The 57,671-nt window shown below is 45.8% G+C and carries 46 protein-coding genes; 21 read left to right on the forward strand and 25 right to left on the reverse strand.

What is annotated here, in order from left to right; all coding sequences use genetic code 11:
* The first annotated feature begins 216 nt into the window (after positions 1-216).
* Positions 217-1,908 carry a diacylglycerol kinase family protein gene (locus SHEWPOL2_RS02455; protein ID WP_037425739.1) on the forward strand — a complete coding sequence of 564 codons (1,692 nt, stop codon included), beginning with the start codon at positions 217-219 and terminating at the stop codon, positions 1,906-1,908.
* On the opposite strand, the gene SHEWPOL2_RS02460 is transcribed toward SHEWPOL2_RS02455, so the two are convergent.
* From SHEWPOL2_RS02460 to SHEWPOL2_RS02470, 3 genes are all read right to left on the reverse strand, one after another.
* Entirely contained in the window at positions 1,901-2,557 is a 657-nt protein-coding gene (locus tag SHEWPOL2_RS02460) for a hypothetical protein (protein WP_037425742.1), read from the reverse strand. The genes SHEWPOL2_RS02455 and SHEWPOL2_RS02460 overlap by 8 nt on opposite strands.
* Before the next feature lie 212 nt (positions 2,558-2,769).
* Positions 2,770-3,846, reverse strand: a complete 1,077-nt coding sequence (locus tag SHEWPOL2_RS02465) for an L-dopachrome tautomerase-related protein (RefSeq protein ID WP_037425745.1) — start codon at positions 3,844-3,846, stop codon at positions 2,770-2,772.
* A 107-nt stretch (positions 3,847-3,953) separates the two neighbouring features.
* Positions 3,954-5,327: a sigma-54 dependent transcriptional regulator gene (locus SHEWPOL2_RS02470; protein ID WP_037425746.1), complete on the reverse strand. Its 1,374-nt coding sequence runs from the start codon at positions 5,325-5,327 to the stop codon at positions 3,954-3,956.
* A gap of 253 nt (positions 5,328-5,580) precedes the next feature.
* Here SHEWPOL2_RS02470 and SHEWPOL2_RS02475 point away from each other — a divergent pair, with 253 nt between their 5' ends.
* Positions 5,581-6,045 (forward strand): hypothetical protein, encoded by a 465-nt coding sequence (locus tag SHEWPOL2_RS02475; RefSeq protein WP_037425748.1) that lies wholly within the window; start codon positions 5,581-5,583, stop codon positions 6,043-6,045.
* A 271-nt stretch (positions 6,046-6,316) separates the two neighbouring features.
* Positions 6,317-6,865, forward strand: coding sequence for a BON domain-containing protein (locus tag SHEWPOL2_RS02480; RefSeq protein ID WP_037425750.1), 549 nt, complete (start codon positions 6,317-6,319; stop codon positions 6,863-6,865).
* Positions 6,866-6,998: 133 nt separating this feature from the next.
* On the opposite strand, the gene SHEWPOL2_RS02485 is transcribed toward SHEWPOL2_RS02480, so the two are convergent.
* Together SHEWPOL2_RS02485 and SHEWPOL2_RS02490 are read right to left on the reverse strand one after the other, a co-directional pair.
* The gene (locus SHEWPOL2_RS02485) at positions 6,999-7,409 is read right to left on the reverse strand and encodes a DUF3224 domain-containing protein (RefSeq protein WP_037425752.1); all 411 of its coding nucleotides are present in this window, start codon (positions 7,407-7,409) and stop codon (positions 6,999-7,001) included.
* Between the two features lie 123 nt (positions 7,410-7,532).
* A complete protein-coding gene (locus tag SHEWPOL2_RS02490; protein ID WP_037425753.1) occupies positions 7,533-8,342 on the reverse strand; it encodes a hypothetical protein in 810 nt (269 codons plus the stop codon).
* A gap of 262 nt (positions 8,343-8,604) precedes the next feature.
* On the opposite strand from SHEWPOL2_RS02490, the gene SHEWPOL2_RS02495 reads away from it, so the two are divergent.
* Positions 8,605-8,847: a hypothetical protein gene (locus SHEWPOL2_RS02495; RefSeq protein WP_037416640.1), complete on the forward strand. Its 243-nt coding sequence runs from the start codon at positions 8,605-8,607 to the stop codon at positions 8,845-8,847.
* A 15-nt stretch (positions 8,848-8,862) separates the two neighbouring features.
* Here the strand turns inward: SHEWPOL2_RS02495 and SHEWPOL2_RS02500 are convergent, their stop codons facing one another.
* From SHEWPOL2_RS02500 to SHEWPOL2_RS02510, 3 genes are all read right to left on the reverse strand, one after another.
* Positions 8,863-9,369 (reverse strand): YgjV family protein, encoded by a 507-nt coding sequence (locus tag SHEWPOL2_RS02500; RefSeq protein ID WP_037425755.1) that lies wholly within the window; start codon positions 9,367-9,369, stop codon positions 8,863-8,865.
* A gap of 136 nt (positions 9,370-9,505) precedes the next feature.
* Positions 9,506-10,108, reverse strand: a complete 603-nt coding sequence (locus SHEWPOL2_RS02505) for a Crp/Fnr family transcriptional regulator (protein WP_037425758.1) — start codon at positions 10,106-10,108, stop codon at positions 9,506-9,508.
* A 6-nt stretch (positions 10,109-10,114) separates the two neighbouring features.
* Positions 10,115-10,741 carry a fumarylacetoacetate hydrolase family protein gene (locus tag SHEWPOL2_RS02510; protein ID WP_037425761.1) on the reverse strand — a complete coding sequence of 209 codons (627 nt, stop codon included), beginning with the start codon at positions 10,739-10,741 and terminating at the stop codon, positions 10,115-10,117.
* 208 nt (positions 10,742-10,949) lie between these two features.
* Between SHEWPOL2_RS02510 and SHEWPOL2_RS02515 the strand changes: the two genes are divergently transcribed.
* The gene (locus tag SHEWPOL2_RS02515; protein ID WP_037425880.1) at positions 10,950-12,977 is read left to right on the forward strand and encodes a methyl-accepting chemotaxis protein; all 2,028 of its coding nucleotides are present in this window, start codon (positions 10,950-10,952) and stop codon (positions 12,975-12,977) included.
* A gap of 119 nt (positions 12,978-13,096) precedes the next feature.
* Here the strand turns inward: SHEWPOL2_RS02515 and SHEWPOL2_RS02520 are convergent, their stop codons facing one another.
* From SHEWPOL2_RS02520 to SHEWPOL2_RS02535, 4 genes are all read right to left on the reverse strand, one after another.
* Positions 13,097-14,110: a succinylglutamate desuccinylase/aspartoacylase family protein gene (locus SHEWPOL2_RS02520; protein WP_037425764.1), complete on the reverse strand. Its 1,014-nt coding sequence runs from the start codon at positions 14,108-14,110 to the stop codon at positions 13,097-13,099.
* A gap of 69 nt (positions 14,111-14,179) precedes the next feature.
* Positions 14,180-14,719: a MarR family transcriptional regulator gene (locus tag SHEWPOL2_RS02525; RefSeq protein ID WP_037416635.1), complete on the reverse strand. Its 540-nt coding sequence runs from the start codon at positions 14,717-14,719 to the stop codon at positions 14,180-14,182.
* A 174-nt stretch (positions 14,720-14,893) separates the two neighbouring features.
* A complete protein-coding gene (locus SHEWPOL2_RS02530) occupies positions 14,894-15,457 on the reverse strand; it encodes an alkylphosphonate utilization protein (RefSeq protein ID WP_037425769.1) in 564 nt (187 codons plus the stop codon).
* A gap of 134 nt (positions 15,458-15,591) precedes the next feature.
* On the reverse strand, positions 15,592-17,805 hold the full coding sequence (locus tag SHEWPOL2_RS02535) for a TonB-dependent receptor (RefSeq protein ID WP_037425772.1): 2,214 nt from the start codon (positions 17,803-17,805) through the stop codon (positions 15,592-15,594).
* Positions 17,806-18,035: 230 nt separating this feature from the next.
* On the opposite strand from SHEWPOL2_RS02535, the gene SHEWPOL2_RS02540 reads away from it, so the two are divergent.
* Complete coding sequence (locus tag SHEWPOL2_RS02540) at positions 18,036-18,743, forward strand: DUF2461 domain-containing protein (RefSeq protein ID WP_083848291.1); 708 nt, start codon at positions 18,036-18,038, stop codon at positions 18,741-18,743.
* Between the two features lie 86 nt (positions 18,744-18,829).
* On the opposite strand, the gene SHEWPOL2_RS02545 is transcribed toward SHEWPOL2_RS02540, so the two are convergent.
* Positions 18,830-19,441: a TetR/AcrR family transcriptional regulator gene (locus SHEWPOL2_RS02545; RefSeq protein WP_037416627.1), complete on the reverse strand. Its 612-nt coding sequence runs from the start codon at positions 19,439-19,441 to the stop codon at positions 18,830-18,832.
* A 154-nt stretch (positions 19,442-19,595) separates the two neighbouring features.
* Between SHEWPOL2_RS02545 and SHEWPOL2_RS02550 the strand changes: the two genes are divergently transcribed.
* The 5 genes from SHEWPOL2_RS02550 (at position 19,596) to SHEWPOL2_RS02570 (ending at position 26,571) form a co-directional block, all read left to right on the forward strand.
* Complete coding sequence (locus SHEWPOL2_RS02550) at positions 19,596-20,222, forward strand: glutathione S-transferase (protein WP_037425779.1); 627 nt, start codon at positions 19,596-19,598, stop codon at positions 20,220-20,222.
* A 61-nt stretch (positions 20,223-20,283) separates the two neighbouring features.
* A complete protein-coding gene (locus tag SHEWPOL2_RS02555) occupies positions 20,284-20,952 on the forward strand; it encodes a glutathione binding-like protein (RefSeq protein WP_037416621.1) in 669 nt (222 codons plus the stop codon).
* A 178-nt stretch (positions 20,953-21,130) separates the two neighbouring features.
* Positions 21,131-22,507, forward strand: a complete 1,377-nt coding sequence (locus SHEWPOL2_RS02560) for an RsmB/NOP family class I SAM-dependent RNA methyltransferase (RefSeq protein WP_037425782.1) — start codon at positions 21,131-21,133, stop codon at positions 22,505-22,507.
* Between the two features lie 540 nt (positions 22,508-23,047).
* Positions 23,048-23,206: a small highly charged protein gene (locus tag SHEWPOL2_RS02565; protein WP_037416614.1), complete on the forward strand. Its 159-nt coding sequence runs from the start codon at positions 23,048-23,050 to the stop codon at positions 23,204-23,206.
* 239 nt (positions 23,207-23,445) lie between these two features.
* Positions 23,446-26,571 carry an NAD(P)-binding protein gene (locus tag SHEWPOL2_RS02570; RefSeq protein WP_037425785.1) on the forward strand — a complete coding sequence of 1,042 codons (3,126 nt, stop codon included), beginning with the start codon at positions 23,446-23,448 and terminating at the stop codon, positions 26,569-26,571.
* Positions 26,572-26,629: 58 nt separating this feature from the next.
* Here the strand turns inward: SHEWPOL2_RS02570 and SHEWPOL2_RS02575 are convergent, their stop codons facing one another.
* Entirely contained in the window at positions 26,630-28,297 is a 1,668-nt protein-coding gene (locus SHEWPOL2_RS02575) for a GGDEF domain-containing protein (RefSeq protein WP_037425788.1), read from the reverse strand.
* A gap of 197 nt (positions 28,298-28,494) precedes the next feature.
* Between SHEWPOL2_RS02575 and SHEWPOL2_RS02580 the strand changes: the two genes are divergently transcribed.
* On the forward strand, positions 28,495-29,346 hold the full coding sequence (locus SHEWPOL2_RS02580) for a DMT family transporter (protein ID WP_037425791.1): 852 nt from the start codon (positions 28,495-28,497) through the stop codon (positions 29,344-29,346).
* 57 nt (positions 29,347-29,403) lie between these two features.
* Here the strand turns inward: SHEWPOL2_RS02580 and SHEWPOL2_RS02585 are convergent, their stop codons facing one another.
* From SHEWPOL2_RS02585 to SHEWPOL2_RS02595, 3 genes are all read right to left on the reverse strand, one after another.
* Positions 29,404-29,943 (reverse strand): YfaZ family protein, encoded by a 540-nt coding sequence (locus SHEWPOL2_RS02585; protein WP_037416607.1) that lies wholly within the window; start codon positions 29,941-29,943, stop codon positions 29,404-29,406.
* Between the two features lie 162 nt (positions 29,944-30,105).
* A complete protein-coding gene (locus tag SHEWPOL2_RS02590; RefSeq protein WP_037425794.1) occupies positions 30,106-30,615 on the reverse strand; it encodes a GNAT family N-acetyltransferase in 510 nt (169 codons plus the stop codon).
* 28 nt (positions 30,616-30,643) lie between these two features.
* The gene (locus SHEWPOL2_RS02595) at positions 30,644-32,014 is read right to left on the reverse strand and encodes a magnesium transporter (RefSeq protein ID WP_037416602.1); all 1,371 of its coding nucleotides are present in this window, start codon (positions 32,012-32,014) and stop codon (positions 30,644-30,646) included.
* Positions 32,015-32,161: 147 nt separating this feature from the next.
* On the opposite strand from SHEWPOL2_RS02595, the gene SHEWPOL2_RS02600 reads away from it, so the two are divergent.
* Entirely contained in the window at positions 32,162-32,647 is a 486-nt protein-coding gene (locus SHEWPOL2_RS02600) for a glutathione peroxidase (protein WP_037425797.1), read from the forward strand.
* A gap of 598 nt (positions 32,648-33,245) precedes the next feature.
* Here the strand turns inward: SHEWPOL2_RS02600 and SHEWPOL2_RS02605 are convergent.
* The 5 genes from SHEWPOL2_RS02605 to SHEWPOL2_RS02625 form a co-directional block, all read right to left on the reverse strand.
* A complete protein-coding gene (locus SHEWPOL2_RS02605) occupies positions 33,246-35,063 on the reverse strand; it encodes a M1 family metallopeptidase (RefSeq protein ID WP_050991294.1) in 1,818 nt (605 codons plus the stop codon).
* Positions 35,064-35,572: 509 nt separating this feature from the next.
* Positions 35,573-36,544, reverse strand: a complete 972-nt coding sequence (locus SHEWPOL2_RS02610) for a phosphate ABC transporter substrate-binding protein PstS family protein (RefSeq protein ID WP_011623458.1) — start codon at positions 36,542-36,544, stop codon at positions 35,573-35,575.
* A gap of 217 nt (positions 36,545-36,761) precedes the next feature.
* Positions 36,762-38,060, reverse strand: coding sequence for a phosphate regulon sensor histidine kinase PhoR (gene phoR / locus SHEWPOL2_RS02615; RefSeq protein WP_037425800.1), 1,299 nt, complete (start codon positions 38,058-38,060; stop codon positions 36,762-36,764).
* A gap of 80 nt (positions 38,061-38,140) precedes the next feature.
* Positions 38,141-38,830 carry a phosphate regulon transcriptional regulator PhoB gene (gene phoB / locus SHEWPOL2_RS02620; RefSeq protein ID WP_011071727.1) on the reverse strand — a complete coding sequence of 230 codons (690 nt, stop codon included), beginning with the start codon at positions 38,828-38,830 and terminating at the stop codon, positions 38,141-38,143.
* Between the two features lie 185 nt (positions 38,831-39,015).
* Positions 39,016-39,984: a porin gene (locus SHEWPOL2_RS02625; protein ID WP_037416585.1), complete on the reverse strand. Its 969-nt coding sequence runs from the start codon at positions 39,982-39,984 to the stop codon at positions 39,016-39,018.
* A 292-nt stretch (positions 39,985-40,276) separates the two neighbouring features.
* Between SHEWPOL2_RS02625 and rdgC the strand changes: the two genes are divergently transcribed.
* Positions 40,277-41,191: a recombination-associated protein RdgC gene (rdgC, locus tag SHEWPOL2_RS02630; RefSeq protein WP_037425802.1), complete on the forward strand. Its 915-nt coding sequence runs from the start codon at positions 40,277-40,279 to the stop codon at positions 41,189-41,191.
* Positions 41,192-41,372: 181 nt separating this feature from the next.
* Here rdgC and SHEWPOL2_RS02635 read toward each other — a convergent pair whose 3' ends face one another.
* The gene (locus SHEWPOL2_RS02635) at positions 41,373-43,184 is read right to left on the reverse strand and encodes a PDZ domain-containing protein (protein WP_037425804.1); all 1,812 of its coding nucleotides are present in this window, start codon (positions 43,182-43,184) and stop codon (positions 41,373-41,375) included.
* A 140-nt stretch (positions 43,185-43,324) separates the two neighbouring features.
* Here SHEWPOL2_RS02635 and SHEWPOL2_RS02640 point away from each other — a divergent pair, with 140 nt between their 5' ends.
* The 6 genes from SHEWPOL2_RS02640 to SHEWPOL2_RS02670 all read left to right on the forward strand — a co-directional run bounded on the left by SHEWPOL2_RS02640 (position 43,325) and on the right by SHEWPOL2_RS02670 (position 51,914).
* Positions 43,325-45,487, forward strand: coding sequence for a tetratricopeptide repeat protein (locus SHEWPOL2_RS02640; protein ID WP_037425805.1), 2,163 nt, complete (start codon positions 43,325-43,327; stop codon positions 45,485-45,487).
* 149 nt (positions 45,488-45,636) lie between these two features.
* Positions 45,637-47,193, forward strand: a complete 1,557-nt coding sequence (locus tag SHEWPOL2_RS02645) for a GGDEF domain-containing protein (protein ID WP_037416573.1) — start codon at positions 45,637-45,639, stop codon at positions 47,191-47,193.
* A gap of 56 nt (positions 47,194-47,249) precedes the next feature.
* Positions 47,250-48,605, forward strand: coding sequence for a nucleotide 5'-monophosphate nucleosidase PpnN (gene ppnN, locus SHEWPOL2_RS02650; RefSeq protein WP_037425808.1), 1,356 nt, complete (start codon positions 47,250-47,252; stop codon positions 48,603-48,605).
* A gap of 14 nt (positions 48,606-48,619) precedes the next feature.
* A complete protein-coding gene (gene xni, locus SHEWPOL2_RS02655; RefSeq protein WP_037425810.1) occupies positions 48,620-49,402 on the forward strand; it encodes a flap endonuclease Xni in 783 nt (260 codons plus the stop codon).
* A 110-nt stretch (positions 49,403-49,512) separates the two neighbouring features.
* Positions 49,513-49,941: a DUF3192 domain-containing protein gene (locus tag SHEWPOL2_RS02660; protein WP_037416564.1), complete on the forward strand. Its 429-nt coding sequence runs from the start codon at positions 49,513-49,515 to the stop codon at positions 49,939-49,941.
* A gap of 809 nt (positions 49,942-50,750) precedes the next feature.
* Entirely contained in the window at positions 50,751-51,914 is a 1,164-nt protein-coding gene (locus SHEWPOL2_RS02670; protein ID WP_037425816.1) for a hypothetical protein, read from the forward strand.
* Positions 51,915-52,225: 311 nt separating this feature from the next.
* On the opposite strand, the gene SHEWPOL2_RS02675 is transcribed toward SHEWPOL2_RS02670, so the two are convergent.
* Complete coding sequence (locus SHEWPOL2_RS02675) at positions 52,226-55,042, reverse strand: prolyl oligopeptidase family serine peptidase (RefSeq protein ID WP_037425818.1); 2,817 nt, start codon at positions 55,040-55,042, stop codon at positions 52,226-52,228.
* A 254-nt stretch (positions 55,043-55,296) separates the two neighbouring features.
* Here SHEWPOL2_RS02675 and SHEWPOL2_RS02680 point away from each other — a divergent pair, with 254 nt between their 5' ends.
* Positions 55,297-56,307, forward strand: a complete 1,011-nt coding sequence (locus SHEWPOL2_RS02680) for an isocitrate dehydrogenase (protein ID WP_037425822.1) — start codon at positions 55,297-55,299, stop codon at positions 56,305-56,307.
* Between the two features lie 131 nt (positions 56,308-56,438).
* On the opposite strand, the gene rlmM is transcribed toward SHEWPOL2_RS02680, so the two are convergent.
* The gene (gene rlmM, locus SHEWPOL2_RS02685; protein ID WP_037425826.1) at positions 56,439-57,512 is read right to left on the reverse strand and encodes a 23S rRNA (cytidine(2498)-2'-O)-methyltransferase RlmM; all 1,074 of its coding nucleotides are present in this window, start codon (positions 57,510-57,512) and stop codon (positions 56,439-56,441) included.
* Positions 57,513-57,671: the final 159 nt, after the last annotated feature.

Consider the following 57,671-nt stretch of genomic DNA (forward strand, 5'->3'; position numbering starts at 1 on the left):
CAATTGAAGATGCCTGTGAAGAACTGAAAGAAGGCGTTAAAGCGAAAGATACCCGCTGCTAAAACGGATGACAGCGAGTAGTGAGTCCCACAAACGAGCCTATCAGGATAACCACAGTTCAATTGAGTACCACCGAGCCACTTTATCGCGACAGTCATTGGTTACGATAAAGTGGGTTTCCCTGAGGCTCGCCGTTTATCGATGGAGGAGATGCCAATGCTGAGTAGGATCCACATTAAGTATTTCTACCTGTTCGGAGCGCTGTTATTTGGCTATTTCGCCGTAACGGGGCACTCCCCTATCCTCACCTTTATTTGGGCATGGAGCAGCCTATCCCTCGCCCTTGTCGGCTCGGCCTATTGGTTTAATCTCGCCAGTATTTTTAGAAAACGTCAGGATGGTTCCATCCCTTGGTATATTCGTTGGGGCTTTATTCCATTTTTACTAGGATGCCGACTCTATAATCTCTGGGCGCGGCGCCGTGATAGCGTGCCTTCAATGCAAGCCATTGATAAATATCTGTACTTGGGTAGCCGCTTAAGCGCTGCCGATTTACCTAAACTAAATCGTTATGGCATTACCGCCATTTTAGATGTCACCGCCGAATTCGACGGCCTCGATGTGTCCCTGTATGAGGATCATATCGACTATCTGAATATCCCTATTCTTGACCACAGTGTGCCGACTAGCGCCCAATTAAATCAGGCGATTAACTGGTTACACCGTCAAGTACGCGCCCCAAAGCGGGTATTAATCCACTGTGCGCTCGGCCGCGGGCGATCCGTAATGGTGCTGGCCGCTTATCTTGTGTGCCGCCGCACCGAGCTCAGCTTTGCCGAGGTGCTGCAACAGATTAAAAGCATTCGTAAAACCGCAGGGTTAAATCGCTGGCAACTTAAAGCGCTGGAGCAGATGTACACTCAAGGGGAAATCAAACTGCATAAGCGAGCCTGGATTATCGCCAATCCCGTCTCTGGCGCGGGTAAATGGCAGACCCATGGCGAACAAATTTGCACTGAACTGAAACGCTATTTTGAGGTGCAGTTAGCGCTCACCACGCCAGAGATTAGCGCCCAAACCCAAGCGAAAAAAGCCCGGCTTAAGGGCGATATCATCATCGCTTGCGGGGGCGATGGCACAGTCACTGAGGTCGCTGCGGAGATTATCGACACCGATATCACCTTAGGCATTATCCCGTTAGGCACCACCAATGCCCTGTCACACGCCCTCTTTGGTTTAAGCAGTAAGCTGAATGCTGTCTCCCAAGCCCTTGATAATATTATCCAAGGCCAGACACAGACCATAGACACGGCGCGTTGCAATGAGCGACTGGTGTTGCTGCTGGTCGGCATTGGGTTTGAGCAGCAAATGATTGAGTCGGCGAGCCGCGAGCGTAAAAATGCTCTCGGCCAACTCGCCTACCTCGATGGTTTGTGGCGCGCGGTGAACACCAACACCAACCTCGAGTTGCAGCTGACTTTAGATGACCAAGCCCCAATGACAGTGCAAACCCACAGCCTAGTGGTTGCCAATGCCGCGCCTTTTACCAGCTTACTCGCCCAAGGTAAGGGCGAACCCAATATGACCGACGGCTTGTTGGATATCACTTGGTTGGATTCAAATAATGAGCCGAATGAACAGCTTATCAGTCTGGCTGAACTGGCTTTTACCGGCTGGATTAAAGAGGCCGCCAATAGCGACTCTACGGCCACGGGCAACACGGGTAAAGTGAAACATGCCCACGCGAAAAAGGTGAAGATCAGCAGTCAGCCCCAATGCAAGTATGTGATTGATGGCGAGATTTGTGAGCCGGAGGAACTCAATATTGATATCCTGCCCGCCTCTTTGAAGGTGTTTGTTCCTTATCAAGAATCGACTGAAAATGCTATCGACCCAAAAATCACGTAAATGACACTATCGCGATGTTTATTAAGATAAAAACAGCAAGCGCAATAAGCACTCGCATAAAATTAAATTCACTCACTTTGGGGTGGGATTTTTGAGGACTATTGCTAAAATCCTGAAACTTACAGCCTATCGCTTGCGCGCATTGCTGCAAAACTTGCTGTAATTCCTGCTTGTCAGTGCTGTTAGCCAATTTCAATTGACTCCCTTTAGGCTGCTGCACTTGTAAATAGGCGAGATAGTGATCGACCGTATCTTCCGCTTGGCGGTTACGGTCGAGCTGGTGCCAATGGGTTGTTTGTAGCAGATAGAGTTGCACAGCATTAATATCTGAAAAGGCATAGGCGCGCCAATGCCACAATCCTGGCGACTTCCCATTGAATACACCTTTACCGAGCCACAATTGCTGTCGCTCGGTATCTAACCAAGATTGTTGCCGAACTAACGCTAGCGGCAGTACAGGGAACAACAGAAAAAATGCCACCCAACCAAGCACAAGCCGTAACACGGGCTCGGGTTGTAACCAGGCCGCCCTCGCACAAAGCAATCCAAGCACTAACAAGGCAACGGCAAAAAACCACAGTAGAGGTCGGTACTGGGTACTCAACGCCTTGAGATAAAGCGCACTCTTAGGAGGTTGATTAAGTGTCACTGAACTTGTTCCTTGTTCCAAAAATTATCTCACCATCTCAAATTGACCTGTGCTAGTAACAATATGAGGCATTGATAGTTTACACAATCAACACCTAACTTATTTTCAGATCCTTTCGAGTTAAACCAACGACTCACATCAATAGAAATAACCGTTGCGATATCGCTCATACTGCAACGAAAAGCTGCAACTTTGCAGTTGCAGCTAAGGTGTTATTGACCCGCAGCGGTATCCTCACCAGTCCAGAGTCGCATGATGCGATAAGGTGGTTTGGCTGTTTCAGCTTCGCCATTAAAGGCTTTTGCTTTATGCAATTGATTCACTGAAATATATAACCAGCCCGTTTCACCAAATTGCACACTATCGGGAAAATCCAGTAGTGGAGAACTGACCGCTGTTGATAGCGTACCTTTGTTATCTAGCATAGATATGGCATTGTGGTTCAAATTGGTGAAGTAATGATTACCTTGTTTGGACGTTGCAGCGCCATCTGACACTGGCTTAGCTCCGACTAATTTTACAGTCGCGATAATTTTATCATTACTGCCTGTTTGTAAAGCCGCAGTAGATAACTGATACCAGTGAGTGCCATTCATTGCACCATAATAGAGTGTACTTCCATCGGCAGATAAACTGATGGGATTGACCGCGACACTGGCGACCTTGCCATTAAACAATGTTGTTTTGTTATCTATGTTCATTACTGCATCCGCTTCGGCCTGCAGCGAGCTATGACCTGAAAAACGTACGGTATGACCATCGTCGATACGCACTGCTAAGAGGCCTGGGTTGGCGATATCGGCTAAATAAATCCAGCCTTTTTGTGAATCGACAACCAAATCCTGCATAAAGCTGCCTTTGGGCGCGAGTGCTTGTGGTAGGACAATTTGTTTATATAGACTGCCATCCTTAATGTTGAATCCCCAAATCCTCGTCTGACCTAATTCTAACCCCATATCTGCGGTCCAGAGGTGTCCAGCTTTGTCCTGAGCAATCCCTAATAAGGTATCAAATTGAGTCATATTGGCAGTCGAAGCTTTTTGCAAATCCATTGAAGGCCAAGCTTTGTAAGCATTGGTTTCACGATTAACTTCAATCAGTTGTAAACCTGACGGCGTATCAAGTGGATGTACCGTGGCAAAAATCCGACCTTGTGCAGTGACGCTGACATTGCCAGGTCGTATTGGCAATTCAGCGACTGTTTCAAGACTTCCTACCGCTGGGGTAGCGTTTACAAAACTACTGGCAGTCAAAGAAAGCCATAATGCTGTAGTAAATAAGTGTTTCATATTCTATCTCCGCTTTTCTGTTTAAGGGCTGTAGAATAGGAGTTATTATTTACAAAAAAAATAGTGTAAAAATCGGTTTTGTTTCAATATTAATTTGATAATCAGCACTATTCCGCCGTCGGCTCACCCGCTTCGACTTGTTGCTCGTACTTGCTGAGCTTGTTGTAGAGGGTTTTTACACTGATCCCCAGTTGCTCGGCAGTGTCGGTTTTGTTGCCCTGACTCGTTTCAAGCGCTTGGTAAATGGCGATTTTTTCTAGCTCCTCAAGGCGCATACCTTGGGGGATCACCACATTTTCCTCCGCAGCCGTCTCTTTTTCCGCACTGGGCGTCAGCTGTAAATGCTCAGGGGTAATCTCATGGTCCGCCAGAATATAAGCGCGCTCAATAGCATGCTTTAACTCGCGCACATTCCCCGGCCAAGCGTGGGCCGCAATCGCCTCTAAACTTGAGTGCGAGAACACTTTGCTCTGTTTTTCCGCCGCATTGCGATAGGCCAGAAAATGCTTCGCAAGTCCGACTATATCTTCCGCGCGCTCCCGCAATGGCGGCACTTGAATAGGGAAATGCGCTAAGCGAAAGTACAAATCTTCCCGCAGTTGTCCTTGCTCAATCGCCACTAAAGGATCGCGGTTTGTCGCCGCCACAATGCGCACATTGGCCTTGAGCACCTTAGGGCTACCGACGGGACGATATTCGCTATTTTCAAGCACTCTGAGTAACTTCACTTGATGCTCAATCGGCATTTCGGTGACTTCATCGAGGAATAAGGTGCCGCCTTCGGCCTGCTCAAATACCCCTTGGTGATCGCGAGTCGCGCCGGTGAAGGCGCCTTTAATATGGCCGAAGAGTTCACTATCGACCAATTCTGGGCTCAAGGCGCCACAGTTAATCGCAATATAGGGCTTATTCACCCGCGGGCTGGCTAAGTGAATGGTATTGGCGACCAGTTCTTTACCCGCGCCACTCTCACCGATAATCAACACATTGCTCTCGGCGGCCGACACGCGGCGGATAGTGCGATACAAACGGTGCATAGGTAACGAGGAGCCCACCAGCAAACCATATTGGTCTAACTCGCTAGCATAGGGACGAATGCGCGTCGAGGTATTAGCAACCAGATGCTGGGCAAAATCGGCTAAGGTTTCGCACAGCAAGGACATATCGATGGGCTTACGGAAATGGTAGCCCGCGTATTTGGACAATAGTGTATCGAGGTGAGGATTCGGCAGGCCATCGGAGAGAAAAATAAACTCCACATCCGCAATGGCGCTGGACTCGAGTAAGGCTAAGTAATCTTCACGGCTAAGACGGGGCAGCTCAATGATCGCCACATCGATACGATTGGCCTCCAGCTGACTAATCCAAGATAAATCATCGCTACTGCGTAGCTTGTTGTAGGTCTGTGCGCCTTCGAGCTTCACTAATGCCTGCTCGGTTTCGACGTCCTGTAGATGATAGAAAAGCGTTGGTCGGATCATCTTGTGCCACTCCCTGTGAATAAGGAATCACTGTATGCCAGCTGTGAAACTTTAACAATCTTAACGGTAAGAGTTGCCGACAATAGTCGGCCTACTGGCGACAATGGATAAATATCATCAGTTAAATCAAACCATTAACTTATCATTAAAAAGTGAACGAAATATGCATAGAAGCTGAATGAAACTGATATTTCCATGAAAATGTGGGCAATCCGTGTCGGCGGAGCTGCCCAAACTACCACAGGAGGTCGTTATGACGTCTAATGTTGCGCAACATCAGACCGAGCTGAGCGCCGATATTAAGCTGGTTAATGAGTTAATCGAGCTGACGCAAACCGGTGTGGATTTTTATACTCGGGCCAATACCACTGTCGATGACTACAGCCTAAAACGCATTTTTATTGCCCAAATCAACACATACCAAGGGATGCTGGCGCGATTTAGGCAACTGCTCGCCCAATCATTACAGTACATAGGCCCGCACTCGGTGCCGCCGTCGCAGACTCGGCCCTATGCCGATGTCGATGCTTTACTTATTAAACAACAACTCGCCGATGCCCTCGTCGTACTCTGTGAGCTTGAGCGTCAGCGCCTTAACCACCTCAAACAGTTAATTAAAAAGGCCAATCACCCGAGGTTAATCAGCCAATTGGCCGAGGATATTGCCTGGCTACAAATCCATTTAGATACCTTACACCTGCGCTGCCAAGCCCAGTAAGGCAGCAATGCCAGCCAATAACGCGGCCAACTGAGCCGCGTTTTTGTTGCCTGCGATCTGGCGATTCTTAACGCCTATCTTGCTTAAGCCCAATCGCTTTATCACCCTCGGTAATATTTACATTTTGTCGGTAAAAAGCGCCGAGCTTGCTTTTTGATTTAACAGTCGAAACGAGCCGGAAACAAATATAACCAATTTAAAATCAATAAGATAAAAATATTGGCACGATTCACGCTTTAGTCCCTTCGAGATAACAACGGAGGATATCATTATGAAAAACACGACAACTTTAGCCTTAACCACCTTACTTGTCGGTTCTATCAGCTTAAATGTGACCGCCGCACAGGATTGGAAAGACGATGCCAAAGATGCTTGGCTCGATGGCAAGGCCGAAACGACTTTGTTGCTTAATACTAACCTCAACTCCTTTGACATTATGACCGACGTGAAAAACGGCCATGTGACCTTAACCGGTAAAGTGGAAAGCAGTGTCGATAAGGCGCTCGCAGCGGAGCTGATCAAAAGCTTGGATGGGGTAAAAGGGGTTGAAAACAAATTAACCGTGATGAATGAAAACGAGAGCACCAGTGAGGTAGTGAAGACCTTAACCGACTCTAAGGTCGCAACTGTGGTGAAAACCCGCCTATTGTTCTCGACCGACGTTTCGGGCACCCAAATTAATGTAGATGTTGCCGATGGCGTAGTGACCTTACAGGGTGAAGTGGCCAGCGATGCCGAGCGTCAATTAGCACTGACCATTGCCAAAAATACCGATGATGTGAAAAAAGTCGTCGATAAGATCAAAGTCAAAACCTCATAATGGTCCTGACATTCCGCCCTTGCTAATTCAACCCTTTATAACTCAGCTGTTGGTATTAGTCACTCGGGCAAAAACCACAAAACCAGCTTCGGCTGGTTTTGTTTTATCGGCGCGATGTTATGTTAATCATGCCTTAGGCTTCCAGTTCAAGGCAGAAGCTAAATTCATAAAAATGTTGACCGTTTTCAATGCTTATCGCCATAGTGCCATATAGCCCTGTGAGTTCACCCGCGCCAGAATGGGGAACGACCTCAAGGTGTAAGCGGTTTTGCCCATCGGTCATAATGCCAAAATGTTGCAGCACAAAACTGCCCTGTCTGCCGCACAGTTTACCCACGACTTGTTCAATCGCCACATAACCAGCAGAGCCTTTTACCGCGGTCATGGCACTGAGCATTTCGCCTTGGCTGCGGGCCTCTAGCTCACCATAAAAGGTTTTATCTAAAGTCATTCTGCCCAAATTCACACCGCCCACACCTGTGGCATAGGCATTCTCGGGATTGAGCTTAACATCAAATTTGCCTGTGACTTTGGTCATTTCCATAACACGCTCCTTGTTTTAATTTTATGTTTTATGCCAAAACCTTCGTTTTCCGGCCGCTAGATGAAATAAATACCTCAGCCGCAGCTGAGGTAAAATTAACTTAGCATAAGCCCCGCTCTAAACCTAATGCAGCGCTTTGATTTCTGATTCACTGACACCGATTTTAAGGGTTTTCATTACAGTTGGCGGTGTTGTCATGGGTTGTTCAGCCGCCCTCTCACGGTAAGTAACAGCTACTTTAAATGGGGATTCAAAGGGATAAACAGGTTCAATATTATCGACCTCAATACGATCGCCAATAAATACACTGCCTAAGTGCTGCACACGATTTTGGCCATAATCTAGGCTAAACAAGCCGAGATACCAGAACACACCTGAACCTTGGTTAGTCACAATAAAAGGCGCCACAAAGGGCATGGTTTGCTGCTGTGGATCATCCTGTAATGGCGCATCACTTTGGGTATCAGGCTCTAAAGCGGGGTCAAAATTAAGCGGAGTAACTCGTAAATAATCTAATAACACTCGGCCTTTAGCCTCGCCATCCTGATAGTCCCCAATAGCAAACTCCGTTTGTTTAACGTTAATAAAGTGGGTTAACACTACGGCTTTGTGGCTGTCCGGTAAGCTCACTTCAAATTTATTAGCGGTATTTAAACTAAACAGCTTAAGCATCACTTCCGAGGCATTAGCAACGGGCTTGACTTCACTGGGTACCACAGATTCAAGCGCATCTTCACTGCTTAATAATTTGGCTTCTTGGGCTTTTGCCTTAGCATCAGCCTGCGCCATGGCCTCATCGTATTGCAATACTTGGCCATCTTCCATGACCATGTAAATATCATCATTGGTCATGTTAAAGCGATAAACTCCCACGGCAAGAATACTCAGCACTAGGACTGTCGCCGCGATGGTGACTTTAACAAACATACTCATTTTCTCCCCCAATAGCCTAAGTGCTGTATCATTTGCGCTGATGGCAAAACCAGCCTTGCTGATAGCATCAAAAAATCGCTCTTTCTACAAGGCCAAAATCGCATATTTTTGCTTTAGTCAGCACAAGTTCAGCAAGTGAACCCATGCTGGCATATATATGATTCAGCCTTTTCATTAATGTTCGCAATCGGGCTATAATTCCTTGGCTTAAACGACACCAGCAGTCTTGAACAACGATCGAGTATTAAGGATTTAATTGCCAATGACCAATGCCTCTACTAGCCCATTTGCCGTGTTAAACCAAACCACGGCACACTCGTTTAATGAACAAAAAAACTTAATTAAGCGCGTCTTTAAGGGCAAACCAGTGCAATGTCCAAGCTGCAATCAAACCCTCAAAGTCATCTTGCCCGAGACCGCCAAAGCCGAGCAAGCCGCAGGCATTTTCTGCCCTAAGGGGTGTACTGATATCGAACTCGATATGGAAGCCGTGACGGGGATTTAATCGACAGCTTTCGCATTACCATGGGGTTAATTTCTCGCGAAAATAATGGCGATAATATCCCACTAAATTGCTGCCAATAAACAACATTTCCATTAAGACCGCCACTGGCGAGCCTACTAAGATATTGTGGACTAACCAAAAACTGGTGCCGACTATCATCAGTAGCCGCAAGTCTTTATCACGTTGACAAAATGCCGCACGGGTTTGAAATAGTGTACCGATACAACTGATCACACTCACAAGCCCGCTGAAGGTCAAGCTACTCATCAGTACCGCTGCCCCGCTAAAACCCCACATGGCCTTTTTAGACGTAGTAAAAATACTGGTGAGATAACGCACTGTGGCAATCCCCATCAATCCCGCCGCAGTCCATTGTGCTAAAAAGCAAAAGTGGATTGAAATCAAGATCCCCGACATAAATAAGCAAGCGACAATGCGTTCGCGCGCTTTAAATTGAAACGATATCACGTCAAATACGATGGCAATGGCCACCAACAATTGCGACAGAGTAAAAGCATCCACAATAGGCTCCTTAAAAGTTCGGTATAGGCTTAGACGTCGCCCAACAACAAACGGATTTGCTTGGATTAGCAATCGCTAAGGAGCATGAAGGGAATCACTTTTAGGCGCATTAACTTAAGTTAATTGGCAGGAAATTTTACGGCGAATCTTGTAAACGTTTACGGATACGCGACAAACTAATGGCGGTAATACCAATATAATTAGCCAGTTGGGCATGGGTTAGGCGCTCAACCCAGAGGGGAAAATATTCGAGTAAATGTAAGTAACGCTGCTCTGGTGTATTGAGGAGTAAAAAGGCTTCTTTTTGTTCTTTATACAATAACTGCTGTTTAAGTAGCGCAAGTTGTACCTGTTGCATAAATGGCTCATTTAGCACGGCAAGTGGTATTTGCACTAACCTGCAAGCACCGACGGTTTCTAACTGATAGGGCGCAACATCCTGCTTTAGCCAGCTGCTATATAAGAAACAAAGCTCTCCTTCGAAGTAAAACTCCTTGCAGCGCTCACTCCCCTCTTGGGTATAGTGGCAAGCACGCACTATGCCATCCACCACAAAGTAGGCAAAGGTTTGGTGCTCGCCTTGGGGTAATAAGCACTCCCCGGGCTGACATGAAAGCGCTCTTGCTTGGGTGAGCAGCGCTAAGTGATCAGGCTCGGCCCCTAAAGCGAGCAAATATTGCCAAAGGGGTTTGATTGCCTGCTCAGTTGCCTTAAGCGTATCTGGTGATAGCGTCGTCATTGCTGATTACTGGCTTTGCCATTCATATTCGACCAAGGACGCTTGGTGTGACGCATCCTTTAATCCTAAGGTCACCTTAAAGACGCGATTCGGTGGAATGATGCCGACGCCTTTTGGGGTGCCCGTCATCACAATGTCGCCATCTTCTAAACGAGTAAAGCGTTGCAACTCCGACAAAATAGTTTGCGGCGGATAGATCATTAAATCAATATCGCCTTCTTGGGTTAACACCCCATCAATACTTAAGCTAAATTGAAATTGCGCCCTCGGATCATCAATCGCAACAAAAGGGCTAAAAAGCGCTGCACCATCAAAGGCTTTGGCTTTTTCCCACGGTAATCCCTTGGCCTTAAGTTTGCTTTGTAGTTCCCGCTTAGTCAGATCCAGCCCCACGCCCACATGGCTAAAGCGCCCCTGCTGATACAAAAAACACAGCTCGGTTTCATAGTGCAGCGTCTCACCAAGGTGCTGGGTATTTAATTGAGTACTGATGGCCGAATTAGGCTTAAAAAACACCACCATATCATCGGGGATTTCATTGCCAAGCTCATGGATATGGTCAACATAATTACGCCCAATACAAAGGATTTTGCTGGGAGCAATAGCCTTATTTTCTAACATCACCGTTTTCATTAACGCTCCTTTAAAAATCAGCGGGACAACATAATTATCCAAGCCTTCTTCGTTAAGACTTTACTCTGACAACTCTCTGCTACACTTATTTTTATACCCCAATAAAAACAAGCAACTAAGTACTTGTACTACGGCGTATTCTTCCCTTGTCCACGCGATGTTATCGCCTTATTTGGCTGACATCATAGACGAAAAGGTCGATGACTCAATGTTAACACTCAGTATCAAGCAAAAAATGCTCTTAAGCTTCAGCGCAATTGGTATCCTGCTCTTAGCTGGCAATAGCTTCTTCTACTATTCGCTCTATCAAGTTCAAATCAGTTATAGCAATATCGAGACACTCGCCATACCGGTTCAGAAGCAAAGCAATAACTTACAACTTGTGCTCGTTAAAATGTCGCGCCTTGCAACTTTAGCCCATAGCCAAAATGACACCGCAGAGCTAATGCAAAGCCAAAAAGGATTCAATGCGCTAGAGCATAAATATCAAAGTATTGAAAACGAGCTGAAACAGATGGTTAGCGACCAACCCCAGATGCAAGCATCACTGAATGAAGCTCAAAAACGCTACCAAGCCTACCAGCAACAAAGCCAAGATATGTTTAGCGCTAAGCTCGCGAACGAACAAGCAAAACAACATTATCAAACACTTTTTAATCAGTTTATTGAGGCAAAAACGCAAGCAAGTAATGCAATGATCGATTTAGAAACGATCTCATTGCCCGATAATCCGGCACTTTTGGAGGAGATAATCGGAACAGGAACCCGCATTGACGATATGCTTTACACATTAACCAACACAATGTCAGAGCTAACGCATGCTCAGGATACTCATTCAATAAACTCGCATAAACAGGATATAGCCCTATTGCTTGGGAATCTAAGTACTAACTTTACCTTTTTAAAACAACAAGCTTCGGGGATAAACACCCTAGGATTGCTGGAGATTTTTGAGCAACAAGCCACCATATTCAATCGGTTACTTTCAACCCCAGGCGAGCTATATCTGGCACAACAGCAAGTGGTTGATAATCACACTCAAGCAGAACAGCATTTTAAAAATACGGAACAAGAATTTAATGCCAATACCCTTGCCTTAGATAAATTATTAGCCCTAGCTGACAGACGTTTTAGTCTGTTGCAAAACATTGCAAATGACGATATTCAACGCGGTCAAACATTGGCCATTGTACTAGCAGCCATGTTTGTGTTTATGGTCAGTTCAATATCCTTCTTTACCCTAAGGGCCATGTTAGTACCACTCACCTTGGCAAATAGTGCGCTGGCAAACATTGCAAGGGGAGACTTATCCAAGAGAATACCTAAACGTCACAACGATGAATTTGGGGTACTTATTGATAATATGAATACTCTTTGTGATGATCTGGCTAAATTATTAACCCATATCAGCAATGACGCCCACTCTTTAGATAATTCAGCCACACAAACACATCAGCAAGGTCAAGGCATCGCTAATGCAGCTACCGCACAAATTGAGCGTATCAATGGCACGAAAGCCTTAACAGAACAAATGTTTACCAGCTCTAACCTTGTTGCAGAACAAGCCAGTAGTTCGGCAACACAAATCACCCAAGCATCGAAACATAGCCAACAAGCCCAGCTTATTGCCGCCGATAATCAAGCCAAAATAGCGGAGTTAAGCACAAAGCTAAGTGATTCTGTCGCTATCATGTCGCGCCTTAGTGCACACAGTCACGATATTGGTGGGATTCTCACCACCATTAGTAGCATTGCAGAACAAACTAACCTACTCGCCCTCAATGCCGCCATCGAAGCCGCAAGGGCTGGCGAACATGGTCGAGGTTTTGCGGTCGTTGCCGATGAAGTACGCTCATTAGCCTCAAGGACACAAGCCTCAACCGCCGAAATCCAACAGATGATCTTAGCGTTACAGCAGGAAACTACCACGGCCTCAACGGCCATAAGCTCAGGGCAAACACAAGCCAACGACTGTGTGGAGCAAAGTAAAACACTACACCATGCCATAGCTCAGATTGAAGTCACACTCAGTGCCATTAATGAGATGAGTTTACAAATTACCCAAGCAGCCCACCAACAACTCGATTACAGCCGACATATTGAGTCCAGTATGGGAGAAGTCGTCTTCGCGGCAGATCAAAATGCCCATGAGGCAATGGATATGGCAAAACGCAGTGACCAAGTGACTCAGTTAGCCCACTCGCTCACCCGCTCTGTCGAACGCTTTACACTGTAGCAATAAGTGCATTGATACTTATATGGCTAAATGTATCAGAGCCGAGATAACCACATAAAAACAACAGCCATCAGTAAACTGATGGCTGCTTTTTTAGCAAACACTGGCAGAATAACAGCCTAAGCATATTCCATTAAAAACTCATCGAGTTGCTCGTTAGCAATTTCGATCTCATCGCCTTCGAACTGCGCAATATGGAACATGCCCTCGCCTTCATTCGTCACAGGAATATTACTGATCCCGATGATAATGCCATCGGTTGGCGCGCGGATCGCCACACTATCACCGCCATGCGGACTGACAATATGGGCAATAATATAGCCCTTATTAACCCGTTGACCGAGTTTGAGCTTCATATTGACTAAGCCATCGGACTCACTGCGGATCCAATAGCTGCGTATCGCACTGACACTCGCGATCTTGTTACTGACTCGCCCCTTAAGCATACCAAGGCTACGCATCACATTGAGCACGCCCTTAAGACCCGACTTAATTGCAAGCTCACTAAAGCGCAGCGCCTCGCCCGCCTCATACAAAATACAGGGAATGCCCTGCTGATTCGCATAGCCGCGCATCGACACGCTACGCGCCTTAGAGTGCATAATAAGCGGTGCGCCAAAGGCATTCGCCATGGCTAACATAGTTTCATCACCGGTATCGCAACGGATTTGCGGTAAGTTATCTCTATGGATAGCCCCCGTATGTAAATCAATCACATGGGTTGCATGGACTAATAACTGAGTAGCAAACAGGTTAGCTAACCGGCTTGCCAACGCCCCTTTACTGGAGCCTGGGAAGCAACGGTTGAGATCGCGCCTATCGGGTAAATAACGGGATTGTTGAATAAAACCAAACACATTGACTATGGGCACCACAATCAGGGTGCCGGCTAAATTTTTAGGGTTAACCCGTCCAAGTAACCGCCGACAGATCTCAATACCATTGAGCTCATCGCCATGGATAGCAGCACAGACCAAGAGTGTCGGCCCAGGTTTGAGGCCGTGAAAGACTTCGACATGAATATCGAGTTGGGTATCGGTATAAAGCTTGGCGGCGGGTAATTTAATCCCTATTTGCGTGCCCGCAATGACTCGCTTGCCTTCAATCTCAAACGCTTCGCGTTTTTTAACCATGGTCACTCCCTGATCTGCATTGCGCTGTATGTGATAACTCTAGTATTAAGCCTTAACACGCCCAAGCTATTATTCGCCTTCAAACTGGGTTAACCAGTGTTTTAAAATTTGCTGCAATGCCACACGCTCAGCAGTCGGGACCCCCGATAATAGCGCGCTCTGACATTGGATATGTTTGGGGAGCGCAGCCTCAATCAGTGCTTTACCTGCCGAAGTGAGCGAAACATGCACGGCGCGGCGATCTTCCTTACAGTGCTCACGGGCAATCAAGCCTTTATTTTCCAGTCGGTCTAAGCGACTGGTCATGGCGCCTGAACTTAACATCATGCTTTGATACAGCTGCGAAGGCGATAAAGTATAAGGCTTACCTGAGCGTCTGAGTGTCGCGAGCACATCAAACTCCCCCTGACCTAAGCCAAATTCTCCGTGGCATAAGGCGATAGCGTTTTCCATATATTTGGTCAGCCTTGCGATGCGCCCTAACACCGCCATGGGGACTAAATCCTCTGTCACCCCTTCAGCCCGCCACTGGCCGAGGATTTTATCTAATCCATCTTCAACTGAAGCCGACATTTGCTTTGCGTCGAGTAGTTGCGAGTCGTTTGCCATAGGTTTATCTCTATATAAAGATTCTTCACATGCTAACCATTTTATCGCCTAATTTAATGATTTGTATATGTGGCTACTTTTAGTGGGTAGATAAGAGTAAATTCTGCATAAAAAAACCGCCCAATTTATGCAAATTGGGCGGTTTTACGTTCAAGCAAGTTTAAGCGAAATGACTTAAGACTTTTTCACAAAACAGGTCAGGATCACAATGCGAGTACCATTCACACGACCTTCGATATGCTCTGGATTGTTGGTCAACGAAATATTGCGTACTGCGGTGCCACGTTTTGCCACAAAGCTGGTACCTTTGACGTTAAGATCTTTAATGATGACCACGGTATCTCCGGCGTTAAGCACGGCACCGTTGCTGTCTAAAGTCGGTGGCGTATCATCACTGGCGGCAGCGGCTTCGGCATCACCCCAAGCGCGTAAATCATCTTCAAGATACAACATATCGAGCAGATCCTGCGCCCAGCTTTCACCGCTTAAGCGTTTCAGCATGCGATATGACATCACTTGAACCGCCGGGACTTGGCTCCACATGCTGTCGTTCAGACAACGCCAGTGGTTCATGTCCATAGTATCCGGCGCTGCGATTTGGCTGCTGCAATTTTCACAAATCATAATCTCGTTTTCATGACCATCGGAAGCCGGTAAGTCATAAATAGAGAGTTCGACGTCACTTCCGCAGAGTTCACATTTGCCGCCACAGCGAGTTAGCAATTCATTTTCAGTCATTTTTTCTGTCTACATGCGTAATAAAACGCGGATTATGCCATAAATTGGCTTTTCACGGCAGGGGGGAAGGCAAGATAACCCTATTTTTTATATGAGTTATCTATTTCTTCACCCTTTGAATTGCCATTTAATCCTTAAAATTCATAAGCTAAACTGAGTCTGACATCTCGCCCCGGCGCGGGGATACCATCCGACAGAAACGGCGTCACCTGCTGATTTGTGAGATTTTTTGCCATTAAGCGCACGCTGAGCCCTTTCAGTGTATCTTGAGGCTCGTAGGCTAAATATATATTTTGTAAGAAGTAATTCTCACTTGGGGATTCTGCATTAAAAATATCACCTTCAGGCACATTATCCTGTGCATCATACCAAGTCCCCTGCCAAGCAACTGAAATGTCATCGGTAATATACATACCCACACGCAGGCGAATATCCAGCGGCGCAATGTTGGCAAGGTATTCATCCTCGCCTTGGCTGTCTCTAAGCGATCCCCTGTGCTCCCCCTGTAACCAAGAAACGGCTAAGTCACTGAAGAAATCCTGATAACGGTATTGGGACTCGAGATCGGCGCCGTAGATCTCATAGCCGTCAAGATTGGTATAACCACTTTGAATCGCTTGATTTGGGTCGGACTTTGCACCGCGGCGCTGGGCAATATCGTCCCGTCCCAAGTTGGCAAATAGGGTCACTTGGGTTGAAAGCGTATCTTGGGCGGCAAAAAGACTCGTTTGCTGCGTCATTAAGCCCAGTTTAAAGGCGTGCAGACGCTCCACATCAATATCTCGACTCGTGCCAGTAGTGCTCGCCTTGGCGTATTGCACTGCATAGATTTCATCGACCACTGGCGCCTGTAAGCTGTAGGCGTAATCGAAATTTACTCGAGTATTAGCTGTTAACTGGTAGTCGATACCCAATCGCGGTGAAAAGCCCGAATGGTGAGTCGAACTGTAGTCGTGCCCTGCCTCGATATCGTTGTAATCGGGGGCAATGTTGGGGCGACCAATGCTGTAGATAAAGTCATACCGTAGCGAAGGAGTGATGGTCAGCTCATCCGTCACACTAATCGCATCGCGCAAATAGACTGCATAGGTATCCTGACGCCCTTCGGGCTGATAGTAAGGAGTGTACCAACCGTAGTTTTTCTCGGGATTTTTCTCATAACTTTTGTTAAAGACCATTGAATCCCTATCGAGACTGCGGAACTGCAATCCAGTGGTGATTTCATGATTACCAACAATACTTAAGTTGTTGATGTCAATGTAGTCACGCTTGTAATCCAACCAAGATTCATGGCCGAAGTTGCCGACGGAGACTGTCATCTTTTCCCACGCGATTGGCGGCCTGACCCAATGGCGTGCATTGGCAGAATGGGAAACCACTATTTGGGTATCAATTAAAGGATTACTTGGGGAATAGCGATAATTCGCCGACCAGGTATTGTCTTTATAGGTGTTGTAGGCCGTGGTGGCATAGAGCGCCAGTTCATAGGAGCCATATTTACGGATGTTATAATCAGAAATCGCGGGCATAGGACCACGGCGATTGGCCCAAGGCTTTCGGCCTTCGTCGAGATAATGGGTCAGGCTCAACATGAGTTGATGGTCACCTTGCTCATAATCCAGTTTGCCAAGGTAATTATTTTGCTCATAACCTGAGTATTCAAATGCTTCACCATTGGCGAGCGTCACATCCCCCGCATCACGGCGGGTGACATGCAATAAACCTGAAAGTTGTTGATTCGCTCGTCCATAAACCGTTCCCGTGTAGCTTTTGGCGTCGTTATTACTGGCGTAACTGGCTTTGACTCGGGCGCCAAGGTTTTGATTGTAATTTAAAAAATCATCAGCAGATTTAGTCACAACATACATGGAGCCGCCAAAGCCCCCGTTACCTGAGCGGACATCGTGGGCCCCTTTAATCACTTCGACTCGCTTGATTAAATCGGGATCTAAGAAGAACGACCCATAGCGATACTGCTCAAATCCCACGGGGGCGTTATCGACATAAATGTTGAAATCTTCGGTTTCGCCAAATCCCCATACGTTAATGCGCTCGCCGCCACTGCGAGTACCACCATCAACATGGGCACCGGCCATATCATCGATAACTTCAGCAAATGTGGTCGCTTGCATCTCTTCAATTTGCTCCATCGAGATGATCGCCTCGCCCGGCTTAGTCATAGTGGTCGCTCGGCGGTATTGCTGGCCATGTACTTGTAATATCTCAATTGGCTCAACCTTAGGCGCTCCTAATACTTCCTTGGCATTGAGTGGCAACGCAGGCAATACCGTCAAACCCGCACAACCCATCATTATTTTCGCTATCCTGCTCTTAGGTTGATATCCCATCTCCCCATCCCCTGTTACCTAGTGTAAAAAATAGGGCGGCATTATAGGCATCAATGTCAAAGATGAGAATAATTCTCACCTGGCTTTACATGTAAATCACAACCTGATGGTAACTGCAGGGAAATACTCGAAGAATTTGCAATATCCACACACATTTGTTCAACTCGCACTAACCTGTTTTGACTAACAGTCGGAATCTCAGTCTCAAGCACCTCAAAGGTTTTATGGATATGACTAAGCTCACCGCACAACCTCAAACCGAGTTGGCATTTACCGCTGCCAGCTTAGATTTTCTCAAACGGCTTTCGCTCAATAATTCCCGCGACTGGTTTAAAGCTCATCAGGATGAATATGAAGATAACGTCAGAACGCCCGCACTGCGTTTTATCGAACGAATTCAGCCTCATATAATTGCGATTTCGCCAAGACTGACCGCGGTTGCCAAAAAAGTCGGTGGCAGCTTAATGCGCCCACAGCGCGATAGTCGCTTTAGCAACGATAAGACACCCTACAAAACCAATGTGGGGATCCAGTTTCGGCATTTTCAGGGTAAAGATGTGCATGCGCCGGGGCTGTATTTACACATTGCCGAAGACGGTTGTTTTATTGCCGCGGGTATTTGGCACCCCGAGTCGAAGGCGCTCAATGCGATTCGGACTTGTATTGATGAAAATCCCAATGGCTACAAAAAGGCGCTGCAAACCTTAATAGACCATGGATTTATGATGGATGGTGATAGCCTGACTCGCCCGCCAAAGGGATTCGATAAACACCACCCCATGCTAACCGAGCTCAAGCGCAAGGACTTTATCGCGCTAATGCCCATTCCCTTTGAACGGCTCTGCCAAGGGGATGCCGCGCAGTACTGCGCTGAACAGTTCGCCCATTGCCGCCAATTAATGGCCTACTTGTGTTTTGCCCTCGAATTGGACTTTTAAGTTTCTGTATAAGTGGTTGCATCAGTTTTGCAGTTCACGAGGCCAAGCATTGACTTGGTCTCATACTTATCGGTTTAATCTACGCCCTATTTCACATCGACGGGCTTAAGTGGCGTCAACGCGAGACTCTTAAGATATTCGCTTAATACCGTAAATGCGTTATCCAACAGGGCGTATTCCTTCGCCTTACCTAACACTCTAATCCCTTGTAATTGAAGTACTAAAAATGCAGCGAGTGACTCAGGCTGAACCGATTGAGACAACTCCCCCTGTCGCTGACTGTAGCGTAAAACATCGGTAAAGTTAGTCTGTAACTGGGCAAATAAACGCTGGCACTCCTGCTGTACGCAGTCATCGTCGAGGCATTTTTCCATCACCGCATTCTGCATAAAGCAGCCGTACTCTTGCTCGCGCTGCAAGGCCACAAATCGCGCTAAATAGGTCAAGATCTCATTCAATCCCGCCTGTGCATGCAGGATTTTCTCCTTCGCCCCAAAGGAATAATGGTCGAGATAAAAACGTAAACATTCACGATATAAACTCTGTTTATCACCAAAACTGTTATACAAGCTGAAGCGATTAATCCCTAAGTGTTCGACCAGATCGGCAATCGATGTCTCGGCAAATCCCTTCTGCCAAAATAACTCCATCGCCTGAATGAGCTTTTCTTGTCTATCAAAATTACAACTACGTGCCATGGTTCAAACCTAGATTGATGCCTGTATTAAACGGAGTGCTATATGGCAAAACATTCTTGACTGACCGTTTAGATATGGCGTAAATTTTATCCTAACCGATCGTTCCGTTAAAGCTCTATTTAGCCAAACTTAAAGATTAACAGAAGGAAAGAGCATGAAGCTTTATGAATTAGCCCCTACGCCAAGCGCAAGACGCGTGAGTATTTTCCTCGCCGAAAAAGGCATCGATATCCCACGTGTGAATGTTGATATTCGCGGCGGTGAAAATCTCAGCCCTGAATTTAAAGCCAAAAGCTTAAACGGACGCATTCCACTGCTCGAACTCGACGATGGTAGCTACCTATGTGAATCCGTGGCTATTTGCCGCTATTTAGAAGAAATCTATCCCAGTGAAACGTCCTTATTTGGCAACAGCCCGCTAGAGCGTGCCCAAGTCGAAATGTGGCAGCGCATCATCGAGCTACAAGGGTTGATGGTCGGCTTTCAAGCCTTTAGAAACCTGACGGGTATTTACAAAGACAGGGAAAATTGCGTCGAAGCCTGGGGCGCAGAATCACGCCAACGGGTCATTGACTTCCTGCCGACCTTAGACCAACAATTAGCCAAATCAAGCTATGTGGCGAGCGATAACTTTACGATTGCCGATATTTCTGCATACGTTTTTATTAGCTTTATTAAAAACTTAGATATTCTAGTGGATGACACCTTGCCCCACATTCAGGCATGGTTTGCGACAGTGGCCCAGCGCCCTGCGATAGTGTCGCTTACCCCAAAAAACTAGCAGCGATGCCCTATTGGGCACCCAAGTTAAGCATTAACCAGTTAAGACTTAAGGGATAACTATGATTGATTTATATACCGCCGCGACCCCGAACGGTTTTAAAATTTCCATCGCGCTCGAAGAAATGGGTCTCGACTATCGAGTGCATAAGTTAGATTTCAATACTAACGAACAGAAGCAGCCTGAGTTTCTCGCCATTAACCCTAATGGCCGTATTCCAGCCATTATCGACCGAGATAACGAGGACTTTGTAGTGTTCGAGTCCGGCGCAATTCTTCTGTATCTGGCGGAAAAAACCGGTAAGTTCTTACCAGCCGATCCTAAAAAGCGCTCACAGGTCATTCAATGGCTCATGTTCCAAATGAGCGGTGTCGGCCCAATGATGGGTCAAGCTAACGTGTTTTACCGTTACTTCCCCGAGAAAATCCCTGCGGCTATTGAACGTTACCAAAAAGAAGGCAGACGTTTGTTTGAGGTGATGAATACCCAATTAGCCAAGCATCAGTATCTGGCCGGTGATGAGTACACCATTGCGGATATCGCGACTTGGCCTTGGGTGCGCATCCATGAATGGAGCGGTATCAATATGGAAGGACTCACTCACTTACAACGTTGGCTAGACGAGTTAGCCCTAAGACCCGCTTGCCAAAAAGGCATAGTGACACCTCCGCCCTCAGTATTGAGTGATGAAGAGCGTGCTAAACAAATCCAGAAGATGGTGACTAAGTAGGTCATCCTATCCTCTCGCGCATTCGTTTTCCCCATCAAGCCCCAACTCTGCATTGGGGCTTTTTTACTGCTAGCGATGCGCAAAACTGCTACACTCTGCGCCACTTATTGATTTGCTTGGCCATATTCATCACATTGGATGGACATCACTCGGTCGAGCCACTTTTCAGGCTAACTTTATGGGCAATCCAAACGGCTTATCATCAGCAACCATGGCATCTACAGTGAATATCGAACCGCAAACCCTCGCGCAAAAACGCGGATTAAGTTATGCCAATACCATTAAGTTATTGTTCGATGAGATTTTAAATACCAAGCAACCCGCCGACCGAGTGCTCGCGAACTACTTTAGGGAACATAAAAAGCACGGCTCCAAGGATCGCAAGGTCATCCGCGAATCCTTATTTAGCCTGTTCCGTTGGTGGGGCTGGTTTAAAGCCACGGCCGATCATCAGCAGGCGGATCACTTTTTTGCAATGCTGAGCGCGAGCGCCTTAATCGAAGCCCATCCATGGCAAGATATTGCCCAAGCCTGGCATGAGCTCGCCCAATCGCCGGCTGATTATCAACAGCTTCAATCCCTTAGCGTTAATAGCTTAACGGATAAATTGGCACTGGTACGGCAGCAATTTCCCGAAGCGTCCTTCGAACTCGCGGATTTATTGCCTGAATGGTTTTGGCAGGTCTGCCCAATTGCCCCAGAGCTGCGCCCAAATCTCATCGAAGCTATGTCTAGCCGGCCACCGATTTGGGGACGTGCACAGGGAATCAACAGCCAAACAGCTGTTAAGCAACTACAAGCGCTAGAGATTGATGCGAGTCTCAGCCCCTATTTTGAAGATGCCATAAACCTTGGCACTAAGAGCATGAATCTCAATGAAATATCACTCTATAAAGAGGGCAAAATTGAGATCCAGGATTTAGCTTCGCAAGTGATAGGTCAAATTTGTGCACCAGAGCCTTGGCAACACTGGTGGGATGCCTGCAGCGGCGCAGGCGGAAAAACCCTGCAATTGCGCGCACTGATGCAAACTGCCGCAGCTAAGCAGCACAGTCCGTTTGTCGGCTCAATTGTGTCATCAGATATTCGCGCCCACGCCTTAGAAGAACTCAGCAAACGCGCCCAACGGGCAAAGTTTGACGGCATAAGCATTGCTCGCTGGCGCAGTGATGCACTGCCGGTCGACGCCAACCATTTTGACGGGGTATTAGTCGACGCACCCTGTAGCTGCACGGGCACGTGGCGCCGTAACCCAGATATGCGCTGGCTCGACAGCCTCGATGCCGTCACAGATAAAGCAGCACTGCAACTGGATATATTAAGCCGCAGCAGTAAGGCGGTAAAACGGGGCGGAAGCTTAGTCTACGCCACTTGCTCACTGTCACCGGTTGAAAATGAGCAAGTAGTTTCCGCCTTTTTACAACAACATCCCGAGTTCAACCTAGTGCCGATCCGCCACCCCTTTACCGGCGAACAAACAGAAATGTTGACCGTGTGGCCCTTCGAAGCCAACACAGATGGAATGTTTGTGGCGTGCATGCAGCGTAATCTCTAGGGCGTGTTGACGTTTCAGGGTTGTTTTTGCAGCAATTTGGCTGGATTTTATGCAAGACAAAGTCCGTGCAGTGTAGTTATTCTACATAAACGGACGATAACGCCGCAGAAAAGTCAGACAAATGCTGCCCGAAGGGTTCGTCTGGCAAACCCTTGCTCTTTGTCACTCATCATTTGAGTAGAATGATCGTTTCGCGAGCACGTGCTTGCCAGAACGAACAAAATCTAATCTCGAAACGTCAACACGCCCTAGCACTAACTCCTTATTTTTTATAAGAACTTGGCACTCTTTCTCTGAGTGCCTTTTTACATTTTTCCTAATAAGGTTTGTCGCTTACAAAGTTTATTCATAGAACAATCATTAAGATAAGTCATAAATACCCTAATAAAATGCCTAAAAGCCATGCTTGTATCACTCGCTCCCGTTCTTGGACAAAACTTTTCACCATCAGTGATTAAATATTTCGCTTTAGCTTAATCTCACCTTTGGGTAAAAAGATCGGGTGCTGAAAATGGCACAGATATTTTTGGAATTTTGACCATGTCACACTCCTATGAATTTGACGACGATGATGCGCCATGGGGCGAAAACGTCAAAGGTAAGCAAAAAAACAAACGCGTAAAACAACGTCGCAGGGATACTAAGCGCCGTTATTCTGATGATGCAGAGGTGGATTTCTATCAGCATAAATCGAAGTAACTGAATTACGACCCGTTTGCCTTAGCAAATTCGAGCTTTATAAGCAGTCAAATCCCAGCAAGTTGGAGTTAATCCAACTTGCTAGTTAATCTAAGTTTTTCCCTCTATTCATCTTTTAATTCAATTGTAAAATCAATAGGCTAATTGGCCTATTTACCCTATGCTCTTTAGGGTTTACTCATGCTTTTTTGTCGACAAAAACTACCTTACACATCTTTACGGGTTTAAAGGATGATCCCATGGAAAAACAACGCCCCGATTTTATCTATCCCCCAGGCAGTATGTTAATGCACTCGCCCTTAGTGTTGAATAAAGCCGATATGTACGGTTTTTTTCTCAAGGGAAAACTCGCCAACTTACAGCGTTCTATCGATAAAACCCTTAATCAAGTGGCCGGAAGCGTCATGTACTTTAAAGTGCTGTCGCCCTTTGTACTGACAACCTTTACACAAATCGAGAAAGCCTATTCAGAAGAGCCGACCGATAGGGCCAAGGGTTGGATCCAAGAAACCGACATCATCACTTGGGTCATGGTCGGTCGCCAAGAAAATAGCAACAGCACATCCATCAGCCATGTGTATTTTCAACCGCTGCATATTTGGGTGAATGATGCGATGGCCCTGATCAATGGCCGTGAGTTGTTCGGTTATCCCAAGTATTTGTGTGAATACACTATGCCCGCGGTCGGAGAGCCATTAACCCGTCTATCCTTGGCCACAAAGAGCTTCTTACACTTTAGCCCTGACACTGAGCTTGCCATGCACCCGCTGATTGAGGTGAATTGCAATGCCAAGCCTGAGGCGCAGCTCACCACGCTAGAAGCCATAGCCCAAACCTGGCAACTCTTTAAAGAACAAACGGATTTTATTCCAGAGCTGGATAAGCTAGGTGAGGAGCAACTGTTTCATTTGCTGTTTAAGCCCGCTATCGACCAAGTGTTTTTAAAGCAGTTTCCGGACGCTTCAGGCCAAAAAGCGGTTTATCAGGCGATTACTGCATCGCCCGCTAAGGTCAACAAAGTGCACAGTGTTGCCCTGTTAGAAAATGACTTTGTCGCCACCATTTTTGATAACGCCAGCTTCCCACTCAAAGAAACCCTAGGCGTCGAGGTTGGCGAGCAGCATGTATTACTGCCCTACCATGTGAACTTTGACTTTGAAGTACCGCCGGGCGAAGTGCTGGTCGATAACTCTGAAATCAAAAAACAAAAAATTGCCATTCTCGGCGGAGGTGTCGCCGCCATGACCGCCGCCTGTTATCTCACCGACAGACCCGGTTGGCAGAACCAATATGAAATTGATGTCTATCAATTAGGCTGGCGAATCGGCGGCAAGGGCGCAAGTGGCCGCAATGCTGCGATGGGGCAAAGAATTGAAGAGCATGGCCTGCATATCTGGTTTGGTTTTTATCAAAATGCCTGCGCCTTGATGCGTAAAGCCTATGAAGAATTAAACCGCCCGCCCGAAGCACCGCTGGCCACCTTCTTCGATGCCTTTAAACCCCATAACTTTATTGTGCTACAGGAGGAAATTAATGGTCGCTCCGTTAGCTGGCCAATCACCTTTCCAACACTCCCAGGGATCCCAGGAGATGGCACCGAAACCTTAACCTTCTGGAAGGTAGTTAAGGCCGCCTTTGCTTGGATAAAAGAATGGCTAAAGGACATGGACTCATTGCTGGAGGCCGATGAAAAAGCCATGGCAACACCGAAAAACTGGCTCGATATCAGCTGGTTTGAACAGCTTAAGGATAAGTTAGAGGATTCGGTTGAAGATGCGATGGAATCCCTCGACGCCCTGGGTGACAAGCTCGAATGCCATTTTAATCAAATGATTGGCCTCGAATGCGATGAGCATGTCCACAGCGAGAGTGACGATGGTTTGGTCGAGTCCGCCGTCGATGCCCTGCACCAAAGGCTGGTTAAACGCTTTAGCGACCATTTAGACACTAACGATGAGTTACGCCATCGGTATATTGCCGTCGACTTAGGTTTAACCATCTTAAAAGGGATGTTTGTCGACGATGTGTTTGAAAAGGGTTTTGATGCCATCAACGATAATGATTACCGCGAATGGTTAATCAAACACGGCGCCAGCCAAAAATACACGGTCGACAGCGCCCCAGTACGCGGTTTTTATGATCTGGTATTTGCCTACGAAAAAGGCAACTTTGACAAACCGAATGTCGAAGCGGGCACCATTATTCGCTCCATGCTGCGTATCGCCCTGTGTTATCAAGGCGGGATTATGTGGAAAATGCAAGCCGGCATGGGAGATGTGGTCTTTACCCCCTACTATGAAGTGCTGAAACGGCGCGGCGTTAATTTCCACTTTTTCAATCGAGTCGATAATTTAGAATGTCGCAATAACAGCATTCAAGCGATTGAAATCACTGAGCAAGTCGCTTTGGCACCATCGGTTAAAGACTACAATCCACTCGTTGATGTGAAAGGCTTAGCCTGCTGGCCCAGTACCCCAAATTACGATCAGCTCGAGCCTGAGCAAGCCGCATTGCTAAAAGCCCATGATATTAATCTTGAACACTTCTGGAGCGATTGGGACAACCTGTACGAGGCGCAATTTGGCCAAGCACTACCGAAAAAACGTCTACAAAAAGGCGTGGACTTCGACAAAGTGATTTTTGGTCTGTCTCTTGGTTCGGTCCCCCATGTCGCTAGCGAAGTCATGGCGCAGAGTCCGGCGCTCAAAACCTGTGTAGATAAAGTACAGACCGTCGCGACCCAAGCCTATCAACTTTGGATGAATCAAGATCTTAATGGTATTGGTTGGCCCAATTATTCTGAGAATGGCGAGCAGCCTGTCTTATCAGGCTTTACCGAGCCCTTCGATACATGGGCATCAATGGATCAATTGCTCGATAAAGAAGACTGGCGCGGCCTTGAGCCCAAAAATGCCAGTTATTTCTGCTCGGCGTTGCCCGTAGATGCCTATCCACCACGTACGGATATCGGTTTCCAACAGCGCAAAACCGCCGAAGCCAAGGCTGGCGCCATCAATCAGCTCAATATGGAAATTCATAAGCTGTGGCAACATGTTGGCGATAGTTTCCCCTGGGAATGGTTACATGATGAACAAAACCGCCAAGGCGAAGCGCGATTCGATAGCCAATATTGGCGCGCCAATGTGGATCCTTCGGAACGTTATGTGTTGTCGGTTAAAGGCAGCTCACAATATCGGATCAACACCGATGGCACAGGTATCGACAATCTGTATATGACGGGTGACTGGATTAAAACCGGCCTCAATGCCGGTTGTGTCGAGGCCGCCACCATGGCGGGGATGCATACCGCTAAAGCCATCTGCGGTCATCCGGCCATTATCAAAGGCGAAAAAGACTTCGCCTAAATGCCAAAGGGCTGCATTGTGCAGCCCTTTCTATTTGTTTTATAAGTTGTTCTCAAGCTTAAAAGGAAGCGATCTCACCCACGCGGCTATCGGCATATTCCTGACGCCGTTTTTCCATCCTCGACTGATACAAACTACTATCTGCACAGCGCAGCCACTCATGGGGTTCGGCTACGTCGGTATTCATCGCGATGCCAAAACTAAAATGACAATCCTTTAAGCCTTCAGCGGCAACTTGCGCAGTTAATTCTCGCAAACTATTCACTAAATTTGTCACGCTACTCGCAGGCAGAATAACGACAAACTCATCGCCACTAATACGGTAGATTTTGAGTTGAGCAATATTGGTCGCTTGCAAAAATTGCACAAGTCTTTGTAGTAAACGATCCCCTTCTTGATGTCCCAAGGTATCGTTCACCATCTTGAGATTGTCGACATTCAGCAGCACCAACGCCATAGGGTTAACCACCTTATTGGAAAAGGCCAATTGAGAATTCATAAATTCATCAAAGGCATAACGGTTACCGACTCGCGTTAAGCCATCAAGCCTTGCTTTTTCCCAAGCGATCCCTAACTCTTCGATATGCGCCTTACGTTCTTCAGAAAGGAGTTTAAGTTTATTAGCCAAGGCAAGAGATAACAGTAAGGCATCTACAGTGCCGCCGAGCAAAGTAGCAAATTCAGCATGCTCAATAAAATCAGGAGTAATCCCCATATTGCCCGGTAAAATAATCACCGCAGGCAACAGCAAACAACTAAAGGCCATGATGAAATAGCGCGCTGGGGCAAAGCCTTTCATCAAACACACATTGCCGCAGGTAATCGCCAACGCAATCCACAACATAATGAGTACAGAGGCAATAATCGCGGTATAGGACAATAACCAAATACTGGTAGGCAAGGCTAAAACACAAGCAGCTAATAAGTACTGGCTCATTCGCCACAATCGGGGCGAATAGCTAGGCAACTGTAAAAAGTGCTTGTAGAACATAATATTAAATATCGGCAAACTGATAAAAAACAGATGATGTAGTTCTAGTTGATGATAGTTAAACAAGTGAGCGGGTAGATGGAATGTTAATGCCCAACCACCAAAATAGGCCAATACATAAAGGCCATAATATAAGAAGGCTTTATCAAAAATAGAGATATAAATCAGTATATTATATAAAGCGATAAACAGTAATCCCCCTAAACAAATCAGTATCGCCATGGCCACACGGTCGTTGGTTAACTGATGCACCTCTTCTGACGTTAAAGCCAGCTCTGGGGCGGAGGAATAATAGCGGCTACTCAGTCGAGTCACCAACCAATAATCAGTCCCAATATTCAGTTGAACCTTGCGACCGTAATCGAATAAAAATTCATAGGGTGCATAGTAACCACTGTGGGCAGTTTGCACTGAGCCATCACTACCAAGTAACCAATAATCGACCGATTCAACAATAGAATTACTGGCATCGACTACCCAACGAGTTTGACGGCTATTAACCATCACTGGAGACACCATCCAATAGTCGCCACCAGCCAGACTCACAGAGCTAGCTTCTTTGAGTAGGCTCATCCATTGAGTTACCTCATTAAAATCGGCAGGCGGGAGCTGCTTATCTTCTGCATGGAATAAATAAGGGGAGTCCAACGCAATTTCAGCGCTAAGGGTAAATGGACTAAATGTCCAAAACAGCAACAAAAAGCACCAGAAATTATGCACGTTAGTTTTGCTCATTGGTATCTTGGTTTATATACCCGCGTTTAGTTCCACGCAGAAAATCAATTTAGAGTGTTAACTTTATGACTACATTTTATTTTTTACAATTGATTAGACTAAATTAGTCGGCAATGGGATGCCTTATGATGATATTTTAGTCGTTAACTTATAGAACCACACTTTAGCCTCAATATCAGTCGTTAACATGGATACCTATGGCACCTTTATTGATGATTTTAGCGGCACAATTGTTGATAGCCAGCGGTAACCTATTGGTTAAGTTGCTTGAAACTAATGCGCCAGTGTTTCAACTTGTACTTTACCGACAATTATTTGCCACACTTTTGGTACTGCCCTTTGTCTGGCGTTTACAGGGCAATCTCAAGTTAAGTCCCTTTTACAAAGTGCACTTAAGCCGAGCGCTATTAATTGGTTTAGGCAATGCTATCTTTATGCTAGCTGTATTGCATCTGCCACTCGCAACAGTCACCGCAGTCATTTATACCTCGCCATTATTACTGCTGTTATTGTCTGCGTTCTTTTTACATGAGCGTATAGGCTATCGCCGAACAGTAGCAGGCATCATTGGTTTTACGGGCATATTACTGATAAGCCAACCAACCGAATTTAATCTCTACATTGGCTTAGCCTTTTTTGGGGCCATGACTTCGGCAACAAACAGCTTGATTTTGAAGGCATACTCAACCCACGAGCATCCCTTTTCAACACTCTTTTGGTCTAATGCCTTTGCGATGGTTTTTCTGATACCGGCAACTTGGTACGAGGGCGCAGATTTTAATCTCCCCGTCGCTCAAGTCGGCTTAACCTTAGGCGTGTTTTATATCGGCATGACCTACCTGATTATCCATGCCTATCGACGAGCAGATGCGAGCCAAATGGCACCAGTGGAATACACAGGCCTTATTTTTGCCGCATTGTTAGGTTGGTGGTTTTTGGATGAGCACTTAAGCATTGTGGTGTGTATTGGCATAGGACTGGTGCTCTTCTCCTCCATCCTACCAAGCTACAGCGAGCTCAAAGCCAAATGGAAAAGCCGGCAAAGGTAACCTTGGCCGGCTTTAAATTCGAGGCGACACATTTAGGTCGCCAATTTACTGGTTCGATTAGAAGCGGAATTTACCGCCGATGTACGCACCATCTTCAAAGGTAAAATCACGGGCATTATCGTATTCAAAGGCAATTTTACGATAACCAACGTACAGCGCCATATTCGGGTTGATGTTGTATTGCACTTTAGAATCCAATTCATACTGACCATCGACATTACCGAAAGACAATACCGATGGCGCGTAGTAAGCGGCAGCATGTATAGAAATATTTGGTCCTAAGGCTAACGCATAACGACCACCTACAGACACAGTACTGCCATTTGGCGCATCGTCTGCCCATAACTGGCTTAACTTAGCGCCCACTTCAAAATGATGCACTCCCGCATCGTGGGTCATGTGCATTGCACCTTGAGCAATATGACCGCTATCGTCCGAATAAATATATCCTAATACTGCATTAGTATCTTTATTCACTTGCAGCTCTAACTCAGTAGAAACCACATCGTTGTTTAAGCCAAGATTAAATTCTGACGCATTCACTTGCAGCGCGGCTGCACTCAATAATAAGACACTTGCTACTCTGAATTTAGCCATAAAAACACCTCAATAATGACTGTGGGTAATAGCGCGGATCATACCGAATAAAAAAAGAAAATCTGCATATTTAGGATTTTGGTGCCGATATTTTTGAATTTAAAACCAAATAAAAACCTTCAATAAACATCAGAAAAACCTAAATAAAACAATTTTTACACATTAAGGTGCTGGTATACGATTTCCCACTAAGGTTTGCATCGTTCCTTCAATATCAATCTCATCACATAAGGTTAAGTAATACCAACCCACGGTATTCCCCGTTCCTCTAATGCTTAAATAGTTACGCCAAAAGTGAAATCCGGCCTTGAGTAAATTCACTCTGCTGGCGTTGTTTTCATCTCGAATAGTGGCATATAACAGGGCAATTCCCTGTGCTTTAGCCACTTCAATCCGCATAAGGGTAAGCCCTTGGGCGATGCCTCGGCGGCGATATAAAGGCGAGACTACCAGATAACCGAGTTCCCCTACCGGGCCAGAACCGGCCTTAATCGCTGCGCAGCCGACTATCTCACCTTCGAGAGTCTTCGCCAATATCACGGCGCGGGACAGAGCAAAAGCCTGATGGTCGAGGGGATGCGCGTTGTCATCACGCAGGTCAATTAATGCCGCCGCAGCCGCTAATTCGGCCGCGTTTTGACAAAGAACAAATTGAATATCGTTTTGATTCATACAAATGAGTTAAACAACCTAAATCCACTTAAAGATAAAGTATCGTCGCCATACCGAGGAAAGTGAAAAAGCCCACCACATCGGTCACAGTGGTTAAAATCACCGAGCCAGAGAGCGCCGCATCTTGGTTAAATCGCTGCAAGACCATAGGCACAATCACCCCAGCTAAAGCCGCGACCGCCATATTGATTAAAATCGCACAACCTATCACTATGCCTATGGTGCTGTCGGCAAACCACCAGCCCGATACCAGTCCAATAACAATCGCCCACAGAGTGCCATTGACTAAACCAATCCCTAACTCGTTCTTCATTAACGAGAATAAGTTACCCGCAGAGATCTGCCCCATCGCCATACCGCGGATCATCAAGGTGAGCGACTGACTCCCCGCAATCCCGCCCATTGACGCCACTATCGGCATAAGTACCGCAAGTGCAACCACTTGAGATAAGACGTTTTCAAACAATCCAATGGTTGCCGAGGCCAAAAATGCGGTGAGTAAGTTAATCCCTAACCACACGGCGCGGCGCTGCGCACCTTTGATGATTGGGGCGAATAAGTCGTCGGACTCATCCATACCCGCGGTCGCCATTAATTGCGCTTCGTAATGTTCACGCACTAAGGCAGTCGCAGCCCTCAGGGTGACACGGCCAATCAGCTCCCCGGCCTCATCGATCACAGGTAACTCAATTTCGCGGCTATGTTCTATCGCCTCGGCGGCATCGAGTAGCGTCGTATCCGCAGTTAATGCACGACTGTCTTCCGATAACAGTGAAATCAGCGGCTCAGAGGGATCATGCTTGAAAATATCATAACGTCTGACCGTACCTAGGTATTTATCCGCCTCATCGACGATAAATAAGTTGTCGTTACAGTCGAGTTCAATTCGCCTGAAAAACCGCTGCGCCTGAGCCACAGTCGCCTTATCGCTGAGCACTAACATTTGATGATCGGTATAACGACCAATTTCGTTTTCCGAATATTGGTCATACAACTCGAAACGCTGCCGCTGACGCTCGCCCATCTGCGCCAAGGCGCGGTCGGTAAAACTTTCGGGGAGATAATCACTCCACTCAATCAAATCCTCAGGACTAAGCTGCGCGAATAGCAGATCCACCTCATTGTCGGGCATCTGCTTTAGGATACCCATACGCGGATCGGCACGCATTAAACTCAGCACTGTCACACGGTCACTAAACTCAACCTGTTGCCAACGCTCGTAACGCTCGTCTAGGGGTAAAGACTCCAGTGCTAATGCAATAGTACCAGGCTCTGCTTCATTTAAGATTTCACTGAACACTTCAGCCTGTTCTTCACCTTCAACTTCAGTGAGTTGCTGAACAACCTGCCCGACATCGGCCTGTGTGTTTGTTTCGTATTCGGCTTCATGTTCAGTCACATAAACGCCCTTCTGCTGAGATAAAAATTAGCGTAACTATATTGATATTGAAGAAGATTGGCAAACACGCAAAATAAATTGCACACAAATTGATTGATAACAACTTAACTATTATTTATGCTAATCATCACACCTAAGGAGGTAATGATGACATCGACTATCTATAGCCACAGCGCAAACGACATTCAAGGCAATCCAACGGCACTGGCACAATATCAAGGCAAGGTAATTTTAATTGTAAATACAGCCAGTGAGTGCGGTTTTACACCACAGTACAAAGGCTTAGAGGCGCTTTATCAAAAATATAAAGCACAAGGATTTGTGGTTTTAGGCTTCCCATGCAATCAGTTTGGTGCCCAAGAAAAAGCCGATGAGAAAGGTATCCAAAGCTTTTGTGAACTCAACTTTGGCGTGAGTTTTCCCCTATTTTCAAAAATCGAAGTAAACGGTGAGCATACTCACCCTTTATATCAGTATCTTAAAAAAGCAGCGCCAGGCCTATTAGGCACAGAACGCATTAAGTGGAATTTCACTAAATTCTTAGTTAATCGTCAGGGAGAAGTGGTCGCTCGCTTTGCGCCAACCACAAAACCAGAAGACATTAGCGACAAAATAGAAACGCTTTTAAAGTAATCAGCGAGCTATCCCGTTGAAACTTTACTATTAAATAAAAAAGTTAATTTATTTTTTATTTTCGATGGAACTTTAACCCTATAAGCCCCTCAAACATATTGAACAGCGAATGTCTTTTTCATGTTCATCATTCTCCCAGGGGCTTCTAGCGCGGCCCCCTTGACCTAGGAAGAGGTCACTAGGCAACCAATTGGTTGCCTTTTTTTATGTCTATGTTTTATTTGTAAAATAAATGTAGTCACCCACTGACTTCTATATTTAGCATGTCGGCATGGTCGAAAATAATTTCAAAAATTTTTAGCCGCAAACTGAACTTTATGAAAAGGCCTTAGTCTGAGTATATGTAAGGATTAACAAATCCGCTTTAATGCACAATTGATTGCTAAATGAAAAGTTTAGCAAAGGATTAAATGGATAAAACATGCCGTTTAATTCAATGGAACAGTTTCAAGTTATTGCATAGAGTCGAATTGGTTGGTCGTTCATCATCATCTCCCTTTTGGGAAGCAATCGAATACACGCTAGCGCACTGAATTCCTTTGTCTCCTAGCTTGATTTTCTTATGGCAACCTTTGGTTGCCATTTTTTTTATCTGTCTTTACGAGTTAAACATCCTATCTAACTGTACTTGAATGGATGGGTGATAACCTGCGCGTGCGCTTGCATAAATCTGTTTTAACTCAGCATGATAACCCGCAATCTTTAACTCAGCGTAAAGCGGACGGACAAACTTGCCGCGGCCAATACGCTGTAAATAAGCGCTTAAAGCAGGCAGCACGGGATCGTAATGATTGCGGATAGCGACCCTAAACCAATCGCAGGCAATTTCGGCATTGCTCGACTCGGTTAACTTAAAGGTATCGTCCAAATCCATTAATTGCACCTGAGACAAGACTTCGGGCAATTGGGTCAGAAAGTATTGCCAGTGATGGACACGCCAGCCTTGCACCTTAAGCTCACTAGCCGCTTTGCCCTTTAAAAAGTCCTCCAAGGCGCTATCGACCTTATCTAAACTTCGCGATGTGGGCCCCACATAACCTTGAGGTAGCCCTTCGCCATAAATCCATTCCAGCAATTCGGCTTCGCTTATCTTATCGGAATAGGCTTCAACTAAAGCGACTTTGGCGTATTTGACAAACTCTTCAGTGGTAATGGCCTTAAAAGCAAAGTGCTGCACATAGGCAAACAGAAACTTATCGAATTCGGTGCGGCCAAGTCGATGCTCTAATTCATGGACGAACATCGACGCCTTATCATAAGTAAAACGGTTAAAGGCCAGATTAGGATCGGCCTGTTGTACATTGGCGGGTAGCGTTTGCCTATGGCACGGTAAAACGGCCATTTCTTCTTTTAGTCGACCAAATTCAATAACCCATTCTAGCTCAGCCTGCTCCTTGCCATAGACTTCCTCGACAATTCGATTGGTGAAATAGGTCGTAAAGCCTTCATTTAACCAGAGATCACGCCATGTGGCGTTACTAACCAAATTGCCCGTCCACGAGTGTGCCAACTCATGGGCAACCGTTGACACAAGACTCTTATCTCCCGCAATCAAGGTTGGAGTTAAAAAAGCTAAACGGGGATTTTCCATGCCACCAAACGGAAAGCTCGGCGGCAAGATGATCATGTCATAACGCCCCCAGGCATAGGGGCCTAATAGCGATTGCGCCACATCTAGCATATGTTCGGTATCGGCAAACTCAGTTGCTGCGGCGGCCAACATGCAAGGTTCTGTATACACGCCGCTGCGCGGGCCTATAGCTTGAAATGCCAAATCGCCTACCGCTAATGCCAGCAAATGGGTTGGGATTGGTTTCTCCATCTCAAACGTAAATATCCCTTCAAGCGGTGTATCTGGATGATTCATCGCACTCATAACTGCACGCATTCCCTTGGGCACTTGGACTTTCGCATCGAAGGTTATCCGCGCCTTTGGCGTATCCTGCAAGGGGATCCAACTGCGGGCATTAATGGGCTGAGATTGACTAAAGAGATAAGGTAACTGTTTGCCGGCCGTTTGCTCAGGCATGAGCCACTGCAATCCTTCAGCTTCTGGCGAGGTGCGATAGTGAATACAGACTTGCTCACACTTTTCAGCGGGTAGCTGGATCACCAATTTCTGCCCGAGGATTTCATTTGGCACTTCAAGCACAAACTCAAGGAGCTCTTGAGTATCAGTCGTGACCGATAAAATATGTAAATCACGGCTATCGAGCCATAACTCGCTAGTCTGTGGTTCAAAGTAGCGAAGTGACAGAATCGCTTCCCCGAGCAAAGTGCGAGTCGCAAAGTCGATTTTCAACGCGAGGGATAAGTGCGTGACCTGCACTTGGTCGCTATTGGCAAAGGAATGGTAATCCCGAGTTAAATCCCATGCTGCGGGAGCGATTGGCATTTGCTGGCTTTCTGATGACATCACTTAGCTAACCTGTGAACGGTAAATTATCTAATCATATTATCGGATGCAGATTTACCGACGCGCAATCGAATAAACTGTCCTCGCATCGGCATTTTGTAACAATGCTTGAATCCAAGTTTTGCTATAATCGACTTTAGTTAACTCATAAAAACAAAATTTACATATTTTTCAATGCATAAAGAAAAATAGTAAAAATTTTTTCAAAAATTTTCTATTTTTGCTGAACTAATTTCGCGCCCTTGAGTCAGATATTATGAACCGAATCTTTGCAATGAGTTTCTTCGTTCATCATCATTCTCCTTTCGATGGTTTCTAGCGCGACCGTCCCCAGATTCCGAATTGGAATTTACAGCAACCTAATTAGGTTGCTTTTTTTATGCCTATTTTCAGTCGTAAGCGCCAGCTAGTAATCACCTAGCATGATAACCCCATACTGACGTTGGTGGTTTAAGCCCCCAAAACAAAAAGGGCCTCCGAAGAGACCCTTAAGGTTTAGCGATTTAGCATTAGAGGCGGATGCCTAACTGTTCTAAATCTTTAGCAACGACGCTCTTAGGCAGAGTCACATAACCGTCTTTTTCTACCACTTGCTGACCTTGTTTAGACAGCACGTAACGGATGAATTCTTTTTCCATTGGTGCTAAGTCTTTGTTTGGTTGCTTGTTCACGTATACATATAAGTAACGTGATAATGGGTAAGTACCGTTAGCGGCGTTTTCTGCAGTCGCTTCGATAAACTCGTTACCTTTCTTCGCGATGGCAACGGCTTTCACGCCAGCAGTTTTGTAACCGATACCTGAGTAACCGATAGCGTTCAGTGATTGAGACACTGACTGAACTACAGAAGCAGAACCTGGTTGTTCGTTTACGTTGGCCTTGAAGTCACCTTTACACAGAGCGTGCTCTTTAAAGTAACCGTAAGTACCAGATACTGAGTTACGGCCGTATAACTGTACGTCTTTAGCTGACCAGTTACCGTCAAGGCCTAAATCGCCCCAACGTTGGATGTCGCTGCTACCACATTTGTGAGTAGAAGAGAAAATACCGTCAACTTGTTCGACAGTTAAGCCTTTGATTGGGTTATCTTTGTGTACGAACACCGCTAAAGCGTCAATCGCAACACGAACTGCAGTTGGCTTGTAACCGTAGTGTTTTTCGAAGGCTTCTTCTTCATTAGGCTTCATCTTGCGGCTCATTGGGCCGAATTGTGAAGTACCTTCAGTTAATGCTGGTGGCGCAGTAGAAGAACCAGCTGCTTGAATTTGGATATTTACGTTAGGGTACATCTGTTTAAATTCTTCAGCCCACAGTGTCATCATATTGGCTAAAGTATCTGAACCTACAGAGGAAAGGTTGCCCGATACCCCACTTGCTTTCTCGTAAGTTGGCAGAGATTGATCAACAGATGCCATTGCAGTGGCAGAGAATACACCAGCGGCAGTAAGAGTCATCGCGCCGACAAGCTTTTTCAGTTTCATTATGTGCTCCAGTAATAAGCTAACTAATTTGTAACTTAAGTTTCTTCAGACGCAGCCAGTATCAATCGCTACAATGACAATTCTATGTCTAAGATATGACACTTAGATGACAAAACACCTTTTTATAAAAAATCCGCCGATTCAAACCCGATAAAAAACAAAACAGGCCATAATGACCTGTTTTTAATATAAAAAATAACGTTACATTAAATAGCAATTATTTTTTACGTTCAATCAAATGCTGCGGGATCACAAAGCTGAAAGTGCTACCCTTTCCTAATTCACTGCTGATATTAAGCTCACTGTGATGATGACTTAACGCATGTTTCACAATGGCTAAACCAAGGCCGCTGCCCCCCGTTTGCCGTGAGCGCGCGCTGTCAACTCGATAAAAACGCTCGGTTAAGCGATTGATATGCTGCGGTGCAATCCCTTCCCCAGTATCTGTCACACTGAAGAGACCGCCAGTAGCAACGCTACGCCACTGCACCGTAATCTTGCCACCAGGTTCAGTGTAACGAATCGCATTAGAAATCAGGTTAGAGCAAGCACTTCTAAGCTGTAACTCATTGCCATGGGAATCTAATCCCGGCTCACAATAGAAACTTAACTCATATTTATCCTGCGCTAATGCTTTAGCTTCTTCCTTTAAAACTTCCATTAGCTGCGACATGTTTACCGTGTTCTCAAGATTAATATCCACCGCATCTTCGATACGCGATAACACCAGTAATTGTTCGACCATCGACTGCATTCGCCGAGTCTGCTGCTGCATTAAGGCTAAGGGCTTAGCGTTCATCGAATCGGGTTCCGCCATGCTTTGCATCATCTCTAAATAGCCCTGCAATACAGTGAGCGGGGTTTTGAGTTCGTGTGACACATTGGCGACAAATTCTTTACGCATGCCTTCGAGTTGTCTTATCCGTGTAATATCGCGGGCAATCAACAGTAACTGCCGATCGCCATAGGCCATGATACGAATTTCGAGTAAACGCCGCTCCGATACTGGCGAAGCCAGCTCTAAGGGTTCCTTATATTCAGCCGCTTTGATATAGGCAGAAAAATCGGGATGACGAATTAAATTATCGATTCGTTGACCATTATCCTGTGGCCAAACGAATCCCAACATCAGCTGAGCTAATTTATTACACCATAAGATATTATGCTCTGAGTCGAGCACGACTGCTGCATCGGGTAAGGCTTCAGCGCCTTGACGGAAACGCCCAAGTAGAGCTGCCAATTGACCGACTCGGCGACGATTTTTACCTTGCAGGCGGTAAATACCATTAAATACACCTTCCCAACTGCCAGTGCCTTGGGGAGGCGTTAATTTTCTATCTCGCCATAACCAAAAATTAAGTCGCGCTAACTGACGGTAATGCCAGAACACTAGCCCTAGCAATCCAATGATCAGTATCCAGAGGGGTTTCCCTACCAATAAACCAATGAGCAAACAAAGCAGTAAAAATACGGCTAAGCGCGTAAACAACCGGTACCCTGAATAAGAGTCGAACATAAATAAACCCAAACATCAGGCTAAATAAGAGGAGCACAAGATAGCCGAAAAGCTAACCTGTGCCTATCTCTTATTTGGCACTAACTACGTGTTGAGAAACGATAACCCGCACCACGAACCGTTTGAATGAGACGATCATGGCCCGACTCTTCAACCGCTTTACGTAGGCGGCGAATATGCACATCAACGGTTCGGTCTTCGACATATACGTTTGTGCCCCACACATTATCAAGCAGCTGTTCGCGGCTATAGACACGTTCTGGGTGTGTCATAAAAAAGTGTAACAATCGAAATTCTGTGGGCCCCATATCGAGTACAGTATCGCCAACACTTACCCTGTGACTCACGGGGTCGAGTAACAATCCTTGTACGTCAATCGTTTCTTCAAGACGGGTCGGCGCGCTACGGCGTAGCACCGCTTTGATACGTGCCACCAACTCCTTGGGTGAGAAAGGTTTAGTGATATAGTCATCGGCGCCCACTTCGAGGCCCTTAACCTTATCTTCCTCTTCTCCACGGGCGGTGAGCATAATAATGGGGATCTGACGGGTAAACTCATCCTGCTTGAGGCGTTTAGCCAATTGAATACCGCTTCCTCCAGGAAACATCCAATCCAACAAAATCAGATCGGGGTAAGGCTCCTTTAGCAGCGCAATGGCCGAATCAAAATCTTCTGCCGCAGAGGTGGTAAACCCATGCTGTTCCATTACAAAAGTCAGCATCTCGCGGATGGCTAACTCGTCTTCTACTATCAATATCCTTGCAGTCATAGGTGATTTTCTGTCAGTGAATGTCAACACGGCTATTATTAGTCATTTTTATTACAGATTTATGAATAAGTGTGCCGTACAAGCTATATAGTAGCGATAATTGTCATATTAAGTTTATATAACTGTTTGTTTATCGCAATAAAAAAGGAGGCCGAAGCCTCCTTAATTCAATCTTAATACTGAGATTAGAACTTGTGTTCTAAACCAACACCGATGTATTTATCATCATCTGTATTCGCTTCTAAAGAGCGGTTGGTATAGAAAGCAAACACTTTAGTCGGCTTGCCTAAGCTGTAATCCGCACCCACTGACCATGAATCACCTAAGTCTTCCATGTCTTGATATTGTGCTTTTAATGTCACAGCATTGATATCATAAGCAGCACTTAACAGGTAGCCAGTCGCACTGTCTGCAGACACCTCAACTGGTTCGCCCGTTGTTGCATTGTATTTGTACGTTTGTTCCTGCTGCTGATACATACCACCCAACTTGATGCCAGCTAACTTGGCTTGTAAGCTAGCACGCACGATTTCATATCCAGACACATCAGAATCGTACGCAAGGGCTGCATAGACAGCGGTTTTCTTTAACTTAGCGTCACCATACATGGCGGCAGCACTGAAACCATCTTGAGCAAATTGACTTTTAACATCATTACCTTCCGCAACATAAGTGACACCAAACACGAAGTCACCAAAGGAAGGGGTTAAGTAAGTTGCCGTTTGCGCAGCACGAACTTCACCTTTAAATAATTTTGTTAAGTCGCCAGAAAGATCGTTAAATTGGTCAACATCACCTTGAGAAATCTTCAGCAAAGTATCGTTACGACCAACAGAGAACGAACCAAAGTCGCCTTTTAAACCAACAAATTGATTACGCGCAGTAAAGTTGTCGCTTGATGCATTGCCAGTATCTACTTGATACTCAACAGTATAAAAAGCAGTAAGTGAACTTGATAATTCGAAATCACCCTTCACACCAAAACGAGAAGCATTACTTTGAATAGTTGTTGTAGCGTCACCTTTCTCATCGTTTGATTGAGCGGTAACATTCAACTTACCATAAACAGTCAGTGGCTCAGCGGCATAAGCAGAAGCCAGAGTTGCAGAAGCTAGCGCAGAAGCAAGTAGAGTTTTACAAAAAACGTTCATCATTTAATCCTTTCGACGTTATGTTCGTCTTGGTTATTGGTTTGGAACGACCGAAAGTTTGCAATGAATCTGTTTCAGTTTTATTTCAATTGTGACAACTTAGGACTACCACCATAAAACCGCACCACCTACAAAAGACAAAACCCATTAACACCAAGGGTTATAGCTGAGTTTTTCTCAATGTTACATTTTGATGAATTCTGCAACCAAGGCAAAATTTAACGATTTCAGGTAGGTTTACCCCGCCGCAACTATGCCGTAAACTGCGACTTTATTTTTCCAATGAGCGCATCTTATGTGGTTTAAAAATCTTACTCTTTATCGTTTCAATAAACCTTTTTCCATCGAGACAGAAGCACTTGAAACCGCACTTGCCGATTTCACATTTTCCCCGTGCGCCAGCCAAGACGTCAGCAAATTTGGGTTTTCCAATGCCTTAGGTAAACAGGGCAGCACCTTAGTGCACAGCGCCAACAATCGTCATCTAATCTGTGTCACTAAAGAAGAAAAAATTCTTCCTGGTCAAGTAATTAAAGAATCATTAGAAGAAAAAGTGGCACAAATTGAAGACGAAGAAAATCGTAAACTCGCCAAAAAAGAAAAAGATGCGCTAAAAGATGAAATCATCACTAGCCTATTGCCACGCGCTTTTTCGCGCCGCAGCCAAACTCGCGCACTGATTTTACCTGAGCTAGAAATGATCCTCGTCGACAGCTCAAGCGCCACTAAGGCAGAAGAATTATTAGCCTTATTACGCAAGGCCTTAGGTAGCTTGCCAGTGATCCCATTAAGCTTTAAAGCACCGATTGAAAGCCAATTAACTGAATGGCTTAAAAATGGCAGCGCACCATTACCCTTTGAAATGCAAGATGAAGCTGAGCTGAAATCTGCCGCAGATGAAGGCGGCATAGTACGCTTTAAGCAGCAAGATCTAAAAGAAGACGAAGTACTTGCCCACCTAGAAACCGGCAAAGAAGTGCATAAGCTCGCCCTGCACTTTGGCCAATCGATTGCGCTATTGCTGCAATCCGATGCCAGTGTGAAACGCTTAAAATTCTCCGAAGAATTTAGAGCGGGTAACGATGAGTTGGGTAATGAAGATCCGATGGCGCGCCTCGATGCTGACTTTGCCTTAATGGGCAGTGAATTAGTCGCACTAATGCACGCCCTAGTTTCTGCATTGGGTGGCATTGAAGAGACTCAAGCTTAACGCTTAAAACGCTGATCGTATTTGGCCAAGGCTCCTTCCTAGCGAGTATTAGAAAAGTAAAAGGCGCCGCAGTTGGACTCAGTTCACTGCGGCGCCTTTTTAGTCTCTATGACTGAAGTAACACATTGGTAGTGATTCGAATAAGCCAACCTAAAGCCCACTCACTCAAATCGCAAACAAGTTAACTTTTCGTCAGCAGCTCACCCTTATTATCAAACGGCCAATCGATGCCCAGCCAAGCCTTGAAGAAGGCTTTTTGCTGTTTAGTCGCCTTCACATCGCCTTTGAGCACTAGCTTGCCGCTTTGTTTCTCACCTAAGGTTAACGCCACTTGCTTAATTTTATCGTTGTTAAATAAGGTGATTTCGACCTTATCACCCACTTTAAAGTCTTTGATGCGCTTATCAAATCCTTGAGCGGTCACCTTTAAGCCATTAATCGCGATAATCTCGTCTCCCGCCATGATACCAGCCTGCCAGGCGGGGCTATTACGCAATACTTGGGCAAGCACTAAAGAGCCATATTCGCTGCTTAAGGTCATGCCAGTGAAAGGCTCAGCTTTAGCGTCTTTACCGTAGGACATCACTAATCCGGCCTGAGACAACAGGCTTGAAAACTCAAGGCTCAGTGGACTATTCACATGACTTTGCCACCATGGGCCATAGTCCTTACCCGATAAGTCCTTCAGAATTTGCTGCACATCGGCCACAGTGTACCCCTTAGGTACGCGGTAATCCTGATAGAGTTTACGATGCACGTCGCGGTAAGAATGGGCAAGATTCGAATCCGTCAGCAGAGAGAAATCCAGCGCCAGTGAGGCTAAATAACCTTCGGAGTAAATATTCACACTGTGGTTAATCGCATAATCGCCGCCCGTACTGCTCCATTCGCCTAAACTGGCTTCGGCAACCGATTGAATTTCACGCCCAGGTGTCAGCTCGCTTTTTTCGATACGTTTGGCTAAGTCTTCTAAAAATTCTTTTGGCGTCATCACTCCTGCGCGCAGCAACAATTGTCCTTGGAAATAACTAGTTGATCCCTCGGCAATCCACAACAGTTCGGTCATGTTTTCATGCTGATAATCGTAGGGGACCAAACCTGCCGGACGATAGGCTTTAACGTTCCAAGTATGAATAAACTCATGGGACGCCGTGCTAATAAAGCGTAGGTAATCCTTACGCTCGCGAAAACTAAACCGCGGCAGTTGAATAACCGTCGAGTTTAAGTGCTCGGTCGCGCCGCCCGCCCCGCTGGTGGCATGCACCATATAAACATAACGATCAAAAGGATAATCATCCCAGATCGCTTTAGCTTGGCCACTCAATGCGGTTAAGTCTTTCACCACCTTATCGGCATCGTAGTTGCCTTCACCCCAAAACACTAATTCATAGTCTTTGCCATTAGCACTAAATTTTTTGTGAGTACTCACCCCTGTTTCAATGGGGGAGTCAATTAGCACATCATAATTAGGTGCAATAAATGAATGCGCCATTTTGCCTGACGACATGCCCGAATAACTCTGCCAGTTTTCGCGCACGGTTAATTGTACTGCTACTGGGTCTTCTCGAAATTGCGGGCTATACATTAATACGCCACTGGCATCGAGATAAGCATGGCTTGAATCAATATGACGCACGCGCTGGCCTAATTCATTGGCGTAAAGTTGATAACTCACGGTTACATTGGTTGGATTATCTAAGGCAATTTTCCACTCGCCACTAGCACTGCGTTTCCATAGGAGTGGATTGCCCTTACTGTCTTTTGCCGTGAATAAACGCACGCCATCAGAGAGTGGTAACACTTGGTATTTACCCGTACGCCACACAGGAAGATTAACCGTTAACTCACCTGCTTTCGCTTCGGGAAACGTTACACTCACCTGTGCAAGATGATGTTGGGGTTGGCTTAAATCAATTTTGTAATCCACATCGGCAAATACGTTAGCCGACCCTAATACACTTAATGCCAAAATAGATAATCTATTGGGTTTCACTCTGACTTCCTTCCGTCTTCTGTTATTATGCTTCTTATATTTTTTCCAAGTATAACAAGTCGATGTAGCATCCTCATTAGGCGCTAACAAAAGCTAACAAAATAAGTTCCTTGACTTAGGGAATATAGGGCCACCTACACATGCATAAACTCATTGTTATTTTCGTGACCTTGTTAATATCTATTTCTTTTCAAACATTGGCGGTCGATCTTGAGGCTGAAGAAATAGAATTGCGTGAAACGCCACAAAAAATGTATGACAGGCTTAATCAGTCGATTTCTTTTCCAATCACCTTTAAGAACCGTGAACAATTCGAACGAGCAGCCCAAGAACAGGGCTACAGCAGTGATGAGTTTGAGCACATACTGCAACTCCTCGCACGGTTAAATCTGGAACCCAATGTCAAAACCAAGGTGGGTTTTCAAGACGCAAACAACTTAATCGAACTTCTGGCAAGCATAGCGCAAACGCCCTTCGAGCAAGCCACCGTCGCCATGCTAAAGGGGCGCTATATCGGTCGCACCGAACAAAAATACCAAGAAGCGATCGCTTTTTATAACGAAGCACTGACACAGATCAGCGAAAGCGTTGATATTGAGTCTATGCTGCTAAAACATACCATCCATGAACATTTAGGTGGCATGCACTTGGTTATTCGCCAAGATGTACCTGCACTAATGCATTTTCACACTTATCGCGATATTGCTTATAAGCTCAGAAACGACTACCTCATCGCGGCGGCCGAATCGAAACTAGGGCACTACTATAATAAAAATCAACAACTAACCAAATCATTGCAACATTATAGTGAAGCGATTCGACTATCAAATCGCTCCAATTATCCGTCAATGAAAACGCATCTTCAGTTACAACTCGCTAAGGTGTATCGTGATTTAAAACAATGGGATGAAGCGTTAAAAAATGCCCACGAAGCCGCAGCAGGATTTAAAAAGCTAGGGAACGATACTTATCTTTCCAGCTGTATGACAGTTATTGCCATGGTGTATGGTGAGCAAGGGGATTGGAACCGCGCCATTGATTACTACCTTAATGCTCAGCAACTCGATGCTAAACGCGGTAATTACATCGCTCAAGGGCTTAATTTCCACAATTTAGGTCAAGCTTATTCGCATCTTAATGATGATGTGAATGCACTTAAGTATTTGTTGATGGCTAATAAAATATTCACTGAAAAACAAAGCCATCATTACTTGGTCTATAACGAATTACTGATTGGTGAAATTGCTCAAGGCAAGCAAGATTGGCCATTGATGATGGGGCATGCTGAAAACGCTTTAGCGTTGGCGACAGATTTAAATCTACCAGAGGAGCAAAAATCAGCACTGACACAAATCGCCCTTTCGGCAGAAAAACAGCAAGATCAAGCCAAAGTGATCAACACACAAAAAAAGATTATTGAGTTAAACAACTCATTAAAAGACACCGCTAAAGATCCTGGCGTCACTGCTTCAGTCCTTGCTGAACAGCAGCTCAAGTTAGAACTCAATATGATTCAAAGCAAGTTAAATGATGCCATTCAAACCGCTAAGGATACTAATCAATTCCTGGCATTTAGTGGTCTTATCATAACCTTGTTGGTGATAGCAGTTATCTTCTTACTAAATCAACGACGCAAGAGCAAACAGCAAAACGCATCGCTGCTTCAATTAAGCTTAGAAGAACCTTTTACCCATCATAAGGGATATGCTGCACTATTAAACGATCTGACGCTAAACCCGCCTAGCTCTCAAACCACTGCGCTAGCTTTAATTGAATTTCGCGACCATATATCGACTGACCTCAATCACGGCCAATATTTTGCCAATACTATGACCCGTCAGCTCACAAACCATATTAGCCATAGTCTGTTTATGCCCGTCTATGTGATCCGCCAAGGCTTATTTGCGGTCAGGTTTACTGAGGCCGTAGAACCACAGCAAGTGTTAACACAACTTCAACAGCAATTCGATAAACAAGCATTTACGCCTAGTTTCAATCTCGGCTTTATCAATTTGCCCCTGCTTGCCAAAGCGGAGATTAACATTGCCCCCAAATTGCTGTTTGAAACCGTGCAAATGGCACTCGCTGGCGCACGAAGTTTGCCAAATGACACTTGCTATTATGTGAGTCTCAGAGCATTAGATTTTGTGCCACCGACACTGTTTGCCGACCCGCTGTTTTTGCACTTAGAGAAAGGTATTGAACGCGGCCTGATCCGAGTCGAGACGAATGCGATAAAGGAAGATATTGTATGGCCTTGCTGGGAAAATAACCAAAATCGGCATTTGTTAGAAAATATTTGATCAATATCGACAATTAATCACTATCGTACAAGCAAAGCAATTTGCACTCTACGACCATTGTTATAACATTAGAAGCATATGAGTTAAACGCTAATCTGGACAGAGGACGTCTTGCTTGTTAGCCCTGCAGAGTTAGGAAAATACTCCGGATGAAGGATTCCAACGCGACTGTTACACAACTTGCATTACTTCAACAGAAACTTCATTCGGCAAAACTTGCCCTCGATGAAGTCAATGAAGATAGAAATGCTAAGTTACAAACTTTACTCCAATTTATTGGTCATTTAAGTCTTGCCTGCAAAGGTCAAAACTTAGAATTGGATAATAAGCTTGCCAAACTTCGCCATAACTTAAATACCTTTGAGCGAGTCGATGAAGCCCTACCTGAATTGGTCGATGTTGAACGCCTATTAAAAGGCCAATACCACCACGTAATGGTACAACTTGAAGAAAGTCGCGCAGGGCTTGCACAGGTCGTCCGCCAAATTCAACGGGTTAACTCTGTACCAGAAAAGCTCAAAAAAGAAATTAACTACTTTAAGCAAGATCTCGCTAAACCGTTCCATACGGTGTGGGAGTACATTCCTAAAGTAAAACAAATTATCGGCTTCTACGACACCATCCTACAGCAACAGTTTAATGAAACTGAAAAGTTAGATGTGTTACCAAAGCACAGACAACTCGCCCATGAGTTGGCACAAATGATCTCGGAAATTGAATTCCGTAAAGATCAACGCGATCAAGTGCTTGTCATTAAAGAAATGCTAGCATCCGATATTGAAATCGATAATTTACTGGAGGCTTATCAAACGATTTTATCCCTGCTGCTCGATAATATTGCACGGGAAAAATCCGCCTCTCAGGAATTTCTCTACGCCTTAAACGATGCCTTAGCAGCAGTGCGGGAAGTCGTTAGTGAATCCTATAATCACAACCAGCGTAGTTTCCAACTTAAAACCCAGCTTAATCGTGAAATCAATTCTCGAGTCGATAATGTGGGTGAAGCCATTATCGATACTGACGATATTGTCGACCTCAAAGCACGTTTAACCGAACAGCTCAATTCGATTCGCTCCGCCCTCGCCCGCAAAGAAGCCTTAGAGCAACGGGAGCAAGCCTTACTGCGTAAATCGATGGAAACCATGCGCAAAGAGCTTAACGAGCTTAGCAATGAGGCCAATACCTATAAAGAACGACTTTTCGAACAACAAAAGCTCAATCTGCTGGACAGCCTAACTCAATTACCTAACCGTGCCGCCCTAGAAGAGCGCATGGAGCTTGAGTATCGCAATTACCAACGTCATAAATCTCCACTATGGATTGCGATTGCAGATATCGATCACTTTAAGAGCATCAATGACAGTTTTGGCCACAGTACCGGGGACAAAACCCTACAGGTCATCGCCATGGCATTAAAAAATTCTTTACGGGATACCGAGTTTGTCGCCCGCTACGGCGGTGAAGAATTTGTGCTCATTTTGCCAGATATTGACGATAACGATATCGCTCAACTTTTAAACAGAGTTAGAGAAAAAGTAAAAAATATTCCATTTAAATTTAAAAATCAGCGAATTACAGTTACAGTATCTATAGGGGCTGCACGAGTCATGGGCAATGAGCTCATACACGAAACCTTTGAGCGCGCCGATGCAGCACTCTACAAAGCAAAACATGAAAGTAGAGACAGGGTCGTGATTGACGTATAACTAAGTCAGACTATACGTCGCTTCTTATCACTCCTGTCGATACGAAGGAGTGATAAATGATAGTAAAAGTCAGCCCTAAGGGCAGCATGGATCAGCTTTCACAACTTGAAGTTGATCGCCTCAAAAAAAGCGCCAAAAGCGCCCTATATCAACTGTATCGTAACTGCTCACTCGCGGTACTCGCCGCGGGTTTAAAGACCGACAATTCTAAAGCACTATTCGAGCAATATCACGACTTCGACATCAATGTACTGCAACGTGAACGCGGGGTTAAGCTCGAGCTTATCAATCCACCGGAACAAGCCTTTGTTGATGGCCAAATTATCACTGGGATCCAAGAGCATTTGTTTTCGGTGCTCAGAGATATTCTCTACATCAGCGACAAATACGACACCCTAAAACATATCAATTTAACAAATGCTAGCCACATTACTAACGTCGTGTTTGATATTTTGCGTAATGCCCGCGCCATTGCGCCCATGAAAGATCCTAATGTAGTGGTTTGCTGGGGCGGACACAGCATTAATGCCATCGAATACCAATATACCCGTGAAGTCGGTTATCAACTCGGCCTAAGGGAATTAGATATTTGCACTGGTTGCGGCCCTGGCGCAATGGAAGGCCCGATGAAGGGCGCAGCGATTGGTCACTCTAAACAACGGATTAAAAATGCCCGTTATATTGGTCTCACTGAGCCAAGTATTATCGCCGCTGAGCCGCCTAACCAAATCGTTAACGAGTTGGTGATCTTGCCCGATATCGAAAAACGCCTAGAAGCGTTTGTACGCTTAGGTCACGGCATTATCATCTTCCCCGGCGGTGCGGGTACAGCCGAAGAACTGCTGTATATACTGGGGATTTTGCTCAATAAAGAAAACCAACAAACGCCCTTCCCACTGGTATTAACTGGCCCCAGCGAAAGCGCAGATTATTTTATTAAAATTGATGAGTTTATCGCTGCTACCTTAGGGCCTGAAGCGCAACAAAAATACCAAATCATTATTGATAATCCTGCCGAAGTCGCTCGGGTGATGAAGCAAGGCATGGAGCAAGTGAAAAACCATCGCCGTGCCACAGGAGATGCTTACCAATATCAATGGGGGCTAAAAATTGAGCCAGAATTTCAACTGCCCTTCACTCCCACCCATGAGGTAATGGCAAACTTAAATTTACATTTTCAAACCAACAAAGCGGAGCTTGCAGCCAACCTGCGCAAAGCCTTTTCGGGTATCGTAGCGGGTAATGTAAAATCTGACACCATCAAGCAAATTGAGCAATTAGGTCCCTTCCACATTAAAGGGGATCCGCATTTAATGGAGTTGATGGACAATTTGCTGGGGGCCTTTGTCGCCCAGCATAGGATGAAACTGCCGGGAAGCGCTTATGTTCCCTGCTATCAAATCGTGAAGTAAAACAAAAACCGCCAATGAATAAGTTTTTAATTATCGATGGTCTCAACTTAGTCCGCCGGATTTATGCGGCGATCCCAGATGAGAACGATATGGACAGTTTAACGGAGCGTGTGAGTGCCGCCTGCACTAAACTGCTGCGCATTCATCACCCAACCCATGTCGCTATCGTCTGGGATGGGGATGAGATCTCTTGGCGTAAACAGCTCTACCCTGATTATAAAAAGGGCCGTAAACCTATGCCTGAGCCACTGGCGGCGGGCTTAACGGCATTGCAAGAACACCTTAACAGTTTACAAATCCAATCAATTTATGCCGCTGCTGAGGCCGATGATGTTATCGCCACCCTTGCAATGAAAACCGCCAAAGCCCAAGGTGAAGCCATTATTGTGTCGACGGATAAAGGTTTTAGCCAACTCAATCATCCGCGGATCAGCCAGTGGGATCACTTTAATCAGCAATATCTCAACATCGCAGAGCTTGAACAAAAACTGGGAGTCGATCGCAGCCAATTTCTCGATTTAATGGCACTGGCTGGTGATAGCGGCAATAAAATCCCCGGTATCGCAGGTATTGGCCCCAAATCGGCCGCCGAGTTACTCCGAACCTTTAGAACCTTAGCGGCACTGTTTTCCTCGTTGTCCAATCTCGGCGCCAAACAAGCAAAAAAATTGGCAGAAGGCCGAGATATAGCACGGCTCAGTTATAAGTTAGCCCAACTACAAACCGATTTACCCTTAAACATCAACTTAAAAGATTTTCGGGTCAATAGCCCTATTCATACGCCACCCGTCGACTAGCGCCTCTTGTTAACACTAAGTTGCAATAAAGCCGTTTACCTCAGGTCATCAAAGGCGTATTTTATTCATTTGCCAAATAACACATTGGATATGCAAAGGAATTAGATTCAATGAAATCAAAAACCTCGGTTATTATTGGTAGCATATTTGCCGCCTATGTCGCCTTCGTCGCCGTAGTGGTACTCGTATATGAGCCCACTCCAGATGAAATGGATTGGGAAGATAGGCAAGTCTATAACAGCCAGAAATTAAACGATTTAACACTCGGGCAAGATATTTCCGCCGTCAAAACCCTATTTGGTAAGGCCGATTTTACAGAGGCCAAATCCCTTAAGGATAGCCAGCTACAAGTGCTCTTTTATCGTACTCACCATGAAAAATCCGATGGCGTGACCAGCAAAGAAGAATGCACCCCGCTGATTTTTAAAGATAATAAACTCGTGGCCTGGGGCGATGATACCTATAAACAGTATCTCGAAGCTGGCACAGATATTGTTAGCCGCACCGCCAAAGAGGTCGAAAGCTCAAGCAAAAATTGATTTTGCTCTGATATCACCATCATCCCTAAGCTAAATATCCAAAGCTTGTTAAGCTATCTCCCAAAATGGCATTGTAAATCAATACATTGCCATTTATATTACAGAACTGCCCCATTCCTTGTTTCGGCTCGTTATCTCAATCGAAAATACCTACTCTTGTTGCCATACAAAATCTCATCCATTTACCTAGTGTTTGACCTTACCAGAAATCGGCTAACAATGTATGGGTATACAGTCGTATTTAAATTTAGGTGTTTTGGTATGATTTTGAGACAAAATCAGTGTGCACTAATTCCATCCGCAATAAATAAAACTCTATAAAATCAGGTGAATATAGTAACTGAATTTTAGTTAATAGGTTTGGAAAACGCGCATGCGCGTTTTCCAGATGGTGTATTTGGCAGAAAGCTGATAAGTTCTTTGCATACAGATAGTTAACCGTGCGCGTTTTCACTGGTCTAACGTGATAAACGCGCATGCGCACTAATAAAATGTTATGCCGATCTACCAAAATCGTACTGAGGATAAAAATGATTCGAGCAAATACTGTTTGTCCAAAATGTGGCTCAAAAAGCACACCTATAAAAGAAAAAATCATGGGCCAAGACACCCAAGATCTTATCTGTTATGACTGCAAGTACACTGGATGGTGGAAGGAGTTTCAACCCAAAGAGCAAGAAGAAAATAAAGGCGATAAAGTCTAACAGCATAACAATTGGTTCAAAGCGCTCGCTTCGCTCACTGGGACCGGCTAAAGCCGGCCCCTTAACCAAACGTTAGGCATCAATCAATCACGAACGGTCGATAGCATGAAGGAAATTCAAAAAGCAATCCTCGCAGAGTGCGCTGCCAGATGGTTCAAGAACCCTGCAGGAATAACTGCCTCCGAATTAGCGCACCAGTTTGGCATCTCCAATGAGGAAGCCTGCAAAGAAGTCGAGTCTTTGTGCGACGCGGGTTACGGAAAGATGAATCGTGACGCCGAATTCACCCAACGATCTTTCGATACAGAAAATCCTAAAGCAGGTTTTACTCAAACTCCTTTAAGAACACACGTCTTTTTTCCGTCCAAGCAAGTCCTTGCGGACGCGTATTACAGTTCTGAGCTCCCGAGACAAAAGCTACCGGAGTACATTATCAGGCTTCACCTTGGCGCTCATCAGTACGGATTGGTGTACTTCAACGAGGAAGTGCTTTCAAGATACTTTGATCATCCAGAGTTTTATGAGATTGAAGACTCTCTTTCAGGGGGGTCTATCACATCGTGCTCTGGAGCAAGCGAAGATCGCCACTTATATGTCAGGTACGGCAAATGTCGGCTTCATTCAGGGCACATCTCCATCAGCGCGGTTTACAAAGATCTCGCTCACATGGGGTCTTCCGAGCAGCACTACTGGCACGCTCATGAAATTAACGATCCTTCGATAGACCCTTCTGATGAAAACTTCCAAATCTTTCTTAGCCGGACCTATGAAGGTGCCTGGGTAGAATATCCTGACCCAATTGGCGACCTCTTGACTGAGGTAGCGGGTGTCAATTTGGATACAAAGCCTTTAGCGCTTTTCGCTCGCACGGAGAACGTGCATCTTCGAATGCCAGTAGAGCAAACGTATAAGTCTTATTGCGACTGTGCAAGCGAACTGTACAAAGTGGTTGGGCCAGATGCCTTGTCGCAGCCCACCATAAAGGCATTGCTACAAGATCGCTTTGCCAAATCCCAAGAAAATTTTATCCACTCAGAATCCAAGCGACCGCTAAGTAGCTTGCAGCTTCTTGAATTGCTAGAGTCTGAATTGGGGGTTCCCAATGCATTGCGCGGCCCGCTGAAGAAAGTGGCACAGCTTCGAGTCGACGCAGACCACAAAATACTATCCCCTCAAGCAGAAAGTCGTTCTTATTCTAGTGACTTTGCAAACCTCTGTTTCGAACTCAAGAATGGAATTGCCAAAATACGTACAGCTCTGGCTAGCTAAACATTGCTGCCTAACCAGGCGTTCAACGCGGACAGTTTGCAGCGGGGCATTTGCTCCGTAAATTTTACGCCCCGCTGCAAACCGCTCCGCCGTCAGGCCGGCTCCGCTCTGCCGGTTAACTTGGCGTTAACCCATAGATATTTTTATCTGAAGCAGACGCGTTAGAGTTAAGACTTTAACTCGAAATTGTCCAAAAGCTTATGAATCGCAACTTTAATTAGATGATATTAATTAACTCTAACTTCCTTTGCAGCATAAAAAACGCCACCTTACGGTGGCGTTTTACTTATAGATAAACCTAAAACAGAAGATTACTCATCATCGGCTTTATATTCGACATAGGCTTCGCCTTGGCTTAACCAGGCTGACGCGGGTTTGCCTTTAAGATAATGGTCGAAGTATTCCATCATCCGAATGCTGTAATCGAGCTTATTAGGGTATTTCTTCAGATGATGGGGTTCATCTTCATATTGTAAAAACACCACATCTTTACCCGCACGGCGCATCGCCAAGTACATTTCAACACCTTGCTCCCAAGGCACCGCATCGTCTTTATCGCCAAACATGATCATCAGCGGCGTTTGAATGCGATCGGCATAGAAGACTGGCGAGTTCTCAATATACTTTTGCGGCGCAGCGAAAAGGCTTTCACCTATGCGGCTTTGGCCGGTTTCGTATTGGAATTGGCGCGCAAGCCCAGTGCCATGGCGAATACCGCTGTATGCGCTGGTCATATTCGCCACTGGCGCCCCCGCCACCGCTGCTTTAAACATCTTAGTTTGGGTGATGGCAAAGGCCGTTTGATAACCACTCCAAGAATGTCCTTGTAAACCAATGGCGTTAGCATCAGCAACACCCATCTCGATAAGCTTTTGCACACCCGAGGTCAATGTTTGTACTGAGCTGGCACCGGGATAACCGATATCGAAACGAATATCCGGCAAAAATACCGCATAACCGTTATTCACATACCAAGCAAAGTTGGGTCTGTGGTTAACCTTCATTTGCGGAAAGGCATGCAGTCTGTCGGTCATCAATTCATAGTAGTACACCAGCACAGGATAACGCTCGCCCGCTTGATAATTGGTCGGTTTTATCAACACACCATCGAGGGGTTTACCATCACCATTGATCCAATGCACTAATTCAGCTTGGCTCCAATTAAAAGCTTGGCGCTGCTTATCAAAATCGGTTTGCTTCACTGCTTGTTGTGGCGCTTGATAGCTTGCGGTGTATAAATCGGGGAAGAGATCAAATCGCTCCTTAGAAAACACCAAGGTATCGGCATCTTTACTGCGCCCAAGCACAGTTAATTTATACTCGCCTTCCATCAGGGTCTTAACGCCCGCTTCGCCAAGGGTCGCTTGATAAAAACCATCGGCCTTAGTCTTGTCGCTGTAACCATGCAGCAGCACAGTAGCGTTGTAGGCAAGCGTCGTTGGCTCATCGGGATTATCGACTAAACCTTCAACACGATATTGAATTTTTTGAGCGCGTCCCTGCCCTGCTGTTAAGGCAAAGCCCGTTTTCGATGCGGTGTTAAACTGCCACACATCGAATTTATCGTAGACGAGGAAGCCGGCATCGTCCTTAAGCCAAGGGCCAAAACCATAACCCGGCGCATTGGAGGGAGAATCATGATCTTCATCGGCAAAACTCACCTTTAAAGACTGGGTCAGATTAGTGCGGCGACCTTCGGCAATATCGTATAAATACACATGACCTTGCTGATAATAGGCCACATATTTACCGTCGCCCGATAAGCTTGGCTCAGCATCACTGGGTTGTTGGGTTAACAGCGGCAACTTGCGACCCGTATTGATATCCACCAAATAATAATCTTGATAGAACCCAGCCCAAGTGATCATCTTGCGATAGGGTAAGTCAGAGCTTGCCAGCATAAAACGCTTATGCTGTGACAGGGTGACATCCGGCACCGTTTTATCGCCAAGCTGCACCACATTGTTAGAGCCTAAATGCAGTACCGCTAAATAAGTACGCTTTTGCTCTGCCTCATATTGCTTAATTTCATGGGGTTTAATCCGCGGATCGTCCCCATGCCAGACTTTAAGCCCGCGCTGGCCAGTCACAATCTCTTTATCATAAAGATCTTTTTCTTCGGCGATTTTCTTCAGGCTGAGCTGTTGGCTCACCTCAGGCACACGGCCAAAGAAGAGTCGCTCACTGTCTAATGAAAAGTTTAAACTGGCGTAACGGTTTAACGTCCACTCTTTGGTGTTTGGCACAGGGCGAATTTTGCCCGAAGCGATATCGACTAGGCTTAGCTGATAGCTGCGGCCATAGGGTAATTCACTCGCATCTCCTTGAGTAAAGGCCAGCCAGCGACCATTTTTCGACAGTGAAACCGCACCGATTTGTTGGGTTTGAGAATCAAATGCCGTTGATTTTTTGTAGTTTTTCAAATCAATTAGTTGCAATTGATGTTGCTTTGCTTCGATATCATTAACCGCGACGGCCAAGCGGCGACTGTCTTTATCAAACTGATAGGCGGTCACATGCTCCAGATCCACCCGCTGCGATGGTGAAGACAAATTCACTAAACTCAAACGACGGCCTTGGTCGAACTTATCAATCTTCACCTTTTCGGCTTTGGGCTTATCATCAGTGCCTTCGGTTTTCTCTTTGGTGTCTTTCTTGGCCTCTTCGTCGGCTTCAAACCAAATGGCTAAATGCGCGCCATCGTCGCTAAAGACAAATTCTTTTACCCGTTCAAATTTGGTTTGCGTGCCCGTTTCTGTGTCGAGCAGCACCATATCGGCCTTAAGCTTTTTCTTCGCTTTAGCATCGCTGGTTTCAACGGTGAGTAAACTGGGTTTAACCGCCATGGCTACATAACGGCCTGTGTGACTCACGATAGGATCCGAGCCACCTTCAATCTGAAACGCTTTACCTGTTTGTAGATTCTTAATCAAACCATGGCTATCGCCACGATCCGGTGCCACCTCAACCGCCAGCACCTGACCATTGTCAGCGATAACGGGCTTTTCGAGGGACTCAAAATGCATGATGTCGTTTAGGGTAAGGGGTTTAGTGCTAGTTTCAGCATGGGCATGCTGCAATATTCCGAGGGATAACAGCACTAGCGATGTGATAGGTAATAACTTCAATGTCTTCCTCTTTTATGTAGTTGTTAGACTAAAGTAGACTTTTTTAACCATTGGCTCTCCATCATCGTTATAACCCAGTATTTTTACAAGTTTTACCCAATAAAAAATCGTGATATTGCTCACTATTTCCTGTGAAGTTTGACCAAAGACGGTTAAAATAATAGTGAGAAAAAACACCAAATTCATAGTCATGTTACCCGGCTGATCCCGGGTCGGACAATTGCAGTAACGACGAACCGTGGAAGGACTTCTCCATGTCAAAAAGAACGATAACCGTAATTCCAGGTGATGGAATTGGCCCAAGTATTATTGATTCAGCCTTAAAAATTCTTGATAAAGCAGGTTGTGATTTTGAATATGAATTTGCAGATGCAGGCTTAACCGCTCTCGAGAAGCAAGGCGAACTACTTCCGCAGCGTACTTTAGAACTGATCGAAAAAAACCGCATCACCCTAAAAGGCCCGCTGACGACACCAGTAGGCGAAGGCTTCACCTCTATCAACGTGACATTACGTAAGAAATTCGGCCTGTACGCGAACGTGCGTCCTGTGTTGTCTTTCAAAGGCACTCAAGCCCGTTATGAAAACATTGATATCATCACAGTGCGTGAAAACACCGAAGGCATGTACTCAGGCCACGGTCAAAAAGTGTCTGAAGACGGCAGCACCGCAGAAGCGACCAGTATTGTCACTCGCCAAGGCGCAGAGCAAATCGCGACCTTCGCTTACGAACTGGCCCGTAAAGAAAACCGCAAGAAAGTCACTATCGTGCACAAAGCAAACATAATGAAGTCAACTTCAGGTCTGTTCCTGAAAGTGGCCCGCGAAGTGAGCCTACGCTACCCAGACATCAAAACTGAAGAAATGATCGTCGATGCAACTTGCATGAAGTTAGTGATGAACCCAGAAAACTTCGACGTCATCGTGACCACCAACCTGTTTGGTGACATTCTGTCGGATCTGTGTGCCGGTTTAGTCGGTGGTTTAGGTATGGCACCCGGCGCCAACATTGGCCGTGATGCAGCGATTTTCGAAGCGGTTCACGGCAGCGCGCCAGATATCGCGGGTAAAAACCTCGCTAACCCAACCTCAGTGATCTTAGCCTCTATCCAAATGCTGGAATACTTAGGCATGGCTGATAAAGCCGACATGATCCGTAAAGCCGTATCGGCAGTGATTGAAGAAGGCGACCGTACGACTCGCGATTTAGGCGGCACCCACGGTACGACTGACTTCACTCAAGCGGTGCTTGACCGTCTGTCATAATCGCTTTGCGCGAAACAAAAAACGCACCTTAGGGTGCGTTTTTTATGGCCGCCCTAGCAGAACAGCCAAATAAAAAGCCCCAAACATGACTTGGGGCTTCACTCACTAACAGAACGGTAAAAAACCGTAGATTAGTTCCAAGGCTGGCTAGGCTTAAGCCATAAGTGCACCGTCACTTCATCGCGGTCATGGTATAAGTGCTTACACTGCAACTGGAATTCGTTGATGCCGTTTTCCTTGAGGATTTCCTGCATGGTATTCAAAATCGCCATCACTTCTTTATAACGGCTCTTCATCGGCAGCTTGAGGTTGAAAATTGCTTCTTTAAACCAGCCATTGATGGCCCAAGCTTCAATCAGCTCAGCCACGCGCGCTGGTTTTTCAACCATGTCACACACTAACCAATAAATGTTTTTACGCTGTGGCTCGAAGCGGAAACCATCCTCACGGAAATGTTTCACTTGTCCGGTTTCCATCAGTTTTTCGTTCATTGGGCCATTATCGACCGCCGAGACCATCATGCCACGACGCACTAACTGATAGGTCCAGCCACCAGGGCAAGCGCCTAAGTCCACCGCATTCATGCCGCTGCGAACCCGCTCTTCTTGCGCTTCTTTAGGCACAAACTGCGCGAATGCTTCATCGAGTTTCAGGCTTGAGCGACTTGGTGCATCGGCGGCCATTTTCAGACGCGGGATCCCCATAAAATAGGGTGAGCTGTTGTTGCTGAAGGAATAACCAACGTAGGCGCGTCCTGGGCCAACAAAACACACATGAATAATCGGACGCTTAGGATTTTCTTGCGCCAGTAAACTACCGGATTTTTTCAAATGCTGGCGTAAAGGCACAGTAAACTTACGGCAAAATGCCGACAGCTCTTTTGCTTCATTGGTATCAGGGGTTTCAACCCTCAGCTCGCCCGCTTTACTCACCTCACTGAGCGCTGCCACAATCGGGCTGACACGGTCAGACTCGGGCAAATCGGCTAGCAGTTCACTCGCGGCAAACATCTGACGAGCAAAGATCAGCGAATCTAACGACAGTTGCTTGGCCAAGGTATCGCCGCCATCATCGTCAAAACATTGGTATACCACATAGGCATCGTTATTGTTGGCCTTAACAAAGCCACCCACATTGAGCTCAGCCGCTCGCTGTTGGATTTCTGCTGCGCATTCTTTCTCATAGCCTGCACGGCAAAATAAAATAGGTTTTTCATGGAGATCCTTAAGAAATCCAAGCCATAAACATGGCCGACTATCGATTTGAGCGCCAGTATAGCAATTTCAATACACAAAAGCCCGATTTGCTATCGGGCTTTTGTGCTATTGGCTGCGTGGACGCACGGCGCAGTGGCTGCGCCATAC

The organism is Shewanella sp. POL2, assembly GCF_000282755.1.
In the GTDB taxonomy this organism is placed as follows: Bacteria; Pseudomonadota; Gammaproteobacteria; order Enterobacterales; family Shewanellaceae; genus Shewanella; species Shewanella xiamenensis.

Bases quoted from the DNA above. Each gene is read 5' to 3' on its own strand.
- SHEWPOL2_RS02455 (WP_037425739.1), top strand. From the start codon at position 217: ATGCTGAGTAGGATCCACATTAAGTATTTCTACCTGTTCGGAGCGCTG.
- SHEWPOL2_RS02465 (WP_037425745.1), bottom strand. From the start codon at position 3,846: ATGAAACACTTATTTACTACAGCATTATGGCTTTCTTTGACTGCCAGT.
- SHEWPOL2_RS02470 (WP_037425746.1), bottom strand. From the start codon at position 5,327: ATGATCCGACCAACGCTTTTCTATCATCTACAGGACGTCGAAACCGAG.
- SHEWPOL2_RS02475 (WP_037425748.1), top strand. From the start codon at position 5,581: ATGACGTCTAATGTTGCGCAACATCAGACCGAGCTGAGCGCCGATATT.
- SHEWPOL2_RS02480 (WP_037425750.1), top strand. From the start codon at position 6,317: ATGAAAAACACGACAACTTTAGCCTTAACCACCTTACTTGTCGGTTCT.
- SHEWPOL2_RS02485 (WP_037425752.1), bottom strand. From the start codon at position 7,409: ATGGAAATGACCAAAGTCACAGGCAAATTTGATGTTAAGCTCAATCCC.
- SHEWPOL2_RS02490 (WP_037425753.1), bottom strand. From the start codon at position 8,342: ATGAGTATGTTTGTTAAAGTCACCATCGCGGCGACAGTCCTAGTGCTG.
- SHEWPOL2_RS02495 (WP_037416640.1), top strand. From the start codon at position 8,605: ATGACCAATGCCTCTACTAGCCCATTTGCCGTGTTAAACCAAACCACG.
- SHEWPOL2_RS02505 (WP_037425758.1), bottom strand. From the start codon at position 10,108: ATGACGACGCTATCACCAGATACGCTTAAGGCAACTGAGCAGGCAATC.
- SHEWPOL2_RS02510 (WP_037425761.1), bottom strand. From the start codon at position 10,741: ATGAAAACGGTGATGTTAGAAAATAAGGCTATTGCTCCCAGCAAAATC.
- SHEWPOL2_RS02515 (WP_037425880.1), top strand. From the start codon at position 10,950: ATGTTAACACTCAGTATCAAGCAAAAAATGCTCTTAAGCTTCAGCGCA.
- SHEWPOL2_RS02520 (WP_037425764.1), bottom strand. From the start codon at position 14,110: ATGGTTAAAAAACGCGAAGCGTTTGAGATTGAAGGCAAGCGAGTCATT.
- SHEWPOL2_RS02525 (WP_037416635.1), bottom strand. From the start codon at position 14,719: ATGGCAAACGACTCGCAACTACTCGACGCAAAGCAAATGTCGGCTTCA.
- SHEWPOL2_RS02530 (WP_037425769.1), bottom strand. From the start codon at position 15,457: ATGACTGAAAATGAATTGCTAACTCGCTGTGGCGGCAAATGTGAACTC.
- SHEWPOL2_RS02535 (WP_037425772.1), bottom strand. From the start codon at position 17,805: ATGGGATATCAACCTAAGAGCAGGATAGCGAAAATAATGATGGGTTGT.
- SHEWPOL2_RS02540 (WP_083848291.1), top strand. From the start codon at position 18,036: ATGACTAAGCTCACCGCACAACCTCAAACCGAGTTGGCATTTACCGCT.
- SHEWPOL2_RS02545 (WP_037416627.1), bottom strand. From the start codon at position 19,441: ATGGCACGTAGTTGTAATTTTGATAGACAAGAAAAGCTCATTCAGGCG.
- SHEWPOL2_RS02550 (WP_037425779.1), top strand. From the start codon at position 19,596: ATGAAGCTTTATGAATTAGCCCCTACGCCAAGCGCAAGACGCGTGAGT.
- SHEWPOL2_RS02555 (WP_037416621.1), top strand. From the start codon at position 20,284: ATGATTGATTTATATACCGCCGCGACCCCGAACGGTTTTAAAATTTCC.
- SHEWPOL2_RS02560 (WP_037425782.1), top strand. From the start codon at position 21,131: ATGGGCAATCCAAACGGCTTATCATCAGCAACCATGGCATCTACAGTG.
- SHEWPOL2_RS02565 (WP_037416614.1), top strand. From the start codon at position 23,048: ATGTCACACTCCTATGAATTTGACGACGATGATGCGCCATGGGGCGAA.
- SHEWPOL2_RS02570 (WP_037425785.1), top strand. From the start codon at position 23,446: ATGGAAAAACAACGCCCCGATTTTATCTATCCCCCAGGCAGTATGTTA.
- SHEWPOL2_RS02575 (WP_037425788.1), bottom strand. From the start codon at position 28,297: ATGAGCAAAACTAACGTGCATAATTTCTGGTGCTTTTTGTTGCTGTTT.
- SHEWPOL2_RS02580 (WP_037425791.1), top strand. From the start codon at position 28,495: ATGGCACCTTTATTGATGATTTTAGCGGCACAATTGTTGATAGCCAGC.
- SHEWPOL2_RS02585 (WP_037416607.1), bottom strand. From the start codon at position 29,943: ATGGCTAAATTCAGAGTAGCAAGTGTCTTATTATTGAGTGCAGCCGCG.
- SHEWPOL2_RS02590 (WP_037425794.1), bottom strand. From the start codon at position 30,615: ATGAATCAAAACGATATTCAATTTGTTCTTTGTCAAAACGCGGCCGAA.
- SHEWPOL2_RS02600 (WP_037425797.1), top strand. From the start codon at position 32,162: ATGACATCGACTATCTATAGCCACAGCGCAAACGACATTCAAGGCAAT.
- SHEWPOL2_RS02605 (WP_050991294.1), bottom strand. From the start codon at position 35,063: ATGTCATCAGAAAGCCAGCAAATGCCAATCGCTCCCGCAGCATGGGAT.
- SHEWPOL2_RS02610 (WP_011623458.1), bottom strand. From the start codon at position 36,544: ATGAAACTGAAAAAGCTTGTCGGCGCGATGACTCTTACTGCCGCTGGT.
- phoR (WP_037425800.1), bottom strand. From the start codon at position 38,060: ATGTTCGACTCTTATTCAGGGTACCGGTTGTTTACGCGCTTAGCCGTA.
- phoB (WP_011071727.1), bottom strand. From the start codon at position 38,830: ATGACTGCAAGGATATTGATAGTAGAAGACGAGTTAGCCATCCGCGAG.
- SHEWPOL2_RS02625 (WP_037416585.1), bottom strand. From the start codon at position 39,984: ATGATGAACGTTTTTTGTAAAACTCTACTTGCTTCTGCGCTAGCTTCT.
- rdgC (WP_037425802.1), top strand. From the start codon at position 40,277: ATGTGGTTTAAAAATCTTACTCTTTATCGTTTCAATAAACCTTTTTCC.
- SHEWPOL2_RS02640 (WP_037425805.1), top strand. From the start codon at position 43,325: ATGCATAAACTCATTGTTATTTTCGTGACCTTGTTAATATCTATTTCT.
- SHEWPOL2_RS02645 (WP_037416573.1), top strand. From the start codon at position 45,637: ATGAAGGATTCCAACGCGACTGTTACACAACTTGCATTACTTCAACAG.
- ppnN (WP_037425808.1), top strand. From the start codon at position 47,250: ATGATAGTAAAAGTCAGCCCTAAGGGCAGCATGGATCAGCTTTCACAA.
- xni (WP_037425810.1), top strand. From the start codon at position 48,620: ATGAATAAGTTTTTAATTATCGATGGTCTCAACTTAGTCCGCCGGATT.
- SHEWPOL2_RS02660 (WP_037416564.1), top strand. From the start codon at position 49,513: ATGAAATCAAAAACCTCGGTTATTATTGGTAGCATATTTGCCGCCTAT.
- SHEWPOL2_RS02670 (WP_037425816.1), top strand. From the start codon at position 50,751: ATGAAGGAAATTCAAAAAGCAATCCTCGCAGAGTGCGCTGCCAGATGG.
- SHEWPOL2_RS02680 (WP_037425822.1), top strand. From the start codon at position 55,297: ATGTCAAAAAGAACGATAACCGTAATTCCAGGTGATGGAATTGGCCCA.